General features: G+C 66.4%; 58 protein-coding genes, 1 tRNA gene and 1 rRNA gene. 42 read left to right on the forward strand and 18 right to left on the reverse strand.

Annotated features, from left to right (window positions below; genetic code table 11):
- Window positions 1–168: 168 nt before the first annotated feature.
- From rrf to recN, 6 genes are all read left to right on the forward strand, one after another.
- Window positions 169–282 (forward strand): 5S ribosomal RNA (gene rrf, locus A5784_RS20550).
- 144 nt (window positions 283–426) lie between these two features.
- Window positions 427–1,233: a tetratricopeptide repeat protein gene (locus A5784_RS20555; protein WP_082944971.1), complete on the forward strand. Its 807-nt coding sequence runs from the start codon at window positions 427–429 to the stop codon at window positions 1,231–1,233.
- 77 nt (window positions 1,234–1,310) lie between these two features.
- Window positions 1,311–1,520, forward strand: coding sequence for a hypothetical protein (locus tag A5784_RS20560; RefSeq protein WP_064946747.1), 210 nt, complete (start codon window positions 1,311–1,313; stop codon window positions 1,518–1,520).
- A 6-nt stretch (window positions 1,521–1,526) separates the two neighbouring features.
- Window positions 1,527–2,336, forward strand: a complete 810-nt coding sequence (locus tag A5784_RS20565) for a TlyA family RNA methyltransferase (protein ID WP_064946796.1) — start codon at window positions 1,527–1,529, stop codon at window positions 2,334–2,336.
- Window positions 2,333–3,256 (forward strand): NAD kinase, encoded by a 924-nt coding sequence (locus A5784_RS20570; protein WP_064946748.1) that lies wholly within the window; start codon window positions 2,333–2,335, stop codon window positions 3,254–3,256. The genes A5784_RS20565 and A5784_RS20570 overlap by 4 nt, the downstream gene beginning before the upstream one ends.
- Window positions 3,257–3,260: 4 nt before the next feature.
- Complete coding sequence (gene recN, locus A5784_RS20575; RefSeq protein ID WP_064946749.1) at window positions 3,261–5,024, forward strand: DNA repair protein RecN; 1,764 nt, start codon at window positions 3,261–3,263, stop codon at window positions 5,022–5,024.
- A 4-nt stretch (window positions 5,025–5,028) separates the two neighbouring features.
- On the opposite strand, the gene A5784_RS20580 is transcribed toward recN, so the two are convergent.
- Both A5784_RS20580 and A5784_RS20585 read right to left on the reverse strand, forming a co-directional pair.
- The gene (locus A5784_RS20580; RefSeq protein WP_064946797.1) at window positions 5,029–5,874 is read right to left on the reverse strand and encodes a pyridoxamine 5'-phosphate oxidase family protein; all 846 of its coding nucleotides are present in this window, start codon (window positions 5,872–5,874) and stop codon (window positions 5,029–5,031) included.
- Window positions 5,875–5,929: 55 nt separating this feature from the next.
- Window positions 5,930–6,391: a VOC family protein gene (locus A5784_RS20585; RefSeq protein ID WP_064946750.1), complete on the reverse strand. Its 462-nt coding sequence runs from the start codon at window positions 6,389–6,391 to the stop codon at window positions 5,930–5,932.
- A gap of 145 nt (window positions 6,392–6,536) precedes the next feature.
- Here A5784_RS20585 and A5784_RS20590 point away from each other — a divergent pair, with 145 nt between their 5' ends.
- The 6 genes from A5784_RS20590 to xerD all read left to right on the forward strand — a co-directional run bounded on the left by A5784_RS20590 (window position 6,537) and on the right by xerD (window position 12,845).
- Entirely contained in the window at window positions 6,537–7,055 is a 519-nt protein-coding gene (locus tag A5784_RS20590) for a CGNR zinc finger domain-containing protein (protein ID WP_064946751.1), read from the forward strand.
- 100 nt (window positions 7,056–7,155) lie between these two features.
- Entirely contained in the window at window positions 7,156–8,340 is a 1,185-nt protein-coding gene (gene steA / locus A5784_RS20595; RefSeq protein WP_064946752.1) for a putative cytokinetic ring protein SteA, read from the forward strand.
- A gap of 14 nt (window positions 8,341–8,354) precedes the next feature.
- Entirely contained in the window at window positions 8,355–9,293 is a 939-nt protein-coding gene (locus tag A5784_RS20600) for a copper transporter (protein ID WP_064946753.1), read from the forward strand.
- Window positions 9,294–9,455: 162 nt separating this feature from the next.
- Entirely contained in the window at window positions 9,456–11,222 is a 1,767-nt protein-coding gene (gene pyrG / locus A5784_RS20605; RefSeq protein ID WP_064946754.1) for a CTP synthase, read from the forward strand.
- Complete coding sequence (locus A5784_RS20610) at window positions 11,215–11,835, forward strand: NUDIX domain-containing protein (protein WP_064946755.1); 621 nt, start codon at window positions 11,215–11,217, stop codon at window positions 11,833–11,835. Before pyrG ends, A5784_RS20610 begins: the two co-directional genes overlap by 8 nt.
- An 83-nt stretch (window positions 11,836–11,918) precedes the next feature.
- Window positions 11,919–12,845: a site-specific tyrosine recombinase XerD gene (xerD, locus tag A5784_RS20615; RefSeq protein WP_064946798.1), complete on the forward strand. Its 927-nt coding sequence runs from the start codon at window positions 11,919–11,921 to the stop codon at window positions 12,843–12,845.
- Here xerD and A5784_RS20620 read toward each other — a convergent pair.
- Genes A5784_RS20620 through A5784_RS20630 form a run of 3 tightly spaced genes read right to left on the reverse strand, consistent with a single transcriptional unit; the run spans window position 12,842 to window position 16,296 of the window.
- A complete protein-coding gene (locus tag A5784_RS20620; protein WP_064946756.1) occupies window positions 12,842–13,573 on the reverse strand; it encodes an O-methyltransferase in 732 nt (243 codons plus the stop codon). The two genes, xerD and A5784_RS20620, sit on opposite strands and share 4 nt — an antisense overlap.
- 44 nt (window positions 13,574–13,617) lie before the next feature.
- Entirely contained in the window at window positions 13,618–14,943 is a 1,326-nt protein-coding gene (locus A5784_RS20625) for an FAD-binding oxidoreductase (protein WP_064946757.1), read from the reverse strand.
- Window positions 14,944–14,976: 33 nt separating this feature from the next.
- The gene (locus tag A5784_RS20630; protein ID WP_064946758.1) at window positions 14,977–16,296 is read right to left on the reverse strand and encodes a cytochrome P450; all 1,320 of its coding nucleotides are present in this window, start codon (window positions 16,294–16,296) and stop codon (window positions 14,977–14,979) included.
- A gap of 137 nt (window positions 16,297–16,433) precedes the next feature.
- Here A5784_RS20630 and A5784_RS38390 point away from each other — a divergent pair, with 137 nt between their 5' ends.
- The 16 genes from A5784_RS38390 to A5784_RS20705 all read left to right on the forward strand — a co-directional run bounded on the left by A5784_RS38390 (window position 16,434) and on the right by A5784_RS20705 (window position 33,935).
- Entirely contained in the window at window positions 16,434–16,925 is a 492-nt protein-coding gene (locus tag A5784_RS38390) for a hypothetical protein (RefSeq protein ID WP_156750682.1), read from the forward strand.
- Between the two features lie 654 nt (window positions 16,926–17,579).
- The gene (locus A5784_RS20635) at window positions 17,580–19,340 is read left to right on the forward strand and encodes a thiamine pyrophosphate-binding protein (protein WP_064946759.1); all 1,761 of its coding nucleotides are present in this window, start codon (window positions 17,580–17,582) and stop codon (window positions 19,338–19,340) included.
- Window positions 19,321–20,043, forward strand: coding sequence for a hypothetical protein (locus tag A5784_RS20640; RefSeq protein WP_064946760.1), 723 nt, complete (start codon window positions 19,321–19,323; stop codon window positions 20,041–20,043). Before A5784_RS20635 ends, A5784_RS20640 begins: the two co-directional genes overlap by 20 nt.
- On the forward strand, window positions 20,043–21,077 hold the full coding sequence (locus A5784_RS20645) for a 3-oxoacyl-ACP synthase III family protein (protein WP_064946761.1): 1,035 nt from the start codon (window positions 20,043–20,045) through the stop codon (window positions 21,075–21,077). The genes A5784_RS20640 and A5784_RS20645 overlap by 1 nt, the downstream gene beginning before the upstream one ends.
- The gene (locus A5784_RS20650; RefSeq protein WP_064946762.1) at window positions 21,074–21,343 is read left to right on the forward strand and encodes a phosphopantetheine-binding protein; all 270 of its coding nucleotides are present in this window, start codon (window positions 21,074–21,076) and stop codon (window positions 21,341–21,343) included. Before A5784_RS20645 ends, A5784_RS20650 begins: the two co-directional genes overlap by 4 nt.
- Window positions 21,340–23,142, forward strand: a complete 1,803-nt coding sequence (locus tag A5784_RS20655) for a fatty acyl-AMP ligase (RefSeq protein ID WP_064946763.1) — start codon at window positions 21,340–21,342, stop codon at window positions 23,140–23,142. The genes A5784_RS20650 and A5784_RS20655 overlap by 4 nt, the downstream gene beginning before the upstream one ends.
- Complete coding sequence (locus A5784_RS20660; RefSeq protein ID WP_064946764.1) at window positions 23,139–24,200, forward strand: pyridoxal phosphate-dependent aminotransferase; 1,062 nt, start codon at window positions 23,139–23,141, stop codon at window positions 24,198–24,200. Before A5784_RS20655 ends, A5784_RS20660 begins: the two co-directional genes overlap by 4 nt.
- 9 nt (window positions 24,201–24,209) lie before the next feature.
- Complete coding sequence (locus A5784_RS20665) at window positions 24,210–25,358, forward strand: flavin-containing monooxygenase (protein WP_064946765.1); 1,149 nt, start codon at window positions 24,210–24,212, stop codon at window positions 25,356–25,358.
- Complete coding sequence (locus tag A5784_RS20670; RefSeq protein ID WP_064946766.1) at window positions 25,355–27,661, forward strand: MMPL family transporter; 2,307 nt, start codon at window positions 25,355–25,357, stop codon at window positions 27,659–27,661. Before A5784_RS20665 ends, A5784_RS20670 begins: the two co-directional genes overlap by 4 nt.
- A 128-nt stretch (window positions 27,662–27,789) precedes the next feature.
- Window positions 27,790–28,659, forward strand: coding sequence for a ParA family protein (locus tag A5784_RS20675; RefSeq protein ID WP_064946767.1), 870 nt, complete (start codon window positions 27,790–27,792; stop codon window positions 28,657–28,659).
- 95 nt (window positions 28,660–28,754) lie between these two features.
- Window positions 28,755–29,519 carry a segregation/condensation protein A gene (locus tag A5784_RS20680; RefSeq protein WP_232006167.1) on the forward strand — a complete coding sequence of 255 codons (765 nt, stop codon included), beginning with the start codon at window positions 28,755–28,757 and terminating at the stop codon, window positions 29,517–29,519.
- A gap of 6 nt (window positions 29,520–29,525) precedes the next feature.
- Window positions 29,526–30,239: an SMC-Scp complex subunit ScpB gene (gene scpB, locus A5784_RS20685; RefSeq protein ID WP_064946769.1), complete on the forward strand. Its 714-nt coding sequence runs from the start codon at window positions 29,526–29,528 to the stop codon at window positions 30,237–30,239.
- Window position 30,240: 1 nt separating this feature from the next.
- Window positions 30,241–30,981 (forward strand): pseudouridine synthase, encoded by a 741-nt coding sequence (locus tag A5784_RS20690; RefSeq protein WP_064946770.1) that lies wholly within the window; start codon window positions 30,241–30,243, stop codon window positions 30,979–30,981.
- Entirely contained in the window at window positions 30,978–31,664 is a 687-nt protein-coding gene (cmk, locus tag A5784_RS20695; protein ID WP_064946771.1) for a (d)CMP kinase, read from the forward strand. The genes A5784_RS20690 and cmk overlap by 4 nt, the downstream gene beginning before the upstream one ends.
- On the forward strand, window positions 31,661–33,079 hold the full coding sequence (gene der / locus A5784_RS20700; RefSeq protein ID WP_064946772.1) for a ribosome biogenesis GTPase Der: 1,419 nt from the start codon (window positions 31,661–31,663) through the stop codon (window positions 33,077–33,079). Before cmk ends, der begins: the two co-directional genes overlap by 4 nt.
- A gap of 88 nt (window positions 33,080–33,167) precedes the next feature.
- A complete protein-coding gene (locus A5784_RS20705; RefSeq protein WP_502687529.1) occupies window positions 33,168–33,935 on the forward strand; it encodes a sulfite exporter TauE/SafE family protein in 768 nt (255 codons plus the stop codon).
- A 1-nt stretch (window position 33,936) separates the two neighbouring features.
- On the opposite strand, the gene A5784_RS20710 is transcribed toward A5784_RS20705, so the two are convergent.
- Complete coding sequence (locus A5784_RS20710; RefSeq protein ID WP_064946774.1) at window positions 33,937–34,686, reverse strand: FadR/GntR family transcriptional regulator; 750 nt, start codon at window positions 34,684–34,686, stop codon at window positions 33,937–33,939.
- Between the two features lie 100 nt (window positions 34,687–34,786).
- Here A5784_RS20710 and A5784_RS20715 point away from each other — a divergent pair, with 100 nt between their 5' ends.
- From A5784_RS20715 to A5784_RS20730, 4 genes are all read left to right on the forward strand, one after another.
- A complete protein-coding gene (locus A5784_RS20715) occupies window positions 34,787–35,677 on the forward strand; it encodes a carbon-nitrogen hydrolase family protein (RefSeq protein WP_082944972.1) in 891 nt (296 codons plus the stop codon).
- 11 nt (window positions 35,678–35,688) lie between these two features.
- Complete coding sequence (locus A5784_RS20720; protein WP_064946800.1) at window positions 35,689–37,065, forward strand: APC family permease; 1,377 nt, start codon at window positions 35,689–35,691, stop codon at window positions 37,063–37,065.
- A gap of 4 nt (window positions 37,066–37,069) precedes the next feature.
- Window positions 37,070–37,852 (forward strand): nitrilase-related carbon-nitrogen hydrolase, encoded by a 783-nt coding sequence (locus tag A5784_RS20725; protein WP_197514819.1) that lies wholly within the window; start codon window positions 37,070–37,072, stop codon window positions 37,850–37,852.
- A gap of 77 nt (window positions 37,853–37,929) precedes the next feature.
- Window positions 37,930–38,003, forward strand: a tRNA-Pro gene (locus A5784_RS20730).
- Window positions 38,004–38,132: 129 nt separating this feature from the next.
- Here A5784_RS20730 and A5784_RS20735 read toward each other — a convergent pair.
- From A5784_RS20735 to A5784_RS20745, 3 genes are all read right to left on the reverse strand, one after another.
- Window positions 38,133–38,573, reverse strand: a complete 441-nt coding sequence (locus A5784_RS20735) for a hypothetical protein (protein WP_064946776.1) — start codon at window positions 38,571–38,573, stop codon at window positions 38,133–38,135.
- A gap of 213 nt (window positions 38,574–38,786) precedes the next feature.
- Window positions 38,787–40,154: a site-specific integrase gene (locus tag A5784_RS20740; protein WP_064946777.1), complete on the reverse strand. Its 1,368-nt coding sequence runs from the start codon at window positions 40,152–40,154 to the stop codon at window positions 38,787–38,789.
- Window positions 40,151–40,588, reverse strand: coding sequence for a hypothetical protein (locus tag A5784_RS20745; protein WP_082944973.1), 438 nt, complete (start codon window positions 40,586–40,588; stop codon window positions 40,151–40,153). Before A5784_RS20745 ends, A5784_RS20740 begins: the two co-directional genes overlap by 4 nt.
- 97 nt (window positions 40,589–40,685) lie before the next feature.
- Between A5784_RS20745 and A5784_RS20750 the strand changes: the two genes are divergently transcribed.
- The 4 genes from A5784_RS20750 (at window position 40,686) to A5784_RS20765 (ending at window position 44,210) form a co-directional block, all read left to right on the forward strand.
- Complete coding sequence (locus A5784_RS20750) at window positions 40,686–40,943, forward strand: hypothetical protein (protein WP_064946779.1); 258 nt, start codon at window positions 40,686–40,688, stop codon at window positions 40,941–40,943.
- Between the two features lie 104 nt (window positions 40,944–41,047).
- Window positions 41,048–41,323 carry a hypothetical protein gene (locus A5784_RS20755; RefSeq protein WP_156750683.1) on the forward strand — a complete coding sequence of 92 codons (276 nt, stop codon included), beginning with the start codon at window positions 41,048–41,050 and terminating at the stop codon, window positions 41,321–41,323.
- Complete coding sequence (locus A5784_RS20760) at window positions 41,323–42,843, forward strand: terminase large subunit domain-containing protein (RefSeq protein ID WP_064946781.1); 1,521 nt, start codon at window positions 41,323–41,325, stop codon at window positions 42,841–42,843. The genes A5784_RS20755 and A5784_RS20760 overlap by 1 nt, the downstream gene beginning before the upstream one ends.
- 56 nt (window positions 42,844–42,899) lie before the next feature.
- Complete coding sequence (locus A5784_RS20765; RefSeq protein WP_156750684.1) at window positions 42,900–44,210, forward strand: hypothetical protein; 1,311 nt, start codon at window positions 42,900–42,902, stop codon at window positions 44,208–44,210.
- Window positions 44,211–44,307: 97 nt separating this feature from the next.
- Here the strand turns inward: A5784_RS20765 and A5784_RS20770 are convergent, their stop codons facing one another.
- The 3 genes from A5784_RS20770 to A5784_RS39250 form a co-directional block, all read right to left on the reverse strand.
- Window positions 44,308–44,640 (reverse strand): hypothetical protein, encoded by a 333-nt coding sequence (locus tag A5784_RS20770; RefSeq protein WP_156750685.1) that lies wholly within the window; start codon window positions 44,638–44,640, stop codon window positions 44,308–44,310.
- Between the two features lie 414 nt (window positions 44,641–45,054).
- Entirely contained in the window at window positions 45,055–45,276 is a 222-nt protein-coding gene (locus tag A5784_RS20775; RefSeq protein ID WP_064946784.1) for a hypothetical protein, read from the reverse strand.
- Between the two features lie 224 nt (window positions 45,277–45,500).
- Entirely contained in the window at window positions 45,501–46,076 is a 576-nt protein-coding gene (locus A5784_RS39250; RefSeq protein WP_064946785.1) for a tyrosine-type recombinase/integrase, read from the reverse strand.
- 316 nt (window positions 46,077–46,392) lie between these two features.
- Between A5784_RS39250 and A5784_RS38395 the strand changes: the two genes are divergently transcribed.
- Entirely contained in the window at window positions 46,393–47,358 is a 966-nt protein-coding gene (locus tag A5784_RS38395) for a hypothetical protein (protein ID WP_156750686.1), read from the forward strand.
- Between the two features lie 129 nt (window positions 47,359–47,487).
- Here the strand turns inward: A5784_RS38395 and A5784_RS20790 are convergent, their stop codons facing one another.
- The 4 genes from A5784_RS20790 to A5784_RS20805 all read right to left on the reverse strand — a co-directional run bounded on the left by A5784_RS20790 (window position 47,488) and on the right by A5784_RS20805 (window position 50,333).
- Window positions 47,488–48,009, reverse strand: coding sequence for a GNAT family N-acetyltransferase (locus A5784_RS20790; RefSeq protein WP_064946787.1), 522 nt, complete (start codon window positions 48,007–48,009; stop codon window positions 47,488–47,490).
- Between the two features lie 49 nt (window positions 48,010–48,058).
- Window positions 48,059–48,730, reverse strand: coding sequence for a hypothetical protein (locus A5784_RS20795; protein ID WP_064946788.1), 672 nt, complete (start codon window positions 48,728–48,730; stop codon window positions 48,059–48,061).
- 121 nt (window positions 48,731–48,851) lie between these two features.
- Window positions 48,852–49,064 carry a hypothetical protein gene (locus A5784_RS20800; protein WP_064946789.1) on the reverse strand — a complete coding sequence of 71 codons (213 nt, stop codon included), beginning with the start codon at window positions 49,062–49,064 and terminating at the stop codon, window positions 48,852–48,854.
- A 72-nt stretch (window positions 49,065–49,136) separates the two neighbouring features.
- On the reverse strand, window positions 49,137–50,333 hold the full coding sequence (locus tag A5784_RS20805; protein ID WP_064946790.1) for a benzoate/H(+) symporter BenE family transporter: 1,197 nt from the start codon (window positions 50,331–50,333) through the stop codon (window positions 49,137–49,139).
- A gap of 54 nt (window positions 50,334–50,387) precedes the next feature.
- Between A5784_RS20805 and A5784_RS20810 the strand changes: the two genes are divergently transcribed.
- The 4 genes from A5784_RS20810 to A5784_RS39690 all read left to right on the forward strand — a co-directional run bounded on the left by A5784_RS20810 (window position 50,388) and on the right by A5784_RS39690 (window position 51,981).
- Window positions 50,388–50,903, forward strand: a complete 516-nt coding sequence (locus tag A5784_RS20810; protein WP_064946791.1) for a helix-turn-helix domain-containing protein — start codon at window positions 50,388–50,390, stop codon at window positions 50,901–50,903.
- Window positions 50,904–51,006: 103 nt separating this feature from the next.
- On the forward strand, window positions 51,007–51,324 hold the full coding sequence (locus A5784_RS37680; protein WP_082944974.1) for a hypothetical protein: 318 nt from the start codon (window positions 51,007–51,009) through the stop codon (window positions 51,322–51,324).
- A 128-nt stretch (window positions 51,325–51,452) separates the two neighbouring features.
- The gene (locus A5784_RS39685; RefSeq protein WP_082944975.1) at window positions 51,453–51,707 is read left to right on the forward strand and encodes a nitroreductase family protein; all 255 of its coding nucleotides are present in this window, start codon (window positions 51,453–51,455) and stop codon (window positions 51,705–51,707) included.
- The gene (locus tag A5784_RS39690) at window positions 51,691–51,981 is read left to right on the forward strand and encodes a nitroreductase family protein (protein WP_197514820.1); all 291 of its coding nucleotides are present in this window, start codon (window positions 51,691–51,693) and stop codon (window positions 51,979–51,981) included. The genes A5784_RS39685 and A5784_RS39690 overlap by 17 nt, the downstream gene beginning before the upstream one ends.
- Window positions 51,982–52,015: 34 nt before the next feature.
- Here the strand turns inward: A5784_RS39690 and A5784_RS20820 are convergent, their stop codons facing one another.
- A complete protein-coding gene (locus A5784_RS20820) occupies window positions 52,016–52,930 on the reverse strand; it encodes a LysR family transcriptional regulator (RefSeq protein WP_064946792.1) in 915 nt (304 codons plus the stop codon).
- Window positions 52,931–53,002: 72 nt separating this feature from the next.
- On the opposite strand from A5784_RS20820, the gene A5784_RS20825 reads away from it, so the two are divergent.
- Window positions 53,003–54,061: a YeiH family protein gene (locus A5784_RS20825; protein WP_064946793.1), complete on the forward strand. Its 1,059-nt coding sequence runs from the start codon at window positions 53,003–53,005 to the stop codon at window positions 54,059–54,061.
- A gap of 263 nt (window positions 54,062–54,324) precedes the next feature.
- On the opposite strand, the gene A5784_RS20830 is transcribed toward A5784_RS20825, so the two are convergent.
- On the reverse strand, window positions 54,325–54,795 hold a 471-nt coding region (locus A5784_RS20830; protein ID WP_064946794.1), incomplete at its 5' end, for an MspA family porin.

A 54,795-nucleotide genomic window follows, 5' to 3' on the forward strand; every position in this document is an offset into this window, starting at 1 on the left:
CAACAACCCAACAAACACCAACGTGTGTGGGTTTTCAGTAAGACACGCACATCATTCTGACCTCGCAACCACCATCCACACACACCCCCACACTCGTGTGCCGGGAGTGCATTGCACCCCACCACCAAAACACACACAGTTTTACACCCAGAAACGGGTGAATAAAGTTACGGCGGTCCATAGCGGCAGGGAAACGCCCGGTCCCATCCCGAACCCGGAAGCTAAGCCTGCCAGCGCCGATGATACTACCCACACGGGTGGAAAAGTAGGACACCGCCGAACACACATTAAGAATCGCCCCCCACCCCACGGTGGGGGGCGATTCTCATATTCACGTTTATTCAATAATGCATTCCCGAATTCCGCGATTATGTCGGCTTCGCGCCTGCCAGTATCCTTTGCGGGAGGGTAGGCAGAAAGGCACACGTGGTCGGAGACAGACAAGGCGGCGGCGAGCGTCGGCCGCGGCGTGCATCGGGCGGCCAGGGTCAGCGCCGGCAGTCAACTCCGCGCTCGGCCGGTCCCAACCGTGCGCGCGGAGCACAACAGCGCACCGATGACCAACGGGCATCAGACGTCCCGTTACTCGGTTCCGATATCGAGGCCAAGCAATTGGCGCCGGAGGTCCGGCGTGAACTGATCACCCTCGACAAGGCCACCGCGGATTTCGTTGCGCGCCACCTGGTTGCAGCGGGCAATCTCATCGATGAGGATCCTGATGCGGCGTTGGCGCACGCGCGTGCCGCGCGCAACCGGGCCGGGCGTATCGCCGCGGTCCGGGAGGCAGTGGGCATCGCTGCCTATCACGCCGGTGACTGGGCTCAGGCGCTCGCCGAGCTGCGCGCCGCCCGTCGGATGGGCAGCAAGTCGGCGCTGTTGCCGATGATCGCGGACTGCGAACGCGGCGTTGGTCGTCCGGAACGCGCCATCGAGCTGGCCCGTAGTGACGAGGCCGCCGCACTCACCGGCGATGACGCCGACGAATTGCGCATCGTGATCGCCGGAGCCCGGTCCGATCTGGGCCAGTTCGAACAGGCTCTCGCGATTCTCTCGACGCCGCAATTGGATCCGTCGAAAACCGGCCAAACGGCGGCGCGGCTGTTCTACGTCTACGCCGATACGCTGCTGGCGCTCGAGAGGCCGGACGAGGCGCTGCAGTGGTTCATCAATGCGGCTGCGGCCGACGTCGAGGGCGTCACCGACGCCGAGGACCGGGTCACGGAACTCGCCTGACGTGATGACGCTCGCCCGGCACGCGCGGCCGCGGTGGTCGTTGCCGTCCACGTCCATCGACTAGCGTGACAAGCGCTATGACTACCGATCCAGATCAGGTGCGGTCACTGGTGGCCGCGGTGCTCGCTCAGCTGCCGGAGATGAGCGACGCAGACGGCGCCGATGTGGCCATCGAGGAGATCGAGGCGGTGGCGTCCCGGCTGGAAGAAGCCCACGGAGTACTGGTGGCTGCACTCGAGTCGGTCGACAGAGGTGTGGCCGGCGGCAGCGCCGAGCCCGGTAGGTGAGTGGCGGTGGCTCGTCGGGCTCGTGTTGACGCCGAGCTGGTCAGACGCGGGCTGGCCCGGTCACGCCAGCAGGCGGCGGAACTGATCGCGGCAGGCCGGGTTCGTGTCGACGGCATGCCTGCTGCCAAGCCGGCGACAGCCATCACGGTCGACGCCAACATCGTCGTCGCCGAAAGCCAGGAGCGCAGCTGGGTGTCCCGCGGCGCACACAAGCTGATCGGCGCGCTGGACGCGTTCGGGCTGGACGTCTCGGGTCGGCGGTGCCTGGATGCCGGCGCCTCGACGGGAGGATTCACCGAGGTGCTCCTGGACCGGGGAGCGTCCGAGGTGGTCGCGGTGGACGTCGGCTACGGGCAGCTGGCCTGGTCTCTGCGCTCCGATGACCGCGTCCGGGTGATCGAACGCACGAACGTCCGTGAGCTGACGCCTGAGGCCATCGACGGGCAGGTGGATCTCGTCGTCGCCGACTTGTCCTTCATCTCGCTGGCGACTGTCCTGCCCGCGCTCACCGCGTGTGCCCGGCCCAGCGCCGATATCGTTCCCATGGTGAAGCCCCAGTTCGAGGTCGGTAAGGATCGCGTCGGGGCGGGCGGGGTGGTGTCCGACCCGCAATTGCGGGCCGAGGCGGTGTGTACGGTCGCACGCAGGGCCGCGGAACTGCACTGGCATGCTGTCGACGTGACGGCGAGCCCACTTCCCGGACCGTCGGGCAATGTCGAGTACTTTCTGCGGCTGCGCGCCGAAACAGATGAGCCGCTGCAGGGTGAATCGCTGGAACGGGCGGTACACCGGGCGGTCGAGGAGGGCCCGCAATGACCTGCGAGCGCACGATACTGCTGGTGGTACACACCGGACGGGATGAGGCCACCGAGGTCGCCCGCCGGGTCGAAAAGGTGCTGGGCGACAACGGGATCGGCCTGCGCGTGCTGTCGGCTGAAGCCGTCGACCGGGGGCCGCTGCACCTGGCTCCTGACGACATGCGCGCACTCGGCGTCGAGATCGAGGTGGTCGACCCCGACGAACGCGCCGCCGAAGGCTGCGAGTTGGTGCTGGTGCTGGGTGGCGACGGCACCTTCCTGCGGGCCGCCGAGTTGGCGCGCAATGTGGAGATCCCGGTGCTCGGGGTCAACCTCGGGCGGATCGGCTTCCTCGCCGAAGCCGAAGCCGAGCACATCGACCACGTGCTCGACCATGTCGTCAACCGGGCCTACCGAATCGAGAACCGGATGACCCTCGACGTGTCCGTGCGCGTCGGGAACGACATCATCAACCGAGGCTGGGCACTCAATGAGGCGAGCCTCGAGAAGGGGCCCCGGCTCGGCGTACTCGGCGTCGTTCTCGAAGTCGACGGTCGGCCGGTATCGGCGTTCGGTTGTGACGGGGTTCTGGTCTCCACGCCCACCGGGTCCACGGCATACGCGTTCTCTGCGGGCGGTCCGGTGCTGTGGCCGGACCTGGAGGCAATCCTGGTGGTACCCAACAACGCCCACGCATTGTTCGCTCGACCGATGGTCACCAGCCCGGATGCGTCGATCGCCATCGAGATCGAGGCCGGCGGTCACGACGCCCTGGTGTTCTGCGACGGCCGCCGGGAGATGGTGATACCGGCCGGCGGCCGGTTGGAGGTGACCCGATGCGGGACGCCTCTGAAGTGGGTCCGGCTCGACAGCGCACCGTTCACCGACCGGCTCGTGCGCAAATTCCAACTGCCGGTCAGAGGCTGGCGGGGGAAATAGGCACGTGCTAGCTGAGATCCGAATCGAATCGCTCGGCGCGATCAGCGCTGCCACCGCCGAGTTCGACCGTGGACTGACCGTGTTGACCGGTGAGACCGGCACGGGCAAGACCATGGTGGTCACGGGCCTGCATCTGCTCGGCGGTGCTCGCGCCGATGCCACCCGGGTGCGGTCGGGCGCCGACCGAGCCGTCGTCGAAGGGCGTTTCAGCACCACCGAACTGGGCGCCGACGTGGCACTGCGGGTCGACGAGCTGCTGGAATCGTCTGGCGCCGACCGCGACGACGACGGAACGGTGATTGCCGCGCGTTCGGTCAGTCGGGCGGGGCCGTCACGGGCGTATCTCGGTGGCCGCAGCGTGCCGGCGAAGTCGCTGAGCAGTTTCACCGCCGAAGTGCTGACACTGCACGGACAGAACGATCAGTTGCGATTGATGCGTCCGGACGAGCAGCGCGTGGCGTTGGACCGGTATGCCGACGTCGACAAGCTGTTGGCACGGTATCGCCGTATCCGCGAGGAATGGCAGCTTGCCCGTAAGGACCTGGTAGACCGTCGGCAGCGGGCCCGCGAACTCGCCCAGGAGGCGGACCGGCTGAGCTTCGGGATCAACGAAATCGACGCAGTGGCACCGCAGCCCGGTGAGGACGAGGCCATCGTCGCCGACATTCGACGGCTCTCGGAACTCGATGCCCTGCGGGAGGCCGCGCAGACGGCACGGGTGGCGCTGTCCGGTGCGCTCGACGATCCGTCACCGGACGCGGTGTCGGCGACTGACGGTGTGGGACAGGCGAAGTCGGCGCTCGAGTCCACCGATGACGCATCACTGCAAGCGCTGGGCGTGCGGTTGGCCGAAGCGGTCGTGGTGATCAGCGACGTCGCCGCTGAACTCGGTCACTATCTGGACGAATTGCCCAGCGACGCAAGCACATTGGAAACCAAGCTGGCGCGGCAGGCGGAGCTGCGCACATTGACCCGAAAATATGCGGCCGATATCGACGGCGTGCTGGCCTGGGCCCGCGACGCCGCCGACCGACTGGCGCAGTTGGACGTGTCCGAGGAGACGTTGGCCACGTTGGAGCGCCGCGTCGGCGCACTGGAAGGCCAGGTGGTGGCGGCCGCAGGCGAGCTGACCAAAGTCAGGGTCAAGGCCGCCAAGGGGCTGGCCAAGGCGGTTACGGCAGAACTGGCCGGCCTGGCCATGGCCAACGCGATCTTCAGCATCAACGTGACCCCGATGCCCGCGCGGGCTGACGACTCCTCACCGGTGACGCTGCCGGACGGGACCGTCGTGCACGCCGGGCATGACGGGGTCGATGCCGTCGAGTTCGGCTTCACCGCGCACCGAGGCGCCGATGTTCTCCCGTTGACCAAGAGTGCGTCGGGCGGTGAGCTGTCGCGCGTCATGCTCGCCCTCGAGGTGGTGCTGTCGGCATCCGCCGAGGGCACCACGATGGTGTTCGACGAGGTCGACGCCGGTGTGGGCGGGCGCGCGGCAGTGCAGATCGGCCGCCGGTTGGCGCGCCTGGCTCGGACCCATCAGGTCATCGTCGTCACCCACCTCCCACAGGTGGCGGCCTACGCCGACGCCCATCTGCTCGTCGATGCCGGTGACGGGCGGCGCAAGTCCAGTGGCGTGCGGCGTATCGACGACGACGAGCGGGTCGCCGAGCTGGCCAGGATGCTGGCGGGTCTCGGGGAGTCCGACAGCGGCAGGGCCCACGCCAGGGAACTGCTGGAGGCGGCGCAGCAGGAGCGCAGCGCACCGTAACCGCTCAGGTTGGGTTGGCCGGCGAGAGTTCAGCGACGCCCCAACGCAACGGGCTCACATTGCTGAGCTCCACTGCTTCGGTCAGTGTGAAGTCGATCCAGCACTGGGCGCCCGGCGCGGCGGGCCCGTCCCAGACGATCCCGGCGGTTCCGGTCAGCTGCAGAGTGGCGCCCGTGTGCCAGTCCGGTATCAGCAGACCGCAGCGTGGATTGGCGCTGATGTTGCCGAGCGTCATGAACATCGAGTTGCCCCGGTAATCGGGCCAGCGCAATCGCGTCGGCGAAAGTACCTGCAGGAAACCGGGATTGCCGCCGCGGTGGGACGCATCGGTGTTCCCTTCGAGGTCGGCGGACCCGATGAAGAACGTATCGCGTGCGGCGATCGTGGTGCGCTGAGTCGCGGAGAGTTCTGCCGCGCGGCGCAGTTGCGGTACGACGGTCGCCGGCTGCACCGCCTCGACGCGGCGGCGCGTGATGTATTTCGGGCAGTTCGAGTACACCTGCTCGGTACGGATGCGCACCCCACCGTCGATCGGTTCGGCTGTCCCGTTGACGCGCATCCGCCGTCGCGTCTGCGGCTGGACGGCGATCAGGCCCACTGGGCGCGTGCGCTGCAGGGCATCGCGCAGCGGGTCGCCGGCAGCGGGGAGCCCGCCGATGGTGATGGTTCGCGTGTCGTCGGCGCGCACGAAGCCTGGCGGCCCGGCGATCAGGCTGGTCCACATTCGGCCGGCGTCGTCGGCGGCGGCCAGCACGATCTGGGGTTGTTCCACCAGAAATGCGGCCGCGGCAGCAGGAATCTCGTGGCGAACCATCTTGCCGACGCGCTCGGCGATTGCGGTCTGACCCATGCGCTGCTGTACCGCGAGCTCGCCCCGGTGATAGAGACCGGTCACCGTAGCCGACTCAGAAGAAGCCGCAGGTGGGGGCAGAACCGGTAGGCGCGGGGGCGTGCTCTGCGCCGCTGGGTGCGTACACCTCGAGCCGGATGCCGTCGGGGTCGGTGAAGAAGATGGCGCCCGATGCGGTGCCTTCCCCGTGGGCGACGACCCCGTCGTGGGCGAAGTGGACGCCGCGCTCTTTGAGGACCGATTCCACTGCACGCACCGCGTCCAGGCTGTCGACCTCGAACGACAGGTGATGCAGGCCAGGCGTATTCGCCGAGAACGAGCCGTCGCTCTGCTGCCAGAGGGTCAGCCGCAAGACGCCCTCGGAGCCGAGGAACGCGTACCGGCGCTCGCCGTCGGCACTGATGCCGAGCGGTTCGAAGCCCAGAGCCCGTCGATAGAAGTCGACGGACCGCTCGAGGTCGGTGACGTTGAGGCCGACATGGCCGGTGGCGAGGCGGGGGGTGATGGCGGTGGTCATCGCGCTCCTCCAAGAGGTGTAACCGATAAACTGACAAACGAAGGTTAGGCATGATCTCGATCGGGTGTCAACCGGTTAAACTTATTTTAGTGGTTAGCTGGTCGGGGCTCGGTTCGCTGCGGAAGGAGGCGGGTTAGTGTCGGGTATGCGCGATCCGCGCCCTCACCTCGGCGAACCCCTCGCGCTGGACCTGTTGAACACGCGATGGATGTCGAGCGACGGCCCCCAAGATCTGTTGTCCGATCTGGACGGCGTGCGGTGCTGGCTGACGACCAACCACCTCGCCGACCGCTGCCAGGCCGACGAAGACGTTCGCGAGGCCCTCGTGGTCACGCGCGAGGCGATCCTGGCGGTGGTCGAGCGCCGGTCCACAGATGATTTCAATGCCGTGCTCGACCGTGGCCGCATTCGGCGGACGCTTACCGAATCCGGGCCGCAGGAGCTGGCCGACGTGCCGCAGCCGTGGCTCGCGGCTTGGCTGGCTGCCGACAGTCTGTTGAGCCTGCTCGGCGAGGCGCCCGATCGCATCAAGCAGTGTGCGCACCCGCACTGCATCTTGTGGTTCCACGACACCTCGAAGAACGGCGCGCGGCGGTGGCATTCGATGGCGGTGTGCGGTAATCGGGCGAAGGCTGCGCGGCACTACGCCGCGAAGCGCGATTGAGACCGTTTGGCTGTTACGGATGTGACTGAAGGTCACTTCTGAGGCTGGTGTTACGGCGCGCCTCCATGGCTTGCCCGTTGATCCCCGACAGAATCGGCGCATGAAGATGTCAGCGCTGCTTGCCCGCAATGCCAGTTCGCGCCCGGGGATCACGGGAACTGCCCGGGTGGACCGCGACATCGATCGGTTGCTTCGCCGGGTGGGAGCCGGGGACATTGTCGTGCTCGACGTTCAGGATCTCGACCGGATCACCGCAGACGCGCTGGTCGAGGCCAATGTCGCCGGGGTCGTCAACGCATCCCCGTCGATCTCCGGCCGCTATCCCAACCTCGGCCCAGAGGTGCTGGTCGCCAACGGCGTGGTCCTGATCGACGAGGCCGGCCCCGAGGTCTTCAAAAAGATCAAAGACGGCGCGCGGGTGCGGTTGAACAACGGCGGTGTGTACGCCGGCGACCGGCGTCTCGCCCTCGGCACCGAGCGCACCGACCATGAGATCCACGACCTCATGCATGAGGCCAAAAGCGGTCTGGTGGCGCATCTCGAGGCCTTCGCCGGCAACACCATCGAGTTCATCCGCAGCGAGAGCCCTCTGCTCATAGACGGCATTGGCATCCCGGATGTCGACGTCGACCTGCACCGCAGGCACGTGGTGATCGTCGCCGAGGAACCAAACGCTGCCGCGGACCTGAGGGGCCTCAAGCCGTTCATCAAGGAGTACCAGCCGGTTCTCGTCGGTGTCGGGGTCGGCGCCGACGTCCTGCGCAAAGCCGGGTACCGGCCTGCGCTCATCGTCGGCGACCCGGACAAGCTGAGCGTGGAGGTGCTGCGCTGCGGCGCCCAGGTGGTGCTGCCCGCCGACGCCGACGGTCACGCCGCCGGACTGGAGCGCATCCAGGATCTCGGGATCGGCGCGATGACCTTCCCGGCCGCCGGGTCGGCCGCCGACCTCGCGCTACTGCTGTGCGACCACCACGGCGCCTCGCTGATCGTCACCGCCGGTCACGCCGCCAACATCGAGGAGTTCTTCGACCGCTCCCGGCAGGCCAGCAACCCGTCGACCTTCCTCACCCGGCTGAAAGTGGGGGAGAAGCTGGTCGACGCCAAGGCGGTCGCGACGCTCTACCGCAGCCGGGTCTCCGGCGGTGCGATCGCGCTGCTGGTGCTGGCCATGCTGGTGGCCGTCATCGTCGCGCTGTGGGTGTCGCGGGCCGACGCCGCGGTGCTCGACTGGGCGGCCAACTATTGGCACCAGTTCGTCACCTGGGTGCAGGGCCTGGTCAGCTAGTCGACGGTTGAGCTGTGATTTCCCTACGCGCACACGCGATTTCATTGGCGGCGGTGTTTCTCGCGCTGGCCATCGGGGTCGCCCTCGGGTCCGGACTGCTGTCCAATACGGTGCTGTCCGGTCTGCGTGACGACAAACAGCAGCTTGCTCACCAGATCGACTCGCTCACCGAGGACAAGAACGCGCTCAACCAGAAGCTCACCGCCGCAGGCGAATTCGATGCGCAGCTGGCCCCGCGGATGGTGCGCGACGCGCTTAAGGACAAGTCCGTTGTGGTATTCCGCACGCCCGACGCCGCCGACGGCGATGTCGACGCAATCGCGCGCATCATCGGACAGGCCGGCGGTACCGTCAGCGGCGCGGTGTCGATGACCAAAGAGTTCGTCGAGGCCAACTCGGCCGACAAGCTGCTCTCGGTGGTCAACTCGCCCGTGGTGCCCGCGGGCAAGCAGCTCAACACCGTCGCCCTCGACCAGGGCTCGCAGGCCGGCGATCTGCTCGGGATGGCGCTGCTGATCGACAGGAACCCGACGGTGCCTCCGGTCGACGACACTTCACGCAACACCGTGTTGACCGCGCTGCGCGATACCGGGTTCCTGAGCTACAACGGCCACGTCGGCGCCGCCAACACCGCGGTGATCGTGACGGGAGGTCCGCTGGGCGACGACGGCGGCAACCGCGGGACCACGGTCGCGCGGCTGGCCGCCGGGCTGGCCCCGCACGGATCCGGTGTCGTCCTGGTCGGTCGGGACGGGTCGGGCTCGGGCACGGGCCCGGTCGCCGTCGTCCGGTCCGATGCGGGTCTCACCGCCGCCGTCAGCACTGTCGACGACGCCGACACCAGTGCCGGTCAGATCACCACCGTGTTGGCGCTCGGCGAGCTCGCCGCCGGCGGGCGCCCAGGTCAGTACGGCACGGGCCGTGGTGCGGCGTCGGTCACCCTGCCGCAGTAGCGGCCCGTATTCATTTGCTCACGTCCGCGGTGCCCAATTGCTCCTCACGTCCGCGGTGCGTCTGCGACAGCTTGTCCGCGACGGTGTTAAGGTGAGATTCCGTGGGTCGGCAGGCCCCAGGCCAGTTCGGCGATCCCCTGCCCGTCGTCACGGAGGTTGTTTTTGCCCCCCTTACGCAAGCACCCGCAAACCGCCACCAAGCATCTTTTTGTCACCGGTGGTGTGGTGTCATCGCTCGGAAAGGGTCTGACCGCATCCAGCCTGGGTCAGCTGCTGACCGCACGGGGACTGCAGGTGACCATGCAGAAGCTCGACCCGTATCTCAACGTCGACCCGGGCACCATGAACCCGTTCCAGCACGGCGAGGTCTTCGTCACGGAGGACGGCGCCGAAACCGACCTCGACGTCGGCCACTACGAGCGCTTCCTGGACCGCGATCTGTCGGGCTCGGCCAATGTGACCACGGGCCAGGTCTATTCGACGGTCATCGCCAAGGAACGCCGGGGTGAGTACCTCGGTGACACCGTCCAGGTGATCCCGCACATCACCGACGAGATCAAGAACCGCATCCTGGCGATGGCTGAGCCCGACGCCCGGGGGCAGCGGCCCGATGTGGTGATCACCGAGATCGGCGGCACGGTCGGCGACATCGAATCGCAACCGTTCCTGGAGGCGGCCCGGCAGGTCCGTCACGACGTGGGTCGCGACAACGTCTTCTTCCTGCACGTGTCGCTGGTGCCCTACCTCGCGCCGTCCGGTGAACTGAAAACCAAACCCACCCAGCATTCGGTGGCCGCGTTGCGCAGCATCGGTATCACCCCCGACGCGTTGATCCTGCGCTGTGATCGCGACGTGCCCGAACCGCTGAAGAACAAGATCGCGCTGATGTGCGACGTCGACGTCGACGGGGTGATCTCCACGCCCGATGCTCCGTCGATCTACGACATCCCCAAGGTGCTGCACCGCGAGGAACTCGACGCCTATGTGGTGCGCAGGTTGAACCTGCCCTTCCGGGACGTCGACTGGACGGAGTGGGACGATCTGTTGCGTCGCGTCCACGATCCGCAGGAGACCGTGCGGATCGCCTTGGTGGGCAAGTACATCGACCTCTCCGATGCCTACCTGTCGGTAGCCGAGGCGCTGCGCGCAGGCGGCTTCAAACACCGCGCCAAGGTGGAGATGCGGTGGGTGGCCTCCGACGATTGCGAGACGGACACCGGAGCCGCGGCGGCCCTGTCCGATGTGCACGGCGTGCTCATTCCGGGGGGATTCGGCATCCGCGGTATCGAGGGCAAGATCGGCGCCATCAGCTATGCGCGCAAGCGCGGGCTGCCGGTGCTGGGACTGTGTCTCGGGCTGCAGTGCATCGTGATCGAGGCCGCGCGGACCGTCGGCATCACCGGTGCGAACTCTGCCGAGTTCGACCCGGCCACGCCCGACCCGGTGATCTCCACGATGGCCGACCAGCAGGACGCGGTGGCGGGCGAGGCTGATCTCGGTGGCACCATGCGCCTCGGTGCCTACCCGGCGGTTCTGCAGGCGGGTTCAGTGGTCGCACAGGCCTACGGAGCGACCGAGGTGTCCGAGCGGCACCGGCATCGCTACGAGGTCAACAACGCCTACCGGGATCGCATCGCCAAGAGCGGTCTGCGGTTCTCGGGCACTTCGCCCGACGGTCACCTGGTCGAGTTCGTCGAGTACGCGCCCGAGGTCCATCCGTTCCTGGTGGGCACCCAGGCGCACCCGGAGCTCAAGAGCAGGCCCACCCGGCCGCACCCGCTGTTCGCCGCGTTCATCGGGGCGGCGCTGGCCTATAAGGCCGAGGAGCGACTGCCCGGCATGGACCTGCCAGAGTCGTACACCGAGGACACCGAGGGCGCTGACGAGTCGGTGGACAACTCCTTGGAGACATCGGAGATCCGTGGCTGAACACGACTTCGAGACGCTCGCAAGCGAAACCGTTTACGTCGGAAAGATTTTCGCCCTGCGGGCCGATGAGGTCAGCATGCCTGGCGGCGGATCGGCCCGGCGTGAGGTGGTCGAGCACTACGGTGCAGTCGCCGTGGTCGCGCTCGACGACGACGGCAATGTGGTGCTGGTGTACCAGTACCGGCACCCGCTGGGCCGGCGGCTGTGGGAGCTGCCCGCCGGCCTGCTGGATCTCGGTGGGGAACCACCCCAGGTCACCGCGGCCCGCGAGCTCGAAGAGGAAGTCGGCCTGGTCGCCGAGAACTGGCGGGTACTCGTCGACCTGGACTCGACGCCCGGGTTCTCCGACGAAAGCGTGCGAATCTTCCTGGCCACCGGCCTGAGTCACACCGACCGGCCCGAGGCGCACGACGAAGAAGCCGATATGCGCGCGGAACGGGTTCCGTTGGCACAGGCGGTATCCCGGGTGTTCTCCGGTGAGATCGTGAATTCCATTGCGGTGGCCGGGATTCTGGCCGCTCACACGATGGCGGATATGGATTCGTTGCGTACGGTCGATGCACCGTGGACTGACCGGCCGACGGCATTTCGGCGGCGCAAAGGCCTGCAGTGACGCTGTCGTCTCCGCTTCGCCCAAGCGGCTCATCGGCCTCGTCTCCTCTTCGCGCAAGCGGCTCATCGGCCTCACCGACCGTGCTGGAGACCCAGATCCGCAGCTACCTCGACCATTTGACGGTGGAGCGGGGAGTGGCGGCCAATACGCTGAGCTCCTATCGGCGTGACCTGCGGCGGTACGCCGAGCATCTACACCGGTGTGGCATCGAAGACCTGGCCAAGGTGGCCGAGTCCGACGTCAGCGACTTCCTCGTCGCGTTGCGTCGCGGGGACCCGGACGCCGGTCAGGCCGCGCTCTCGGCGGTGTCGGCGGCGCGGGCAGTGGTCGCGGTCCGCGGCCTGCACCGATTCGCCACCGCCGAAGGCCTCACCGAGCTCGATGTGGCCCGGGAGGTTCGGCCGCCCACCCCCAGCCGCCGCCTGCCGAAGAGCTTGACGCTCGACGAGGTGCTCGCGCTGTTGGACGCCGCAGGCGGCGAGAGCGAGGCGGACGGTCCGCTGACGCTGCGCAACCGCGCGCTGCTGGAGTTGCTGTACTCGACCGGGGCCCGCATCTCCGAAGCGGTCGGGCTCGATGTCGACGACATCGACAGCCACAACCGATCGGTGTTGCTGCACGGCAAGGGCGGCAAGCAACGGCTCGTGCCGATCGGCCGCCCGGCGGTCAGCGCCCTCGACGCCTATCTGGTGCGTGGTCGGCCTGATCTGGCACGCCGCGGTCGCGGCACCCCCGCGATCTTTCTCAATGCTCGCGGCGGCCGGCTGTCGCGCCAGAGCGCTTGGCAGGTGTTGCAGGACGCGGCCGAGCGCGCCGGGATCACCTCCGCGGTGTCACCGCACACGCTGCGGCACTCGTTCGCGACGCACCTGCTCGACGGCGGCGCCGACGTGCGCGTCGTACAGGAACTCCTCGGGCACGCTTCGGTGACCACCACGCAGATCTACACCATGGTCACCGTGCACACTCTGCGCGAGGTGTGGGCCGGTGCGCATCCGCGGGCCCGCTAGCCGCGCAGGAGTTCGGACTCCAGCATCAGATCGCGCAGCAGGGTCTGGTACTCGCCGTGGGTCTTGTGCTCGACGGTATTCCACCGCCTGCCTTGTTCGGCGCGCATGTACGCCAGGTAGTCCGGTGCGCCGGGAAGTTTGACGTTGTCGGCGACCACGATCGCGCCGCAGCCTCTGTTGCCCGTCGCTTCCGCGGAGCGCAGCCAACCCCGGTCCAGCACACTGTGCAGGTCGGCCAGATATGCGCTCTTGTCGTGGTCGATGAACATGAAATCGAGTGTGCCCGTGTCGAATCCGTGCTGCGCGAGGGTGTCCAGGGTGGCTCCGCCGTCGCCGATGGTCCCCACCACGCACGTGATGCGGTCGGCCAGTCCGGCGTGAGCCCAGATGCTGCGGGCGATCTCGGCGTTCGCCGCGGCCAGTTCGATCGAGAACACCCGCGCCGCAGGGGCCGCCCGGGCGATCCGCAGGGCGCCGTAGCCGCAGTAGGTGCCCAACTCCAGCGCGAGCCGTGGCTGTGCGCGGGCCACCGCGGCGTCGAGCAGCGCGCCCTTCTCGTCGCCCACGTTGATCAGAAACGATTCCTCGTAGGCGAAGCGGTCGATGGTGGCGATGACGTCGTCGGGATCGCCGCGACGTGCGTTGGCCACGACGTAGCGGGCCGCTGCGGCTTCCCGGCCATCGCCGATCTGGCCGATGGTGAAGATGTTGCGCTGGTGTAATGCCATGCGCCAAAAGGACGTTCGGAGAAACGGAGCGTGGCGCTGCCAGCTCACAACCGCCCCATCCAGCTGTTGAACAGCCCTTCTGGATCGTATTTGGCGCGCAGTATGTCGAGCCGCGCCATGTTCTGATCGGTGGCGAACCGGGCGGGCCGTCTCCCGAGGTTCTCGTCGGCCAAGCCGACTCCGGTGGCCAGGTGCGCCATCGCCGCCATGTTGTCCCGGGGCCAGTCGCGGTAGCGCTCGTCGTCGGCCGGGTCCGGCCACACGGCGTAGAGCGCCATGTTGATCTCGTCCTCCAGTCCGTAGAACAACTCCTCCCGCGCCGGCGAGGGACTCCAGTTGTACATGAGGAAGTGCGACGGTGGTGGCGGCATCGTTTCGATGATTCGGTGAATGCCCGGCAACAGATCCTCAGCCGAGGCCGACGTCCACATATTGTCGGCGACGTAGCGGTGCCCGGTGGGGTAATTGCTCATCACCGCGCCATACCATCCGGTCAAATCGGTTGTGGTGTAGGGGAGCTTGACGATTGCGCGGTCGACGGCCGGGCAGCTGGACAGGATCGACAGGGCGGCTTCCGCCTCGGCTTCGGTGTCGGCGAACGCGGGGGAGGCCACCACGATGGTCGGGGTTTCGAGCCCGAGCGCGGGCAGATTGCGTGACGTGATGATCTGCAGTTCCACCCGGTCGTCGATTTCCGGGCTGACGCGACGCGCCCAGGTGAAGACATCGTCGAGCACTTCGACGGGGTAGATGTACAGACAGCTGCCGCATACCGCCGGACGGGGGTGCAGTTGGAGATGAAAAGCGGTCACCACAGCGAAGAACCCCGGGCCCGAACCGCGTGCGGCCCAGAACAAGTCGGAGTTCTCGTCAGCGTCGCAGTACAGCCGCTGGCCGTCAGCGGTGACGACGTCGATTCCGATGACGCTTTCACATGCCGGCCCGACCACTTTGCTGTTCCAGCCATATCCGCCCTGCAGCAGATACCCGCCGAGGCAGATGCCCTCACAGTGCCCGGCCGGGAAAAACAGGCCGAGCTTGTCGAGTTCGGCCGCCAGCTCGCTGCCGATCTTTCCCGGCCCGACCACGGCCGACATGCGTTCGGCGTCGATCACGCAGTGATCGAGGCGGCTGACGTCGAGCAGCGTGCCACCATCGCGCAGGTGACTGGCGGCCCAGCTGTGTCCGCCCGACACGATGCTGATGGGCCCGGGCGCACCGGTGACCGTCGCCACGACGTCGTCGACATCGTGGGCCTGAACGATCAGCTCGGGGTAGCGGTCGGGGACCAGACCGTTCCAGACGGAGGCACGGCGCGCCTCTTCATAGCCGTCAGCGCCTCGACGGAACTGCCGTGCATCTGTTGACATTTCACCTCCAGAACCGGCGGCGGACGGGTGGACTCAGTAGCGATCGATCACGTCGAGGTCAACCTCGCGTGCCGGGGCCACGGCGATTCCCCGCGCCACGCTGCGTGGCGCGGGACGGGCGCGGTCTCGCGCCGGCATCCGCAGCTCCAATGTCTTCATGATGATCGCAATCGCGATGGAAAGTTCGGAGTTCGCAAATGCTGCACCGATACACCGCCGATAGCCGCCGCCGAACGGCGCGAACTCGAACGGCGAGATGCGCGCGTCGAGGAATCGTTCGGGACGGAACAGCTCGGGATCGGTCCAGATTTCCGGGTTGAAATGTAGTGCATACAAGGCTATTCCGACGACATCGCCGGGAACACAGTCGGTGCCGCTGATAGTCAGGGGACCGGTCAGCCGCCGCAGCACGATCGGCACCGGCGGGTGCATGCGCAAGGCCTCCTTGATGACCGCACCCAGGTAGGGCAACGCGGCCATCTCGGCAGGGGTGTGCGCTTGGGCCACCTCGTCGGCGACCCGCTGCCGCAGCGACTCGTCGCGATAGATGTGGTACAGCGCCCACACCATCGACGTCGCGGTGGTCTCGTGGCCTGCGGCGAGCAGTGTCCTGAGCTGGTCGTGCATGCCCTGGCCCCGGCGCCCGCGACCGCAGTCATCGGTTGCGGACAACAGCACGTCGAGCATGTCGGCGCCGGCGCGGCCGCCGCGGGCCCGACTGTCCATGTCGTCGGAGAGCAGGCGGTCCAAGTCGTCGCGCAGCCTTAGCAAGCGAGCCCACGGGCCGTGGCCGCCGAGTTCTCGGCGCAGAGCGGGCACCAGCATCAGCGGCGCGGTGTTGGCTCGCATCAAAGCGGTGATCGCTTCGGTGTACATGGCACGGCGGTCGGGCTCGGCGACACTGAACACCACCCGGATGGCGATGTGCAGGGTGACGGCGACGGCCAACTGGCGCACGGCGATCGAGTCCCCGGGCCGTACGTTGCGGATCTCCTCGCATGTCGCCGAGGCGATGATGTCGCTGTACTTCTTGACCCGCTCCCCGTGGAACGCAGGCATCAACAGGCTGCGTTCGCGGTGATGCTGCTCACCGGACAGCAGGATCAGCGATCCCGGCCCGACGACCGGCTCGATCGGATTCGGCGTTGGCGCCTCACACTGGGCCGCGGGCATCGTGAGGATGTCGCGTGCGGCATCGGCGGTACCGAAGAACTTCACCTCTCCGAGACCGGGAAAGGTCAGTACGAAGGGGCTGGGACCTGTGGCGTGACGGTGGAAGAACCCGACCGGATCGACCCCGGCAGCGGCCGCGCGGAGCAGACCGGCGGGTGACTTGATCAACTGAGTCTGCATTGCCGCAACCTTCCGGACAGGGTTTGGCAACGATCTGCATGATTGCGAAACCGTCTCATTTGGGTCACACACCGGTGCTCAGTGATCGGCTGCCTGGTGGTACTGGTTCGAGGTAGCCGGAATGGACACAAAATTGCGTGTCGATAACGGAGTTTGCGCGTGCCGACGGTTCCTTCGGCCGAGTTCTCGGTGCCGGGGCGCTGAACCCGAACAACGTCGACCTTGCCAGGTTTTCGCAGGTAGCGGCGGCAGGTGACGGTTCTGGGCAGCGGCCGAACGTCATGCCTGGGCGCGTCCGGCGGGTACGGCCCAGTGTTTTGCGCGCGCGTGTGGGCGCGGCTGTCGTCCGACAGTCCGCCGTGACGATTGAATTCGCGGAATTCGCCGCCGATTTGCCGCATGCAATAGGCAAGAAAATTTGCATTCCGGTTAATTTTATTTGTTTTGCGGGATTTGTCAAAATTAACGTAAGAAATGGTGAATTTGCACGGGGAAGTGCCGGGCCGGATGAATGCATAATTGTTGTCATTATTACCCTCACCTTCCCCTGTCGGATTGCCCGATCGGGCATCTGTGGTGATTTGCGAGATACAGGATGGCACACCTGTGGCACGTCGGGCAATCGTTAAGTCAGCAAATAATAGGAGGACATGCACCCTTGCCCGTTCGGGCGGCCGTTGGGCCTCGGTTCCCTGTCGTAAATAGTTCGCTCGGCGGGCCAAATGTACGCGAACTCTTCCCCTGGATCGGTGGTGGGTACCCGTCGGGCGCCATCCGAAACTGGGTCATCAATTTGAATCTGCACAGAATTCGCTGAAAAAGCCCTGCGCAGATGGTGTGCCATCGTTCAGGGCCTGCGCGCCGTCTCCGGCGTCAGGACTGCCGCATGGGGCTCGTAAGTCCTGAGCGATGCGGTTCGGTGCGGACTGCTGCCTGGTTGCGAGAACCTCCAATGATGCGATGTTTGCATGCGCAAATAGATCCCCGTATTCGGTGCTCAGCGCGGGTTACAGCGCATGTATGAAGTGCCTTCTGTTTAGGCGACTCCCGCCGTGGGAAGTATTGCTACCGATAGGTAAAGAGCCTGCTCGGTAGCGTGGCTCACCGATCTTGAAAGGAAGAGGTTACGACCAGATCTTTGCAGGCGAAACGATCGGAAAGTCGACGCTGTGTTTTCTCTTATCTGTGCATTGATGGCGTTGTATGTTGTTGCTCTCCGCGTCGTCGCGAACGGGGATCGCGACTGTCGCCGTTGTTTCACATCGCTGACCCGAGGGTGAAATATGGCCGTTTCAGCTAGAGGCGTATCTGAACGCCCAACCGTGTACCGCGTCGTCGACCACATCGTCGACTATCTGGCAGCGGGCGGGGTGTCCCATATATTCGGGGTGGACGGCGCCAACATCGAAGACTTGTACGACGCCGCATACTTCCGTGACGGCATCACCGCGGTGCTCGCCAAGCATGAATTCTCCGCGGCGACCATGGCTGACGGATACAGCCGCAGCGGAGCGGGTCTCGGCGTTGTCATGGCCACCTCGGGCGGCGGCTGCCTGAATCTGATCCCCGGGCTCGGCGAATCGCTCGCGAGCCGGGTCCCGGTCCTGGCGCTCGTCGGCCAGGCGCCGACCGCTCTCGACGGCCGCGGCAGCTTCCAGGACACGAGTGGGCGCGCAGGCTCGCTGAACGCCGAGGCGTTGTTCGGCTCGGTATCGGTGAGCTGTGAACGTGTGCTGCGGCCCGCCGACATCGTCACCGCACTACCCCGGGCCGTCGCCGCCGCGCGCACCGGCGGCCCTGCCGTATTGCTTTTGCCCAAAGATATTCAGCAACAACCGCTGGGTTTCAGCGGACCCAAGTCGCACAACGGCCAGGCGCTGGGACAACGGCAGGTGGGGGATCCGCATCCGTTGGTGCGCGCTCTGCGCAAGGCACACGGGCCGATCACGATCATCGCCGGCGAGCAGGTGGCCCGCGACGACGCGCGCGCCGAGCTCGAACAGCTGCGTTCGGTCCTGCGGGCACGTGTGGCCTGCGTTCCCGACGCGAAGGATGTCGCAGGCATTCCCGGTATGGGATCGTCGTCGGCGCTGGGGGTCACCGGGGTTATCGGGCACCCGGGAACGGTCGACGCGGTCGCGCAGAGTGCGGTGTGTCTGTTGGTCGGAACCCGAATGCCGGTGATGGCCCGGACCGGACTGGACGCCGCGCTCGGTGCGACGCGCACGCTGTCGATCGGGTCGGCCCCGCCGTACCTGCCGTGCACCCACGTGCACACCGAAGATCTGCAGGCCTCACTCAACCGGCTCACCCGCGCGCTCACCGGCCACGGCAGGCCGCTCGGCGTCCGAGTGCCGGATATGGTGCCGCACAACGAACTTGCCCCACCGGGGTGTTCCGACGAGGGCGTGCGCTACCGCGACGCGATGCTCGCGCTCGACCAGGCCCTTCCGGACGGGGTGAACATCGTCGTCGACGCAGGCAACACCGGCGCATCCGCGGTGCACTATCTGCCGGTGCGGCGCGGCGGGCGGTTCATCGTCGCGCTGGGCATGGGTGGCATGGGCTACAGCTTCGGCGCGGGAATCGGCATGGCGTTCGCCGATCGCAAGCGAACGGTGATCATCGCAGGCGACGGGTCCTTCTATATGCACGGGATGGAGTTGCACACCGCCATCCAGCACCGTCTGCCGGTGACCGTGGTGCTGTTCAACAACAACGCACATGCCATGTGCGTGACCCGTGAGCAGCTGTACTACGACGACCGCTACAGCTATAACCGGTTTTCACCGAGTCGGCTCGGCGCCGGTCTGGCGACGATGTTCCCGGGCCTGGCCTCCACCGACGTCACCACCATCGCCCGACTGCCCGCCGCGCTCGCCGATGCGTTGGATACCGACGGCCCGTCGGTCGTCAGCATCGAATGCTCTGCGGACGAAATCCCGCCGTTCGCACCATTTCTCACCGCGATCGGTGCTTCCTCAGCCCAGAACAACCAATCGACAGAACAGGAGGGCACGGTCAATGTCCCTGCCAGCGCTTGACGATATCGCCACCCATTCCGGCAGCTCCGAAGCCATTCCCGGGGTCCACCGCATCGAGACTTCGCCGCGGGACAAGGCGACCCCGATCATCCTGGAGATGATGCACTCGGTGTATCCCCACGACCAGGTGTTCGGTGAATACTGCACGGTCAACGACTACGTCGACTGCCCGCCCGACGAGCTGTACGAGTACCTCTCCGACACCCGCTGTCTCGAGGAATGGACGTACAGCTTGCGGGGTTTCGAGGAGATAGACGAGCCCGCGGACGTGAGGAGCAGCAACGGCGGAAGCTTGTGGCTGGCGTGGGACAAACTGGGCTCGGAGACCGAGATCTACACCAGGACGGTGGCCAACCCGGTGGCCCGGACCGTGGATTACCACTGCGCGTGGGATCAGGGCAAGCACCTGTGGATGATCTATCTGATGCGGGTCGTCGACGCGCAACTTGTGCTCAACAAGCCGGGATCGGTTGTGCTGTGGACCAATTGCCATCATCCGTTCTACGACCACAACGCCTATCCGGAGACGGCGCCTGCCGGCCGGCCGGTGTGGGTCGGTGACTTCTGGGACATGTTCGGTGCGGGGCATCTGCTGGAACTGCGGAATCTGAAGGCCATCGCCGAGTACCGGCACCACAACGGGCTGCCGATCACCCCGGATTGGATGCGGGAGTCCAACCGGCACAAGACAAGTGTCGGCTGATGGTGAGGACCACCCGCACCCCGGCCGTCAGCCTGCTCGATGTCGCGACCTACCTACCGGAGAACCGCGTGCCGGCGCAGTGGTATGCCGACCACGCGGAAACCGATACGTTGCGCGACAATCCAATGTTCGCGCCGCCGGAGTACCGCCATCATTCGGCATTCGAGGAATCCAACGTCGACATGATCGAGCGGGCCGTTTCGGCACTGACGGCCAGGCACGGCCGCGGCATGCTCGACGACGTCGACATCCTGCTGACGCATTCGCAGATGCCCGATCTACCGATCGTCGGTGCCGGCGGGGAGACAGCCGCCCGGCTGGGCATCAAGCCCAAGTGGATCCTCGATGTGCACAACGGCGGCTGCGCCGCTTTCGTGTACATGCTGAGCCTCGCGCGTCAGCTGCTGTGGTCCGGAGCGGGCCGTACCGCGTTGATCGCTGCTTCGGTCAACGCCGCAGGCAAGATCTTCGAACAGGATCAGGTCGTCAAGCTCGCACAGGCGTCGGTTCCCGGCGACGGGGCGGCGGTGGGCCTGGTTGCGCTCTCCGATCAGTCACCCGTCCTCGACATCGAATGCCGGTTCTTCGGTGAGAACGCGGTCGACATGACCCTCGACACCGATCCGCCGCGGAAGTGGTGGGAGGCCGGGCCGGGGCAGGGCTACGTCGGGTTCAACGAGGCCAAGATCATGAAGGTGCTCTCGCGCGGCAATCGCCAGGTGCCCCAAGTGGTCAAGGCGGTGTGCGAGCGGATCGGGGTGAAATCCAACGACCTCGACCTGCTGGTCACCAACCAGCCCAATCGGCTGCTGCTGCGCAACTGGGATGAAGCACTTGAACTTCCGCGGGAGCGGCATCGTGACACCTTCGGGCAGTGCGGCAATCTCTTCGCGGTCGGCATACCGGCCAACTTGGAGGCCGCGATCAACGACGGCGAGGTCAAGGACGGCGACGTCGTGATGATGGCGGGCTTCGCCCACGCCGGGGACTTCGCAGGCGCTGCCGCAATTCAATGGGGCGGGAGGCCACAATGACATCCCCTACGGAGCAGGCGCCGAGTCTGACCGCCGTGACCGACGACATCATCGCGATGATCAGGGCCGAGATGCCGACTCTCAAATTGACGGCGGAATCCTCGCTGCTTGACGGCGGATTGGATTCGCTGCGGGTGATGTCGCTGGTCCTGCGGATCGAAAACCGCTGGGAGATCGATCTGGACGCCGACGATGCCGATGAGCTGCTGACCGTCGGAGACCTCGGTCGGCTCGTGCTGCGGCGCATCATGGAGAAGCAGTCATGAAAGGCCCTGATGCCGTAATCCCGAAGCATGACACGCTTCCCGCTGCTCTGGCGGCCGCCGCGCACACCGACCTGAGCCTGTTCTTCGTCAACGCGAAAGAAGAGGACCAGCAGGTGCCCAAGGCGCTGGTCCAGGAGCGGGCCCTGTCGATCGCCGCGGATCTGATGAAACGCGGTGTGCGGAAAGGGGATCGGGTGGCACTTGTGTTGCCGACGTGCCCTGCGTTCGTCGACAGTTTTTTCGGGGTGCTGTGCGCGGGTGGTATTCCCGTGCCGCTGTACCCGCCGGTGCGGTTGGGCAAGATGGACGAATACCACCGCAGGACCGCGGCGATGCTACGGTCGGTCGATGCGACGCTGGTGGTGACCGACGAACGCATCCGCCGGCTTCTCGGTGTCGCAGTGGAGGCCGCAGCGCCTCGGCTGGGCTGCGTTACCGCATCGGATCTGGGGGGTGCTGACGCCGACCAGGTCGATGTGGCGCCCGACGACGTCGCATTGATCCAGTTCTCTTCGGGCACAACGCACGACCCCAAGCCGGTGGCGCTGACACACCGCAACCTGCTGTCCAATCTCGCCTCGATCGACAGCCGGCTCGCGGAGGAGGGGACCGCCACTCCGGTAGGCGTGTCCTGGCTGCCGCTGTACCACGACATGGGTTTGATCGGTAATCTGTTGTCGGTCTTCTACATTGAGGCGCCGCTTGTGCTGCTGCCGCCCGAGTTGTTCGTCACCACACCTGCCGCCTGGCTGCGGGCCATCTCGCGCTATCGGGGCACCTATTCGGCGGCGCCCAATTTCGCGTTCAACCTGTGTGTCAACCGGATCAAGGATGAAGAGCTCGACGGGGTGGACCTGTCGTCGTGGAGTGTGTGTTTCAACGGCGCGGAATCCGTCGTGGCCGCTGTGCAGCGTCGGTTCGCCGAGCGGTTCTCGCGATGGGGTTTCGATCCGCTGGCGTTGACGCCCTGCTATGGGATGGCTGAGGCCTCACTGGCCCTGACGTTCAAGCCGTCCAGGACCCCGTTCAGAACCTTTGGCGTGGAGGCCGACACCTTGGCCTACTCAGGACGCGTCGCGGCGGGACGCAAAGAGCTCGTGAGTGTGGGCCGGCCGCTGGCCGGGGTCGAGATCGAGATCCGTGACGACATGTCGCGAACGATGGACGCCGACAAGGTCGGCAGCATCTTCGTCAAGGGTCCCAGCGTGATGGCGGGGTACTTCGGTAGGCCCGATCTCACCGATCAGGCTTTGCACGAGGGCTGGCTTGACACCGGTGACCTCGGCTTCGTCCATGACGGCGAACTGTTCGTGTGCGGGCGGGCCAAGGACACGGTGATCATCCGAGGCGCCAACCACGCACCGCAGGACTTTGAGGCGGCACTGGACGGGCTGCCTGGGGTGCGTACCGGATGTGCGGTGGCGGTCGGCTATCTTCCGGCCGGCGAGGAGGAGGAAGCGCTGGCCCTGCTGGTCGAAACCACCTCCGAGGCACCGCCCAGCCTGGCGGGCGACGTATCCAAGCGGGTCTGGGAGCGTACCGGCATCCTGGCCAGTCATGTCGAGCTGCTCGCACCGGGAACACTGCCCCGGACGTCGAGCGGGAAGCTGCGCCGGCGGGAATCGGCCAGGCAATGGCAGGCCGGCACCCTCGCGGCGCCCAAGAAGGTGTCCGCCATGCGGTTGGTGTGGTACGCGGCGAAGGGGCAGGTGTCACTTGCCAAGGCCACCTATACCCGGCTGTCCGCCAACAAACGACCGGCTGATCGCGCTGTCGGCGCGGGTGGGAGGGAATCATGACTGTGGTCGCTGAATCACGACCGGTGCCGCGCGTCACCAAGCTTCCGCTGAACGCCGACATCGGCGCCCTGCCGATGGCAGTAGACCCGATGGCGTTGTCGCTCAACGAAAATCCGTACCCCCCGCTGCCGGCGGTGCGGTCCGCGCTGATCGAATCGATCGATGCGGCCAACCGATATCCGGAGTTCCTGCCCGAGCGATTGCGCCACCTCATCGCCGATCACATCGGGATCTCCGACGAGCAGGTCATCCTCGGGCCGGGCGCGACGGGCGTCATGCTGCAGGTGCTGCATGCCATCACCGACCCGGGCAACCGGATCGTCTTCGCGGATCCGACCTTCGAGGGGTATGCGATCATCTCGGCGATGGTCCGGATATCGCCGATCAAGGTGCCGCTCAACAGTTTCGGCCGCCACGATCTGGATGCCATGGCCGATGCGGCGTCGGAGGCCAAGGTGGTGGTGATCTGTCGGCCGCACAATCCCACGGGCACGGTGGAATCCGCGGCCAAACTGGACGCTTTCCTGCAACGCATCCCCAGTGACACCGTCGTGCTGATCGACGAGGCCTACGCGGAATTCGTCGGTCCGGACCACCGCATCGACTCGGTCGATCTGGTGCGCAGGTTCCCGAATGTCGTTGTGATCCGCACCTTCTCCAAGGCGTATGGGCTCGCCGGACTGCGCATCGGGTATGCGTTCGGCTCGCGCGAACTGGCTGCCAAACTGTGGGCGATGCAGCTGCCGTTCGGGATGAGCACCACCAGCCTGGTCGCGGTGGCTGCCTCGTATCGAGCGGAATCGCAACTACGGCAACGGATTCGACTGCTCACCTCGGAACGCCGCAACCTCCAGTCGCGGCTGCGGGGGATGGGTATCGCCAGTACCGAGGCCCATGCCAACTTCATCTACCTCCCCGCGAACGGCGTCCCGTGGCACGACGTGTTCGACGACGCGGGTGTGCGGGTCAAGCATTACCCCGACGGTGGCGTGCGCGTCACCATCGGTGGCAGGTCGTCAACCGGGGCGGTCCTGACCGCGCTGCGGAACAAGCTCTAGGAGGCCACCGTGCGCGAACATCAGGTTGTCGTCATCGGTGCGGGACCCTCGGGTGTCGCCGCGGCTCTGAGCCTGAGCGACAGGGGTTTACGCCCGCTGTTGATCGACCGGGCCGACCATGTCGGGTCGTCCTGGAAGGGCCGGTATGACCGGCTGAAGCTCAACACCGGTCGGCAGACGTCGCATATGCCCAACCGGCCGTTCCCCAAGGGCACCGCGATCTTCCCGACCCGGGACCAGGTTGTCGCGCACCTGGATCATCATGCGCACGAGGACGGCCTCGACCTGATGCTCAGCACCTGTGTGGCCAGGATTGACAGGATCGCGGGTAACTGGGTACTGGCCACCTCGTCGGGGGATATCAGTGCGCCGCAGATCGTCGTGGCCACAGGCTACGAGCACACCCCGAAAATCCCGGAATGGCCCGGCATGAGCACCTACCGAGGCACTGTGCTGCACTCGGCGACCTACCGAAACCCCAAGCCCTACGCCGGGAAACGGGTGCTGGTGGTGGGTGCGGGCTCGTCGGCCATGGAGATCGTGCACGATGTCGCGACCGGGGGAGCGGCGCAGGCCTGGCTGGCCGTGCGCACCGCGCCACACATCTTGTTACGGGCACTGCCCGGCGGATTCCCGTCGGACTACATCGCCAATCCGCTCTACGACGCGCCGCTGTGGTTGGCCGACGCCGTCTCCCGGGTGGCGCTGCGAGTCGACGTCGGCAATCTGTCCGAATACGGTCTGCCGACACCGAGCGAAGGCGTGTTCGCCCGCGGAAAGCGACTCGGCCGGGCGCCGGTGATCGTGGATCGCGAGGTGATCCACGCCATCCGGGCCCGCCGCTTCGAGGTGGTGCCCACCATCGAATCCTTCAGTGGGGATTCGGTTCAGCTGATCGACGGGCAACGTCTGCAACCTGACGTGGTGATCTGTGCGACCGGATACCACCGTGGTCTGGAACCGATCGTCGGCCATCTCGGCGTGTTGGACGACCACGGGCTGCCACGCGCGACCGGGCCGGTGGCTGCCGCACCGGGGTTGCGGTTCGTCGGCTTCCTGTCGCGACCCGGGCTGATCTCGTTCGTCGCCAAGCAGTCCGTTCAGGTCGCCAAGGTCATCGCCGACGAACTTGACCGGGCACCGTCACTCACGCCATGACGCGCGTCACCCGGCTTGCCATGGCCGCGCCCCGGCGAGTCATCGCGGTCGCGCTGCTGGTGATGCTCGGCTGCGCGGTGTTCGGCGTTCCGGTGGCAAAGCACTTGTCCGGCGGGGGATTTCGAGACCCCGGTTCCGAATCATCGTGGGCCTCGGCCGTGTTGGCCGACACGTTCCACCAGCCCGACATGCAGTTCCTGATCACGGTCAGCGACCCAAAAGGAATCGACAGTTCCCGGGCCAGGGCAGTAGGAACCGATATCACCGCGCGGCTCAAGGAATCGCCCTACGTCGCCCATGTGGAATCGCCGTGGAATACCGCGCCGCAGAACGCCGCTCAGTTCACCAGCACTGACGGCAAGACCGCATTGATCGTCGCCGGTCTGAGCGGAGGTGAGACCAACGCGCCGACGTACGCCAAGGAACTGACCGACCAGCTCGCCCACGACCGTGACGGTGTCACGGTGCGGGCGGGGGGCTCGGCGACCGTGTACGCACAGATCAATGAGCAGACCGAGAACGACCTGTCGCTGATGGAGTCCATCGCGATACCCATGAGCTTCCTGGTGCTGGTCTGGGTGTTCGGCGGGCTGGTCGCGGCGGTGCTGCCACTGGCCGTCGGGGCGATGGCGATCTTCGGGGCCATGGCGGTGCTGCGGGCCATCACGTTCGTCACCGACGTGTCGATCTTCGCGCTCAACCTCGCGGTCGCCATGGGTTTGGCGCTGGCCATCGACTACACGCTGCTGCTGTTGAGCCGATACCGCGATGAGTTGGCCGACGGGCATTCCCGCGACGACGCGTTGCTTCGGACCATGTCGACGGCCGGGCACACGGTGATGTTCTCCGCGCTGATCGTCGGCCTGTCGATGCTGCCGATGGCGTTGTTCCCGATGTACTTCCTCAAATCATTCGCCTATGCCGGTGTCGCGGTGGTGGCCTTCGCGGCGTGCGCGGCCCTCGTCGTCACACCCGCGGCCATCGCGCTGCTGGGAGCGCGGCTGGACTCCCTCGACGTCCGCCGGTTGGTGCGGCGGATCCTGCGGCGGCCCGACCCAGTGCGCCTGCCCGTCGAGCAGATGTTCTGGTACCGCAGCACCAAGGCGATCATCCGTCGGGCCGTCCCCGTCGGTCTCGTCGTCACCGCGTTGCTGCTCGCGCTCGGTGCACCGTTCCTCGGAGTGCGGTGGGGTTTCCCCGACGACCGCGTACTACCCACGTCGACCACGGCCCGTCAGGTGGGCGACCAGCTACGGACCGACTTCGCCACCGATTCGGCGAACAACATCAGCGTCGTGGTGCCGCATGTCACCGGTGTCAGCCCCACCGAACTTGGCCGCTATGCCTCCGCGCTGTCCTCCGTCGCCGATGTGTCCTGGGTCTCGTCGCCCGTCGGGATGTTCAAGGGTGGCCATCAGGTGGGTCCCGGCGCCGAGGGCACCACGGCCGACGGGACGGCCTATCTGACCGTGGCCAGCACGGCGCCACTGTTCTCCGACGCCTCCACCACCCAACTCGATCGGCTCCACGCGGTGCCCGGGCCGAGTGGCCGCGGTGCCTTGCTGACCGGCACCACTCAGATCAACCGGGACATCGTCGCTGCGGTCACCTCGGGGCTGCCCAAGGTGCTGGCCCTGATCGCGGTGACGAGCTTCGTGCTGTTGTTCCTGCTGACCGGCAGTGTGGTGCTGCCGCTCAAGACGTTGGTGCTCAACGTGCTGTCCCTGACGGCCGCGTTCGGCGCTCTGGTGTGGATCTTCCAGGACGGCCATCTCGGAGCGCTGGGCACCACGGCCACCGGGACCCTGGCCGCCAACATGCCGGTGCTCCTGTTCTGCATCACCTTCGGGCTGTCCATGGATTACGAGGTGTTTCTCATCTCACGCATTCGCGAGTATTGGCTGGCCTCGGGTCACCCCGACGAGGGGCAAGCTCTGGAATCCGCGCGGATGCGTACCGACGAGGCCGTCGCCAAGGGGCTGGCCCACACGGGTCGCGTGATCACCGCCGCAGCCGTCATCATGTCGATCTCTTTCGCGGCGCTGATGGCCGCGCAGGTGTCGTTCATGCGGATGTTCGGGGTGGGGCTGACCATTGCCGTCCTGATGGATGCGACGCTGGTCCGGTTGATCCTGGTGCCCGCGTTCATGCACGTGATGGGCGGGGTGAACTGGTGGGCGCCGGGCCCGCTGGTCCGGCTGCACAAGCGCATCGGCATCAGCGAGGAGGGCGGCGGGCGCCCGACAACGGGGCGCCACCGGGCCCCGGATTCCGACCGTCCGGCCGAACCGGTGCAGGCTTGATCCGCACGTTGACCGCGGGTCGACCCGGTACAGGCGCGTTGCAACGTTAAACTTGCCCGGATGTTCGCCAAGTGTGGGTTGCCCGGCCTGTGGTGGCCGCGCACACAGCGCTTGCGTGAGGAGCCGAAGTGACAGACGGCGACGGACACGACCCGCTACCTGAGCTGGGCCTGACCGGACGGCCGTCGCGCACCATCCCCGAGCCTCTGCCTCGCACCAGCCATGGTCCGGCCAAGGTCATCGCGATGTGTAACCAGAAGGGCGGGGTCGGCAAGACCACTTCGACCATCAACCTGGGCGCCAGCCTGGCCGAATACGGCCGCCGGGTCCTGTTGGTGGATCTGGACCCGCAGGGAGCGCTGTCGGCGGGCCTGGGTGTGCCGCACTACGAACTCGACAACACCGTGCACAACCTGTTGGTCGAGCCGCGCGTATCGATCGATCAGGTGCTCATCAAGACCCGGGTCAGTGGCCTCGACCTGGTCCCCAGCAATATCGACCTGTCGGCCGCTGAGATCCAGCTGGTCAACGAGGTGGGCCGCGAACAGTCCCTGGCGCGGGCGCTGTATCCGGTGCTCGACCGCTACGACTATGTGCTCATCGACTGCCAGCCGTCGCTGGGTTTGCTCACCGTCAACGGCCTCGCGTGCGCGGACGGTGTGATCATCCCCACCGAATGCGAGTACTTCTCACTGCGTGGGTTGGCATTGCTCACCGACACCGTCGACAAGGTGCACGACCGGCTCAACCCCCGGTTGCGGATCAGCGGCATCGTCGTCACCCGGTATGACCCCCGAACGGTCAACGCCCGCGAGGTCATGGCCCGGGTGGTCGAGCGCTTCGGCGATCTGGTGTTCGACACCGTCATCACCCGCACTGTCCGGTTCCCCGAGACCAGCGTCGCGGGCGAGCCGATCACCACGTGGGCACCGAAGTCCGGCGGCGCGCAGGCGTATCGATCGCTGGCGGCCGAAGTCATTCATCGGTTCGGCGTGTGAAAGATGTCGAGCGCACCGAGGTAACCGATGCCGCCGCGGCCGCGGCATCGGCCGATGCTTCGGGCGAGAGCCAGCCGAGCCGGTTCCAGGTCAGGCTGAACAATTTCGAGGGCCCCTTCGACCTGCTGCTGCAGCTCATCTTCGCCCACCGCCTCGACGTCACCGAGGTGGCGTTGCACCAGGTGACCGACGATTTCATCGCCTACACCAAGCAGATCGGCGCACAGCTGGAGCTCGACGAAACCACCGCGTTCCTGGTGATCGCGGCCACGCTGCTGGACCTCAAGGCAGCCCGCCTGCTGCCCGCCGGTGAGGTGCACGACGAGGAGGATCTGGCCCTGCTCGAGGTGCGGGATCTACTGTTCGCCCGGTTGCTGCAGTACCGGGCGTTCAAACACGTCGCCGAGATGTTCGCCGAACTGGAGGCGGCCGCGCTGCGCAGCTACCCGCGCGCGGTGTCGCTGGAGGACCGGTACTCCGATCTGCTGCCCGAGGTGATGCTCGGGGTGGACGCCGAGAAGTTCGCCACCATCGCCGCGGCCGCGTTCAGCCCACGCCCGGTGCCCACGGTCGGCACCGATCACATTCACGCGCCCAAGGTTTCGGTCCCCGAGCAGGCACACCGACTGCTGAGCCTGCTCGAACAGCGGGGGATCGGCGAATGGGCCACCTTCACCGAGCTGGTGGCGGACTGCTCGGCCGGCATCGAGATCGTCGGGCGGTTCCTGGCACTGCTCGAGCTGTTCCGGGCCAGGGCGGTAGCATTCGAGCAATCAGAACCGCTTGGTGTGCTCCAGGTTTCGTGGACCGGGGATCGACCGACCAGCGAACACCTGGCAACCGCTGACGCGGAAGAATAGAGAACGATGACTGACGAGATTGCCGGCGGCGATCCTGGCGTCGACCTGGGCTTGGACCCGGATGTCGACGTCTCCGCCGTCCCCGAACTCGACGACGGCGAACTGGGCGCGGTGCTGGAGGCGCTGCTGCTGGTCGTCGACACCCCGGTGACCATCGACGCGCTGGCCAGCACCACTGAACAACCGGCCTACCGCATCGCCGCGAAGCTGCGGTTGATGGCCGAGGAGTTGGCCGCCCGGGACAGCGGCATCGACCTGCGCGAGGCAGGTGGCGGCTGGCGGATGTACACCCGTGCCCGCTACGCCCCGTACGTGGAGCGGCTGCTGCTGGACGGAGCGCGCTCCAAACTGACCCGCGCCGCGCTGGAAACCCTCGCGGTCGTGGCTTACCGGCAACCGGTGACGCGGGCCAGGGTGAGCGCGGTGCGCGGCGTCAACGTCGACGCGGTGATGCGGACCCTGCTGGCGCGCGGCCTGATCACCGAGGCCGGTACCGATCCCGACACCGGTGCGACGGCGTTCGCCACCACCGAGCTGTTCCTGGAGCGGCTGGGCCTGAGCTCACTGACCGATCTGCCCGACATCGCGCCGCTGCTGCCTGATGTCGACGTGATCGACGATCTGAGCGAAACACTCGGCGATGAACCGCGATTCGCCAAACTCAACGGCGGCGCGCCCAAGACCGGTCAGCCGCAGACTTTCGACGTGGACAAGGACTGACATGGTTGACGAAGGTGTGCGCCTGCAAAAGGTGTTGTCGCAGGCGGGAATTGCGTCCCGCCGAGTCGCCGAGCGGATGATCACCGACGGCCGGGTCGAGGTCGACGGCCGGGTGGTCACCGAACTGGGCACCCGGGTGGATCCCGCTGTCGCGGAGATCCGGGTGGACGGCTCTCGGATCGTGCTCGACGACACCCTGGTGTATCTGGCGATCAACAAGCCCCGCGGCATGCACTCGACGATGTCCGACGATCGGGGCCGTCCGTGCGTGGGCGATCTGGTGGAGCATCGGGTTCGCGGTAACCAGAAGCTGTTCCACGTGGGCCGTCTGGACGCCGACACCGAAGGCCTGTTGCTGCTGACCAACGACGGAGAGCTGGCCCATCGGCTCATGCACCCGTCCTTCGAAGTGCCCAAGACCTACGTCGCGACCGTGCTCGGCACGGTGCCGCGCGGGCTGGGCAAGAAGCTGCGGGCCGGTGTCGAATTGGAGGACGGTCCGGCCCATGTCGACGATTTCGCGGTGGTCGACACCCTGCCGGGCAAGACCATGGTGAAGGTCGTCCTACACGAGGGCCGCAACCGGATTGTGCGGCGGCTCTTGGCCGCGGTGGATTACCCGGTGCAGGAACTCGTGCGCACCGAGATCGGCACAGTGTCGCTGGGTGATCAGCGTCCCGGCAGTATCCGAGCGCTCAGCCGCAAAGAGGTCGGCGAGCTTTATCAGGCGGTGGGTTTGTGAGCGGGTCATTGGTGGTAACGGTCGACGGTCCGGCCGGAACCGGAAAGTCTTCGGTGTCAAGGGGTTTGGCGCGTGCCCTCGGGGCGCGGTACCTGGACACCGGGGCGATGTACCGGATCGTCACGTTGGCGGTGCTGCGCGCCGGCGTCGACCTCACCGACGTGCCTGCCATCGAGGGCGTGGCTGCTGACACGGAAGTCGGGGTGGGATCGGATCCCGACGAGGACCGGGCTTACCTCGCAGGTGAGGACGTCTCGACCGAGATCCGCGGCGACGAGGTGACGCGTGCCGTGTCGGCGGTGTCGGCCGTGCCGTCGGTGCGGACCCGGCTGGTGGATCTGCAGCGTGCGCTGGCGGCCGGCGGTGGCCGAGTTGTGGTGGAGGGGCGCGACATCGGCACTGTCGTCCTGCCGCATGCCGACGTGAAGATCTTCCTGACGGCCTCGGCCGAGGAGCGGGCGCGGCGACGTAACGCACAGAACATCGCGGGCGGGTTGCCCGACGATTTTCCGACCGTGCTGGCCGATGTGCAGCGGCGGGATCATCTCGATTCGACCCGGGCGGTATCGCCGCTGCGCGCCGCCGACGACGCACTGGTGGTCGACACCAGCGATATGGATGAAAGCCAAGTGGTCACACACCTTTTGGACCTCGTGACCCAGCATGCAGGAGTACGACGATGAGCTCGGACGAGTCCGACGGAACGTGGGCTGACGAAAGCGACTGGGAACTCGGTGCGGCCGAGGTCGCCGAAGCGATCGAGGAAGCCGCGGCACCACCACCCGTGGTTGCCGTGGTGGGCAGGCCGAATGTCGGCAAGTCCACCCTGGTGAACCGGATCCTCGGCCGCCGGGAAGCTGTCGTCCAGGACATCCCCGGCGTGACCCGTGACCGGGTGTCCTATGACGCCAACTGGCTGGGCCGGCGATTCATGGTGCAGGACACCGGAGGATGGGAACCCGACGCCAAAGGGCTGCAACAGCTCGTGGCCGATCAGGCCCAGGTCGCAATGCGCACGGCCGACGCCATCATCCTCGTCGTCGACGCGGTGGTCGGCGCGACCGCGGCCGACGAGGCCGCAGCCAGGCTGCTGCGCAAGTCCGGCAAGCCGGTTTTCTTGGCGGCCAACAAGGTTGACACCGAGCGCGGCGAGGCTGACGCCGCTGCATTGTGGTCGCTGGGCATCGGGGAACCCCACTCGATCAGCGCGATGCACGGGCGCGGGGTCGCCGACCTGCTCGACGAGGTGATGTCGAAGCTGCCCGAGGTGTCGGAACTGTCCGGCGGGGGCGGCGGCCCGCGGCGCGTCGCGCTGGTCGGTAAGCCGAACGTCGGCAAGAGCTCGCTGCTCAACCGACTGGCCGGCGATGAGCGGTCGGTGGTGCACGACGTCGCGGGCACCACGGTCGATCCGGTCGACTCACTGATCGAATTGGGCGGCAGGGTCTGGCGTTTCATCGACACCGCGGGGCTGCGCCGCAAGGTCGGGCAGGCCAGCGGTCACGAATTCTATGCCTCGGTGCGTACGCACGGTGCGATCGACGCCGCCGAAGTGGTCATGGTGCTGATCGACGGATCCCAGCCGCTGACCGAACAGGACCAGCGGGTGCTGTCGATGGTGATCGAAGCGGGCCGGGCGCTGGTGCTGGTGTTCAACAAGTGGGATCTGGTCGACGAGGACCGGCGTTACGAGTTGGACCGCGAGATCGAACGGCAGCTGGCGCAGGTGCAGTGGGCGCCGCGGGTGAACATCTCGGCCAAAACTGGCCGCGCGGTGCAGAAGCTGGTGCCTGCGCTGGAGACGTCGCTGGCGTCCTGGGACATGCGTATCTCGACCGGGCAGCTCAACACGTTCCTCAAGGAAGTGATCGCCGCGACGCCGCCTCCGGTGCGTGGCGGCAAGCAGCCCCGCATCCTGTTCGCCACCCAGGCCGCGACTCGGCCGCCGACGTTCGTGCTGTTCACCTCGGGATTCCTCGAGGCCGGTTACCGCCGGTTCCTGGAGCGCCGGCTGCGGGAGACGTTCGGATTCGAGGGCAGCCCGATCCGGATCAACGTGCGGGTCCGCGAGAAGCGGGGCGCTCCCAAACGTCGCTAGCCGTGATTTGTGGAGTCTTCGCCGCACCGGGTGCGGTTAAGACTCCACAAGCCGGGCCGATAGGGTGGCCCGAGTGTCTGTAACCCACATGATCTTGATTGCCTTGGCGGGAGTCGGGGCGGGCGCGATCAACGCCGTCGTCGGATCGGGCACGCTGATCACCTTTCCCACGCTGGTCACGCTGGGCTTTCCGCCGGTCACGGCGACGATGTCCAACGCGATCGGCCTGGTTGCCGGTGGCGTGTCCGGCACGTGGGGGTATCGCCGCGAACTGCGCGGGCAGTGGAACCGGCTGCGATGGCAGATTCCCGGCTCGCTGATCGGCGCCGGGTTGGGTTCGTGGCTGCTGCTGCACCTGCCGGAGAAGGTGTTCGTCCAGGTGGTGCCGGTGCTGCTGATCCTCGCACTGGTGCTGGTGATGGTCGGCCCGCGGATTCAGGCGTGGGCGCGACGGCGGGCCGAGGAGTCCGGGCAGTCCGCCGATCACGTGAGCCCGCGACGGATGGTCGCGCTGGTTCTGGGGACCTTCGCCGTGGGTATCTATGGCGGATATTTCACTGCGGCACAGGGCATCCTGCTCATCGCTGTGATGGGTGCGCTGCTTCCGGAGTCGATCCAGCGGATGAACGCCGCCAAGAACCTGCTGTCGCTGCTGGTGAACATCGTCGCCGCGGTGGCGTACACGATTGTCGCGTTCGACCGGATCAGCTGGACCGCGGCGGGGCTGATCGCGGTGGGTTCGCTGATCGGTGGATTCCTCGGCGCGCACTACGGGCGGAGGCTGTCGCCCAACGCGCTGCGGGGCGTGATCGTGGTGGTGGGGCTGATCGGGCTCTACCGGCTGGTGACTGTCTGACCTAGGTCGGCTGCCGGAGCCCGACGTACATCGTCTTGTGCAGGGTCAGGACGTGGTTGCGGGCGATCTCGGAGGCCGCCTTGCTGTCGCGGTGGCGTAACGCGTCGACCAGCTGGGCGTGTTCGAGGTTGACCTCGTGCAGATAGCTGATCGGGTACGGAATGAAGTAGCGGTACAGCCCGTGCAGCACATCGCAGTAGGTATGGATCGCCCAGTCGAGATGACTTGCCGCGGCCACTGATTCGTGGAAGCGCTGATCGGCGTTGTGGTAGCTGGTCCAGTCGGTCGTCGCGGCGGCCTCAGCGACGATGGCCGCGAGCGCGTCGATTTCCTCGTCGGACGCGGCATGCGCTGCGGCAGCACTGAGTGCGTCTTCGGCTAAGGCTCGCAAATCGATGAGGCGGTGTACCTCGGCGGCGTCGGCGCGGAAGGTGGCCGATGGGCGGTCGGAGCCCGGGCTCACCCCGGTGCCGCTGCGCGCGACGAAGGTACCGCCCGCCCGGCCGCGCCGGCGGATCACCAGGCCCTCGTCGGCCATCGACTGCAGGGCACGGCGGACCGTGGCGACGCTGACGTCGAGTGCTTCGGCGATGTCGGGTTCAGCGGGCAGCTTTTCGCCGGCGGCCATGAGTTCCAATTCCATGGCCAGTTCGAGCCGGGCCCGGACGGTATCGGCCGCACTCAGGCGCGTGATGCCCGCGACGGCGGGTGCGCTCAACGCCGGGTGTGCATCCCCGGCCTGCAACGTCATGGCTTTGAGAGTACGGGACCTATTGCTTTATTTGTTCATCCTGAACTAATATCTGGTTCAATTCGCTCATCCTGAGCTATTAACTTTCTCGGAGGTCCCGGTGTCCGGATCGATCACAGTCGCTGCGGTTCAGGCGACACCGCTGCCGATGGAGGGCCTGCCGGTGTTCGGCCGGACCGACACCGTCACGGAGTTCGCGGCCGACGTCACGCGCGTCCGCGATGCGGTGGCTGGCCCGGCGTTGATCGTCTATCCCGAGATCCACCTGTTCGGCACCGACGACGCCGACACCCTCGCCAAGGCCGCCGAACCGCTGGACGGCCCGCTGATCGCCGCACTGGGCGAGGTTGCCCGCGCCGCCGACGCGTGGCTCGTGCCCGGCTCGGTGCTTGAGCTCGGAGACGACGGCGAGTTGTTCAACACCGCACCGGTTTTCGCGCCCGACGGGCGCTTGGCCGGGTCCTACCGCAAGATCTTCCCGTGGCGCCCGTACGAGAAGTTCACGCCGGGAGACACGTTCGTCACCGTCGACATCCCCGACGTCGGCCGCCTCGGGTTGTCCATCTGCTACGACGCCTGGTTCCCCGAACTGAGCCGCCACCTGGCCTGGATGGGCGCCGACGTGATCGTCAACGTCGTCAAGACCACCACCCCGGACCGCTTTCAGGAACTGGTGCTGGCCCGGGCGAATTCGATTGTGAACCAGGTATTCACGGTCAGCGTCAACTGTGCGGGCCCCGTCGGGATGGGCCGCAGCATTCTCGTCGACCCGGAAGGCGCTGTGCTGCAAGAAAGTCCGGATGAGACGCCCGCAGTGTTCTACCAGCACATCGACTTCGGTGCCGTCGCCTCGGTACGCGAACGCGGCACCGCCGGAACCAACCGGATGTGGGACCAGTTCGGGCCGTCCGATCGCCCCATACCGCTACCGCTCTACGACGGGCGCATCGATCCGCAGCACTGGTCTCCCTCGAACCACCACGCCGAATGAAAGGCACCGCAATGACCCAAACAGCCGCAGGGCAGCCAACTTTGGTGCGTGCCCTCGGGTTGCGCTCGCTGGTGCTGTTCGGCCTGGCGTACATGACACCGCTGATCGTGCTCGGCATCTTCGGTGTGGTTGCCGCAGCGACGGCAGGCGCGTCGGCGTCGGCGTACCTGATCGCGTTGGTGGCCATGCTGTTCACCGCCTCCAGCTACGGCCGGATGGCGGCCGCCTATCCGGTATCGGGCTCGGCATACACATACGTACGGCGCACCATCGACACCCGCATCGGATTCCTCACCGGCTGGGCGGTATTGCTCGATTACCTGTTCCTGCCCATGGTCATCTGGCTGATCGGGGCGGCGTACCTGGAAGCGCAATTCCCCGCAGTGCCCGGCTGGCTGTGGGTCATCGGGTTCATCTTGATCACCACCGCGCTCAACGTCATCGGCATCAAGGTCGCCGACAAGGCCAACTACCTGCTGATGGCCTTCCAGCTGTTGGTCATCGTACTGTTCGTCGCACTCTCGATCGCCTCGGTGTTCCGCGCCGCCGGTGCCGGTGGTCTGGTGAGCGCGAGCCCGTTCAGCGGGATCGGCGCCAGCATCGGGGGAGTGACCGCCGGTGCGGCCATCGCCGCCTACTGTTTCCTGGGTTTCGACGCGGTCACCACATTCACCGAGGAGGCCGTCGAACCCCGCAAGAACATGCCGCGCGCCATCATGCTCATCGCGCTCATCGGCGGCGCGATCTTCCTGCTCGTCGCGTACACCACCCAATTGGTCCATCCCGGTGGTGAATTCAGCGATTCGTCGTCGGCGGCGCTGGAGATCGCCAAGCAGATCGGCGGCAACCTGTTCGGAGCGGTGTTCCTCGCCGGTCTGGTCCTGGCGCAGTTCGCCTCCGGGATCGCCGCACAAGCCTCGGCCTCGCGGTTGCTGTTCGCGATGGGCCGCGACGGCACCCTGCCGCGCTCGGTGTTCGGCAAGATCAGCGTGAAGTTCCGCACCCCGGCGGTCAACCTGGTGATTGTCGGCGTGGTCGGTCTGCTCGCGGTGTTCCTCGACGTCGCGACCTCGACGTCGTTCATCAACTTCGGTGCGTTCGTCGCGTTCACCCTCGTGAACGTCTCGGTCATCGTCTACTACTTCCGCCAGCGCGCCGCGGGCGTGGCGCACAACCCGCTGCTCTACGTCGTGGCGCCGGCGATCGGTGCGGTCATCACGTCATATCTCTTGATGCAGCTCGACAGCCGGGCGATCGTCCTCGGGCTGAGCTGGCTGGGCATCGGCATCGTGGTGCTGGCCGTGACGAGCCACGGGTTCAAGGAGCTGCCACCGGAGATCGCAGTCGATGAAGCGGAGATCGAGATCGCCGAACCTGCGGCACAGTGAGAGCGTGAAGGTCGCACTGGCGCAGATCGGTTCGGGCACCGACGTCGCCGCCAACCTCGAGCAGATCGCTTCTGCCGCCACCGCGGCTCAGGCCGACGGCGCCGAGGTGGTGCTGTTCCCCGAATACGCGATGTACGAAAAGCCCGTCGTGGACGGCACTTTCGCTTCGGTGGCCGAGCCGCTGGACGGGCCGTTCGGTTCAGCATTGGGGGCGCTGGCTGCCCGGCTCGGCATCGCGATCGTGGCGGGCTTGGTCGAGGCCAATCCGGACGAGCCCGCGCGGCCGTTCAACACGCTGGCCGCCTGGAGTGCGTCCGGGACGTTTCTGGGTCGACATCGCAAGGCGCTGCTCTATGACGTCGGGGTGTTCAGCGAGTCGACGTGCATCAGCCCCGGAAATGTCGCGGACCTGTCGGTCGTGCGCATCGGCTCTGCATTCTTCGGACTCCAGACCTGCTACGAGCTCCGCTTCCCGGAGATCAGCCGGCGCCAGGCGCGGGCAGGTGCGACGGTTCTCGCCGTGCTGTCCTCGTGGGTGCCGGGTCCGGGCAAGGTTGCGCAATGGTCGACGCTCGCCGGTGCCCGCGCGATCGAGAACATCTGTCACGTCGCCGCGGTGACCCAGTCCGCGCCCGTGTCGACCGGGCACAGTCTGGCCGTGGCGCCCGACGGGACTGTGCTGGCCTCTCTCGCCGACGCTCCCGGCCTGGTCACCGTGACGATCGATGAGTCCCTGACCGAACGGCAGCGGCAGGCCGACCCTCGCGCGCTGACCGTCGACGTGTGACGGGTGGGGCGATTACGGAAACAGCGGGCGGCTGCGGTAGGCTTTCGACCGCTGCCGGAGTGATCCGGAAGGCACCACGGGCTGTGGCGCAGCTTGGTAGCGCACTTGACTGGGGGTCAAGTGGTCGCAGGTTCAAATCCTGTCAGCCCGACAGATGGAAACCCGCTCTGACCAGTGTCGGAGCGGGTTTTGTGTTTCCAGGGGCCGAGGCCAATCGGGGACAAGCTTGCCAAGAACTTGCCAGTGAGTCTGTGGGCTTGCCGCCAACGTGCCGAGCGGGTCAGAGCGAAAGTATGCGGTCGATGTCCGGCTCGCCGCGGAGCCAGGGGTATCGAGCAGGCGGATACACGTTGGGTTCGCGCGTGACTCTGGCAAAGCGCGCTTTGAGTGCGGCGAGCAGCGTCGGGCGTACGTCGTCTTCATCGGGGGCCACCGCCAGAGCACAGAGAATGATCTGAACCGCAATTTCTGGGTCGTCCCATCCCCGAACCGCCGAAAACAGTGTGTTGGATTCCCAAATTAGTGGCGGCCATCCGGCGGGGGTGTCGAAGTTCAGCCCCGGTGCGTGCCCGCCGCCGACGCCCGCGGGCGTGATCATCGGACGGGCCTGCGCCACGAGGTTCTCCGGTGAATCGGCATACTGCGGTCGCTGGATCATCTCGACCTCCGCGTCGCCGGACAGCCAATGAAGCTCGTTGCTGTGCAGCAGTACACCGCGCACATCGACCTCGGCGAATACGTCGTTGCTCTGACGAAGGTCCGTCCAGGGGTCACCGTTGCGCCGACCAGCTCGGTGTCTTTGGCGGTCGTGTCGAGGCTGCCGAGCGCTGTCAGCCGGACTATAGAAAACACCGGTGTCTGGTCGATCCTCATGGGCACTCCGTTCGGAGCGATACGGGTATGGCGCGCATGCTATCTGGTCGGGCCGAGCAGTTCAGCCGAACAGAGACGACCCGGCGGCGCGTAGCTCGTCGGCCTTGGCGTCGCTGTAGATCGACAGTGACACCGCCGGGTCGTGGCCATGCCACGCCGCCACGATGTGTACCGGGTGGCCCTGGTCGAGCATGAGGCTCACGCTGGTGTTGCGCAGGCCCTTCAGGTGGATTCGACGCAGCCCGGCGCGCTCGCGCAGGCGGTGGAACTCGTCGGTGTACCACTCGTGCCGCACCGCGGTGCCGTCGGCCTGCGTGGCTACGAACTGGTCATCCGACCACGCAACGCCAAGCGCCAGGGACTCGGCCTTCTGCCGCGTGCGCAGTGTCCGCAGCGCATCAGACAGCTCGGTGGGCATCGGCAGGTCGCGGCGGCTGCGGCGCGACTTCGGCTTGCCCAACTCCGAGTCGGCACCAACGGCAACACGGCCCTGCTGCACGCGCAACGTGTCACCGTCGATGGACGACCACCGCAGGCCCAGCACCTCCGAGCGGCGCAGCCCGTAGCACGACAGCAACCAGCAGGCATACAGCCGCTCATCCATCGCCGTCTCGCGGAACTGCTGTACCTCGGCAACCGTCCACGACTTCGCGGTCTCGTCGTCGGCCGCCTCGTCGCTGTCGCCGGGACGCTCGACCAGGGCAATCACGTTGCGCGGCAGTAGGCCCTGGTCGGTAAACGACTGCGCCACCATCCCGAACGTGGTGAGCGTGGAGCGCACCGTCACCGGCTTGACGCCGCCTCGGTTCTCCTCGGCGGCGGCGGGCTCGGCCAGGACGTAGACGGCCCGGCGCGGCCGGGTGACGCGCCCCGCACGGATCAGACCCGAGAGGCACGTGTGCACATCCTCGCCTGGGAACGCCGCCTTGATCGCCGCGGCGGCGATGCCCTCGGGGTGCACTGCGATCAGCGCAGCCACCCGGCCCGATAGTGACTCTGGCTGGAAGTGTTTGGGGGACTGGCGGCCCGCGGTGAGCATCCATTCGACCAGGCCGTCACCGTCGGCCTTGGTCAGCTGTTGGAGCTTCTTGCCGCCCAGGTGCCGCCGCACCGGCTTGAGGTCGTGGCGGTAGCCCTCGAGGGTGACGCGCCGGATGCCGCGCCGCCCTTCCAGCCATTGGTCGCAAGCCTCATCCACCGTGATGGCCGTTTGCTTGGTGTAGGTGCCCGCTGCCACCTCGCTGGTGATGCGCCGCAGCTCGCGGCGCGCCTCGGCCTTGGTGCGGTAAGTGAACCGGCGGCGGTCACGGCTGCCGTCGGGCTTGGTGCCTACGTCGGCCTGGAACCAGTAGCTCACGGTCCCGTTCTTGGCGATGTGCTGGCTGATCGGCTCGGCCCGCCGGGTGCGCTTGGGCTGGTCGGTGCTCATCGGTCGTTCCCCTGGTCGGTGGTGGTGTCGGTGGTCCAGTCACGGCGCAAGAACCCGCGCTTCTTGGCCTCGGCAATCCAGCGATCGCAGCTGGGTAGCGACGTGCCCAGCTGCTCGGCCACGTACTCGCGCGGCGATTCCCCGGCCTCGCGTGCGGCGGTGAGCAGGTACGCGACCTGACGGTAGTGGGTGTCGTCCAACTTGCGGCGCTTGCCGCCGTTGGCCGGGCGTTCCGGTTGTAGCTCCAGCGTGGGGTCGCGAAGCTCGGCAACGCCGGTGAACGCGCCGTCGTGGCGTGCGATGAACCGGGCGGCGGCCTTGGCCAGGCGGCGCACCGGCACCTGCCGGATGGCAGCGGGGTCGATGTCGGCGGCGGCGTTGGGATCGGTGGGCAGGAGGTGCAGCTCGACCAACCGCGGTGCGCCTGTGCCCATTTCAACGCGCACCTGGTAGCGGTGAGGATGGCCTACCAGGATCGACGGTGACACCGACGGGCTCGGCAATTGCCTTCATGGATGCCGTGACGACGCCATGATCACGGCTGCCGGTGGCCGCCTCATCGTCTCTCCTGAGACGCCGCGGTTGGTCGAGCGGTGCTGGACGAGCGTGCTGGCCTTGGCCGGGCAGTTGTTCAAGAACGGCGAAGCCAGCCACGCCGACGTGCTCGATGCGCTGGGCCTGGCCGGTCTGAGCGAGCAGGCCGCCGCGTTCGGCCTGGCGAACATCCGTAGCGGCAGCGCACCGGGTTCGTTCACCATCGGCGGGACGGTCCCGCTCATGCGCTTCTAGGGCCAGCCGCCGCCACCTGCGAGCCTCGGCGCAGGTTGCGGTGGTGCATCACCAATCCGGTTCGACACCAACCGATCACCAACGACACCGACCGAGGAGACACCATGACCAGCCCTGCACCCGTGCAGACCCCAGACCACGAAATCGACACCGCCATCCTGGCCGCCCTGACCCCGACCGGCACCGAGTTGTTGGCCTGGCGCTCCATCCGCGCAGGGTTGCCGGGGCTGTGGTGGCAGCACACCCGCGCACTGACCCGGCTGTTCGAGTCGCGCGCGGTCTACGTCGTCAAGATCGGCGGCATGAACTACGTCTCGCTGGAGCGCGGGACGAACGCACCTGGCCCCGAACGTCGTCCGCGCGAGCTGCGGGTGCTGTGATGACCGCCGAGCACCTGGTTACCCTGACCGCCGCGGGCGTGCTGGCCGCCCGGCGCGCCCGGCGACGGCCTGCCAGCCCGGCAGAGCTGGCCACAATGCTGGTCCCCGGCTACCACGTGACGCCGACCATCCAACTGATCAGCGACGAGCTCGCGCGGGCGGTGGAGGAGCCCAACGCCCGCGTGGTGCTGACCACCCCACCACGTACGGGCAAGTCGGTGCTGGTCTCCCAAGTGCTGCCGGTGTGGGCGCTGATGCGTAATCCCGACACCGAGGTCATCGTGAAGTCCTACGGCGATGACCTGGCAGAGGAGCATTCCGCGGCTGCGCGCCGCCTGGTGGCCGACAACCCCGATCTGGTGGGCATCGCACTGGCCGCCGACAAGAAGGCGGTCGGCCGGTGGCGCGTCGAGGGCCACCGCGGCGGAATGCTCGCCGGTGGAATCCTGTCCAGCACCACGGGGTTCGGCTCGGACTTGCTGATTGTGGATGACCCGGTGAAGGGTGCCCAGGAGGCTGACTCTGCGGCGTACCGGCGGCGGCTGGTCAACGAGTTCCGCGCCTCGCTGCTCACCCGCCTGATGCCCGGCGGTAGCGCCATCGTGGTGCTGACCCGCTGGCATGAGGACGACACCGCCGGGTCGCTGCTGGCCGAGCCCGGCAGCCGGTGGGTCCACAGCAACATCCCGGCGGTATCGACTGCCGGCGTGCCCGACGCGCTGGAGCGGGAGTACACCGGCACCGCCATGGTGTCGGCAATTGGTCGCACGGCAGAGGACTTCGCCGAAATCCGCCGCGGTGTCGGTGAACGAGTGTGGGCCGCCATGTATCTGGGGGTACCGAGCACACCGGAGGGCGGCCTGATCGAGTCGGCTTGGCTGGACACCTGGCGGCTGCCCGCGGCACCGCTGGCACCGATCAAGACGGTGGTGGGCGTGGACCCCAGCGATTCCGGCAGCGGCGACAGCTGCGGCCTGGTCGCCGCCAGCATCACCACCGAGGGCGTGGTGGCCGTCATCGCGGACAAGTCCGCGCCGATGACCAGTGACCAGTGGGCGCGCGAGGCGGTGCAGCTGGCCGCCGACGTGGGCGCGTCCGAAATCGCCGTCGAAGGCTTCGCCGCGCGCGAGACGTACACCCGTGTGGTCACCGAGGCGTTGAAGCGCGCCCGGCTGAACCACCCGGTGCGCGTTACCTCCTGGCCGCCCAAGGGGCCCGGCCGCGGTGGCGGTGACGCGATGGCCCGCTCGGCGGCGCTGCTGCAGGGCTTGGAGGTGGGCACCACCCGCATCGCCGGGCACCTGCCCGCGCTGGAGCAGGCGGCGGTGTCCTGGCAGGCCGGGCAGCACCAGCCCGACTCGCTGGCCGCTGTCGTGGTCGCACACGACGTGCTCGTGCATGCCGCCGGTGCCCACGTCACCATCGCCACACCGCTGGGTGCGAGCCTGGGCAGCCACACCGGCGGCCAGGTGCATCCGCTCAACCCCTGGGCGCGCCGGGTCACCCGGCGAATGTCTTAACGTACGCGCCGCGGCGGTGAATCGGAGTGTCGTTCCGACGGCCTAGCATGTGATGAGTGACCGAAGGTAACGAACCAGTGACGACGGATACCTCTACGCGCTACAAGGTGCGGCAAGTCTTCGTTCCCGGTGGCCGTCCCACCATCACGTACGTGCCACGCGGTGACCTGCGTTTGGAAACCGAAGTGATCGACTATCTGGAGAGCCGACACAAGATTCTGAGCGTGTCGGGCCCGACGAAGACCGGAAAGACCGTTCTACTGAGAAGCCAAGTAAACGACGACTTCGAGCCGATATGGCTCTCAGGCGGCGCGATCACTACGGTCGAGGACTTCTGGTCAACGATCGCCGACGAGCTCGAGTTGCCCACCGAATTCGGGATGGATGGGGGGCTCAGCCACACACAGTCCGGCAAGATCAGCGGTGAGTTGTCTGGCGGATTCATCAAGGGTGGCGGTGATAAGGGCAGCAGCGTTACCCGAGACCGCAAGATGACGGAGCGCACGACGGTATCGCCCAAAAGGGCGAGTCGAAAGAAGCTGCAAGAGGACCCCAACCGGGTAATCGTGGTCGACGACTTTCATTACGTACCTTCGGACGTACAGGTCGAGATCGTCCGCGGGATGAAGGACTTGGTGTTCGACGGGGTGGGTCTCATCGTGGCGGCTGTACCGCACCGGGCGTACGACGTCGTAAAGGTCGAAAAGGAGATGACCGGCCGGGTCGCCCAGCTGGAAGTTGGCTTCTGGAGTGAGGACGACCTGAAGAAGATTGCCAAAAGAGGGTTCGCCGCGCTGAACCTGGTGGTCAACGATGCGCTCGTCACACGCCTTGTGCACGAAGCGTTTCAGAGTCCGCACCTCATGCAGGAGTTCTGCCGACAGCTCTGCGCCGACAACGCCATCACTGAGACATCCGATGCGCCGGTGGGTATCGGTGAGCCCGACTGGGACGCGTTCTTCAAGCGGCTCGCCCCAGGCGCATCCAAAGCTGCTTTTGACCTCCTCGCGCGTGGGCCCCGTCAGCGGTCCGACCGCAAGGTTCGGCATCTACGCGAAGGGCAGGAGACCGACATCTACGGTGCCGTCCTGCGAGCTATCGCCTACACAGGTCCGCTAACGGAACTCACCTATGAGCAGCTTCGCGCTGCACTTCGTGCGGTTCTAGCCGCGTCCGATGAGCCACCGCAAAAGCACGAGGTCACCCGAGTCTTGGACGAAATGACCCGCATCGCCCGCGAACAGATTGACGGAGAGCCGGTAGTTGACTACGACGGCGAACTTGCCACGCTGTACATCTCCGACCCCTACTTCGCTTACTGGCTTCGATGGGGCACCCGTGTGACTGGTGGTGGCGAGGCGGGCTGATACGCGTCGGTCCGACGCGCAATGCTGACTGACTTACGCGGGCTGTGTGCGCCAAAAGCGAGTGCCCGCCGCACCGACGACGGTTATGTCTGTGTATTCAGTCGCTGTCGCTCAGAGCATCGTGCAAGCCACCTTCCGGCCCTCTCGGTGGAATCGACAGTGCGCGCTGAAAGCCATGTGGCGCATCCGTTGCCGCAGATTGTGGGCGGTCGGCGAGCCAGTCGTTCACCCTGAACACCGCGTCCTCAACCTCTTCGGCCGAAACGGTGATGATGTAGGTCTGTGCTTCGTCTCCGGCAGGATCGACGGCTGGGAGTGTTAACCGTTCGAGTGGCTCGCCAAGCCCATGAATGTCGATATTCGCGAGACCCCACGCAAGCTCGCTGCGCCGCCAGCGCACTGGCCGATCCACCCGATTCATATTCGCCACAACCGACAATTCTGTCAGCCGCTCCTCTCCGTCGAATAGGTGTTCGCCAGCTTGCCTAGAACTTGCCAAGACGCGCACATACGGAGGTGTACTGCGAACGACACAGTTGACGCCGGCAGTGCACCTACCTGCACGTATGTGACGCCGTAGAACTGTTGTTCACACTTGCCGATCTACTGGGGGTCAAGTGGTCGCAGGTTCAAATCCTGTCAGCCCGACCATCAGAAAAACTCGCCGGCGAAGCCGAGCGAGTTTTTTGTGGTCGGCGGACAAGATGCTGGGAGCCGGGGTGCCCACCGCGTCAGCGGTGGTCATGACGGCGGCTCCTGTCAGCCCGACGCAGGTCAGAGCGGTTTCCGAGATACGGAAGCCGCCTTTTTCGCTCCCGTACCCAGACGCTGTACCCACACCGGGTCACGACGGAAGTTTCGCGATGCGGCGAAAATCCGCAATCAGCTTTCGATGCCGCTCATCCAAGCCGTCAGCCGAAAGCACCTCGAGTTCTGTCATCGGATCGACCTGGTCGTGAAGCGATGCGTATTCCCACTCGGCATCGGAGTGGGCTTTCCACATAGCCTTCGCACTCTCGGCGAGTTCATCGTCTAACAGCCGAATCTGCTCGACGATCAACTCCATCTGCCATACGTGCTGCCTCGTTGATCGATCTCGACCTGGCAAGGGCGTTCCGAAATTAGACCCGAACGCCTCATATTCCTTGCCGAGGTCACTCTGTCGGTCCCGGGAGAGCTGGAGAAGATTGCTCACTAGCTTCTGCAACTCTTCGCGTCGCCATTTGGCGGTGTCTCTACGCGTCGTCGCCCACTGGGTATACAAGAAGTTTGCGACAGTCCCGACGACTGCTAACCCCGCGAATACAGTTGCCCACACAAGTGCGGTATGAAGGTCGACTCAAAGCCGAGTGCGGCACCCACACCATCGACGGCAGCACGCGCTGTGTCGTCGGAGGTGTGCCCGTAGAGGTCGCCGGTGATGGCGATCGACGAGTGCCCGAGCAGGTCGGCCGCGGCCTTGATGTGCACGCCGGACTCGAGCCAGGCGACTGCCGCACTGTGGCTCATCGTGTGGGCACGCGAGCAACGTCGCGGACCACGTCGGCGACGATTCAACTGGCCGCCGCCGTATACAAAGGATTCGGCCAGTTCCAGCGGGAATCGTTCTGTCGCGCTTCCGCTGCCGTCCGTCCAGCCACCTTCCATGTAGACGACATCAATTTCGTCAAGTGCTTCAGCTGACAAGGGCCAGTCACCGACTCGGCCGTTCAGTAGATCGGATTCCGGCTTGACGATGGCGCCGTAAACCTCCAATGCGTGTTCTGTGCTGAGGTGCCCGGTAAGCGAGATCTCGCTGATCGAGAGCCGGTGATGGACTAGAACAGCCCGATGCCCGGGTTCCACGCCGTCGTCCGTTTGGTCCACTATCTCGATTGCCGGGTCTTATTCGGCTGCCCCATCGTCGCTACCGCAACTGCCATCGAGTTCGTCGGGGCCAGAACGACATTTAGTGAGATGCTGGATGACAGCCAGTGGCATCCTCGGTGCGAGAATTAGTCACGCATGTCCAGCGCAACTTCTCGCTGACGCCCCAAAAGGGATGAACACCGACCTATTTGCAACTGCAACTTATGTGAGACCCGGAAATTCTGCGAGTTTGGTGTGGAACCAAGCGAGCGTCTGCGGTGTGTTCGGTCGCCCATTACTCTTATTGCACTGTGGACTGACCAAAGGGGGAAACGTGACCTTCGAAGCTACGCCGGGCGGATCATCACGCGGCATATTCAAGACGGTTCAGGTGGATGCTAGAAATGTGGTCATGATACAAAGATTGCACGACGAGGGTTATCAAGACAATTGTGCTTATTACGACCCTTATAGAGGTGAATTTATCATTCAACTTTATAAGATAGATAGTGATGATGGCCAACCTGCGGTAGATATTGACTCGCCGTACGTGCCCGTGGACTTAGTATTCCCACGTTGGGGTCACCGTCATATCGGAGGGATAGATGTAAGGGGAATAGTTGGTCCCGAAATAATACCCACATTGGGTCAAGTCTTTGTCGAGCCTGCTAAGGCGGATCCAAAGTCGGGAAGCGGAACTGATGGTGGCTCCGGTAATAGCCCCCCTCCGCTCAATCCCCCGAGTGCTCCACCATCGCCGCCAAATAATGACCTCGTGATGACCCTGTTGAATGAAGTCGATATGTACAAGCGCTCAGGGATTGCCGAACAGTATCTGAAGGACATGAACCGCCGCGAGAACTGGAAAGTAATGCCAGAAGCCGTGCTTCTCGACGATGCGACAACTGCTGCTATAGAGAGGAGGGACATCATTCTATCCAAACTTGGCCTCCCAGCCGGTGAGCATGAGAAGTTCCTTGCCCAGGTGGTCGAAGCTGCCAAGGAGACAAACAATCAAATCAAGACATGGCGCAAGCTCGCTTGGGGTGCGGTGATCTTGTTGGTGCTTGGGCTCGTTGCGGCTGTGTTCTTCACATATTGGAGCTTTCAACTTGTGGCCGACGGCAAGATAAATGGCTACGAACTAATCGCCATCGTCTTTGTCCTGGCGCTCGTCGCCATATCACCAGCAGTCCTGCTTCTGTTGCAAAGACCGTTGAAAGGCATAGATCAATGGGCGCCCACGCTGTCGAAACCTCACGACGACGGAGGGAAAGACAAAAGCAAGGAGAAGGATTGAACGGGCGAGCGAGAGGCCCAGCTTGAGCCGCGGCACGACATTCTCGTGGGGTGAAGCGCTCCGGTGGCGGGCCGTGCGCCGTCCACCGGCGGGAGACCGACGGCACCATTCAGGGTTTCCTCGCGGCTCCTAGAGCAGCGCGCTCGCAAGAGCCCGTTGATAGCGCACCTCGTCAACTGCGTTGTCGCCGATCGAATCTGTTCGACAGGTGCCGTCCCAATCCCACCCGGCCAGTTCATAGAAGCGGCGCGCGCGGACATTCCCGGAGAGAACCCACAGCGATGCACGGTGATACCCCTGGCGGCTCAGGTGGTCGCAACCCGCGTCGATGAGCAACCGGCCGATCCCGCCACTCCACCTGGGGGGATCAACATAGATCGCCCAGATCTCCCCGCCGCCTTGCAGGTCGTAGTCGCGGCCTGAGCCGGTGGTGACGTGACCGCAAATCGCGTCGCCGTCGACGGCGACCTGGGTGAACGGGCCAGCGGGGTCCATGTGTTGAAAGCCGTAGCGACTGGCCCTGTCTTCGGGGCTGAGCGCATCTAGATAGTCCTGCGGGAGAAGACCTTTGTAGCCCACTTGCCATGACCGCACGTGTGCCTGTGCGACGGCCAACTCGTCACCTGCCACTGCCTGCCTGACGTGAACCATGAGCCGATCGTGACAGTTCGACTGGACGGTCTCAAAGGATTATCGCGATTCAGGAACTCACCCGTGGCCGTCTGCGCCGCAGCAACGCGACGACGAGCGCGGCGATGATGCTCAGGCCGATCAGGCCACCGCCGACAATGATGCCTGCGACTCCGCCGAAAATGCCGCCCGCCCCGGGGTTTTCACCGATGCGGAAACGATCGGACGCTTCGCCGATGCATCGTATGTCGTAGTTGCCGGGCTCTTTGGCGCTGACGGTGAGCACGGCCTGCCACCCGTTGACGATCAAGGTGCCCTGGTACGTGTCGATCGCGGTTCCACCCGTGTCGTCACGGAACTGACAGCGGACCGGATGTGCACCGGACTGCGAGTGTGCGAACACGGTCTGGCTGATCCCAGGCTGAAGCGCGACGGTTGTGGAGCCTCCGCTTTCGAACTCGTTGGCGTTGCCGGGCAGGGCGGCTGCGGTATGTGCGAGTAGCCCAATACCTGTTGCGAGGAGCGCGATCCCGATCAGGGCGAGCGCCGCGGCGGTGGCGTACCAGCGCTTGCTTGGCGGAGGCTTGGGTGGTGCGCTCGGGGGAGTCGGCCACGAATTGCCAGCCGGTGGGATGCCCTGTCCGGGAATGGGTCCTGGGTGGGGCGGCTGGGTCTGCCACGGCTGGGTGAACCCGCCGTTGCCCGGGTCGGCTTGGTAAGGCGACGGGCCACCTGGTGTCATCGTCTGAGCGTAAACGAGACGAATCCGGTGCCCGTGCACCAATTTATCCATCGACCGTGAGCGGACCGGCAAGACCCGCAGGGCGTTTCATGGGGCTGCCACAGCATCCCTGGCGAGAGTCTTACCGCGGCGGCTGCCAGGGCCAGGTGCCTTCCTTGAGACGCCATCTGACGAATGCGATCGTGAACGCCAGCACCGAAAGCCACAGTGCCGTGGTCCATTGCATACCGAACGACATCATGGCGAGAAAGATCACGACTGGTGCGACAACCAGCATGACGAAGCTGGCCACGCGGACGCGTCGTCGGCGAACGGCCTCGAAGTCTTCGGTCATGTCTGGGACCCTACCGAGGCCCAACCTGGCTGCCGTGCACCAATTTTCTTGAGGCCGCGATCTCGGTTACCGTCACGGCGCCGACGGTTCAGGAGCGGGTTCGCGCGCCGGCCTGAGCACCCGGTGTGCGATCACGCCGATCACCAGAGCCCAGAATGCCGCGCCGACGCCGGCCACCGTCGTCCCCGAGGCTGCGACGACCAGCGTCACCGCTGCAGGGACCCGCGCCGAGTCGTCGGCCATGGCCCCCGCGCAGGCTCCGGCGAACGCATTGAGCAGCGCCACGCCGGCGACGGCCTGCACGATGCCGGCGGGGGCGGCGAGCACAGCCGCGGTCAGTCCCGTCGAGACCAGGCCCAGTGCGCAGTAGACCGCGCCAGTGGTGAAGCCCGCGATCCAGCGACGCCGGGGATTTGGGTCGGCGTCCGGTGCGGCTGCCAACGCGGCACTGATCGCGGCCAGGTTGACGGCATGCCCGCCGAACGGGGTCGCCAGCAGGGAAGCGATCCCGGTGACCGCCAGGGCCGGGCGCCAGGGGACGCGGTAACCGAACCCTGCCATGACCGCGACGCCCGGGATGTTCTGCGCCGCCATCGTCACGATGTACAGCGGGAGCGCGATGCCGGTGAGGGCCTGCAGGGTCAGGCTCGGCGCCGTGACCTGTAGGTGCGGGATCCATGCGGTGGCCGCGGGCAGGCTGTGGTCCCGGACCAGCGTCACCGCAATCACCACCAGGGCTGCGCCGAACGCGGCCGGTACTGCCCACCGGGCCCGGAGCACGAGCACGATCAGCCACACCACCAGCACCGGCGCGATCGCCCCCGGATTGTGGGCCAGGGCGGTGACCGGGGCGATGCACAGCGGGAGCAGCACCCCCGCGAGCATCGCCTGTGCGATCGCATTGGGGATGCGGGTCACGAGGCGCGCGAGCGCCGGCCAGAGTCCCGTCGCCAGCAGCAGCACCGCCGTGATCGCGAACGCACCGACCGCGGCGGGCCACCCGCCGGCTACCGCGCCGGTCGTGATCAGCAGTGCCGCGCCGGGCGTCGACCACGCGCTCGTGATCGGCATCCGGAACCGCCACGACAGCACCATCGAGGCCGCGCCCATCGCCAAACTCACCGCAACCAGGCCCGAGGCCGCCTGCATCGGATTGGCGCCGGCTGCTCTCAATCCTCCGAGCACGACCGCGAACGAGGAGGTGAAGCCGACCAGCGCACACACCACGCCGGCGGTGATCGGGACCGCTTTCGAGACGTCCTGTTCCATCGCACCTCCGTTCTGATTACGGAACGTTCTGTAGACGGAACGTAGCATGAGGGAATGTCTGCGGGAGAGGTCGGTCGTCGGCTGCGGGAGCTACGGGTGGAGCGCGGTCTGAGCCTGTCGGAACTGGCCCGTCGCGCCGGGGTCGGTAAGGGATCGTTGTCCGAGATCGAGTCGGGCGGGCGTAATCCGACGGTCGAGACCCTCTACGCCCTGTGTGAACCCCTCGATGTGCCACTGACGGCTCTGGTCGGTGAGTCCCCGGGTGTGCACTCGGCTGCCGACGGCGGGATGCGCACGGTGCTGTTGTCGGTGCGACACCTGCCCCGGGTTACCGTCGAGGTGTTCCGCCTCGAGTTCCCCGTTGGCGCCGAGCACATCTCACCGTCGCACGGGGCGGGCGTGCGCGAACACCTCACGGTGGTTGATGGCAAGGTGCTGGCCGGCCCGGTCGGGGAGGAGACCCTGATCGAGGAGGGGGCGACGGCGAGTTGGCTCAGCGATCGCCGCCATCGGTTCGCTGCGCTCGACGGTGCCGCCGAAGCGGTGGTGGTGATCACCACCCCGCGATGACAGTTGGAGGGCAACAGTTTTCGCGGATCGGCCGACGTCTCGCACCGATGTCGGTGCGTCCACGAGGGCCGACTTGGGTTGCGCGGCTTGGTAATCTGCCAAGGTGGTCAAATCAGTGACAGTTGGTGCGGTGGTTGCCGTGTTGGTGCTTGTGGCCCCGGGCTCGACGAGCGCTGATCCGGCAAACCCCGACCCGTTCAACCCCGCTGATTGCATTGGCAACGCGAATGCAATCTGCAACGTCGGTCCTTATGGGCCGAACAGCTTGACGAATCCGGCCAATCCGATGAGCCCGCTGAATCCGGCCAATCCCGCCAATCCTGCTAGCCCGCTGAATCCGAACAACCCTGCGAACCCGGCTAGCCCGCTGAATCCGAACAATCCGGCCAACCCCATGAACCCGATGAACGGGATGGGGTAAATCTCGGCTCAACAATAGGGGATCTGCCGGGTTGCGGTGCGGTCGCCGCATCGAACTGCGAATGCGGGCCCGACTGCACGGGCCGGTTGGTCGAAACTGGCCCCGCGGATCGTGGCAGCGTGATCGGTATGGATCTCGGCGAATTGGCACGGCTGATGCGCGTGCCGGCGGTGCGCATGTTCGATGGCGACAGGCCGGTGCCCGACGGGGTGGTGAGCGCGATCGTGGACGCCGCTCGGTGGACGGGCTCCGCTCGTAACCGCCAACCATGGCTGATCGTGCGGGTGCGGTCAGGGGCGTTGCTCAGGGACATCTCGGAGCTCGGTGCCTACGCGGGCTTTGTGCGGCGATGCTCCGGTCCTGCTTGTGGTTGCCGCAGCTGACGACGGTTTCTCCGACACCATGTTCGATTGCGGGCGACTGGTGCAGTCGCTGCTGCTGGCCGCGGCGGCGGAGGGCCTGCGTGGCTGTCCGGCCACGGTGTTCCCGGATAGCAACGTCAAACGCGCCGCCGAGCTGCTCGGGCTGGAGGTGGGCTGGCTGCCTCGGCACCTCGTGGCGCTCGGCCACCCCGTGCCGCGACCACCGGCTCGCGGGCGGTCTGCGGTGCCCAGTGGTCGCAAGGAGCTGAGCCAGATCTACCGAGACCAGCAATAGACGAAAACTGAAGGGCCGCAGGGTGTGCGAGCGCTCAACGGTTGCGAGGTCCGGCGGCTCGGCCGCTGGCGATCGCCAACAGGGTCGACATCACCGCACGCGGCGTCGCCGACGCCCGCCACACGGCACGCAGTCGTCGATGTAGGTCGACCCCGGTCACCGGAATCTCCACCAGCCTGCCGTCGCGCAGCTCGGCTGCCACCGCCAGTTCGCTGAGCACCGCGGCGTGCGCGCCGGCGGCCACCATCACCTTGATCGCGGCGTTGCTGCCCAGGCTCACGGCCGCGGCGTGCGCTGCGAGCCCCACCTTCGCCAGCGCGTGCTCGAAGGTGTCGCGGGTACCCGCGCCGGGCTCTCGGATGACCAGCTCCAGTTTCGCCAGTTCGCTGGCCTCGACCGGTTTCCGGCGCCGGGTGAGCGGATGCCCGGGGGCGGTGACCAATGCCAGCCGATCGGAGCGGACCACCCGACTGGTGAGCCCCGCAGGCACGGTCGGGCCCTCGACGAACCCGAGGTCGGCGTCGTGCCCCAACACCGCCGTGATGACCCCGGCCGAATTCGCCACGGTCAGGTGCACCGGTTCGCCGGTGTGCTCGCGGACCCGGGCGAGCCAGGCCGGCATCAGGTATTCGGCGATGGTCTGGCTGCAGGCGACTCGGGCTGTCTGGTCGGCCCGCATCGCCGCGGCACCGGTGAGTAGGTCCTCCATCGCGGCCACCGCGCTGCGCGCCCACTCGGTGACCGCCCGCCCGGCCGGTGTCAGTTCGGCACCGCGGGTGCGGCGATCGAGCAGCTCAAGCCCTAGCCGGCGTTCAAGATTACGCAGCCGCGCGGACGCGCTGGGCTGACTGATCCGCTCGGCGCGGGCGGCGGCCGAGATCGAGCCTGTGTCAGCGACCGTGATGAGCAACCGCAGTGCGTCGATCGATGGCGCCGGTCCCTGATCCATAGAGTAAGCCTATGGGTAGATAGCTGTCCTGTGGGTACCGGTCGGGTTTCGTTGGCGGGATCGTCGACTGACATGAGCACCACCGCCATCGACGCCGCCCCGAGCCGCACGCACCGTCGCATCGCCAAGGCACTGCCCGGCGCGGCACTCGCCCTCGGCGTCGCTGCCGTCGCCACCGTCGTCGGCAAGGCGATCCCCGTCCTCGGCGGACCGGTCGCTGCCGTTGTCATCGGCGTGGCCCTGGCCACCTGGCTGCGCCCCGCCAAGCGGTGGCCGACGGTGCCGCACGGCCTGCGGCTCACCGGCGGCCTCGCGCTACAGACCGCGGTGGTGCTGCTGGGAACCCAGATCTCGCTGCAACAGGCCTGGCAGGTCGGCGGCTCGGCGCTGCCGGTGATGTGCGCGACGCTGGCCGCGGCATTCGTCTGTGCTTGGCTGTTCGGGCGCTGGTTGGGCATCGACAGTGACCTGCGCACCCTGATCGGCGTCGGCACCGCTATCTGCGGCGCCTCCGCGATCGCCGCGGTGACCCCGGTGCTCAAACCCAAGCCGAGCGCCGTGGCGTACGCGCTGAGCACCATCTTCCTGTTCAACATCGCGGCCGTGCTCACGTTCCCGCTGCTGGGGCATCTGCTCGGCCTCGGTCAGCACACCTTCGGGGTGTTCGCCGGGACGGCGGTGAACGACACCTCCTCAGTGGTGGCCGCCGCCGCGGTGTACGGCGACCAGGCGGCACACACCGCCGTGGTGGTGAAGCTGACCCGTTCACTGGCGATCATTCCGGTGGTCATGGCGGTCGGTGCCCTGGTGGCCCGCCGCGACGGTGCCGCCGGCTCCGGTGCGCAGCGACCGAAGGTGTGGAAGCTGGTGCCGTGGTTCCTCATCGGTTTCGTGGCGCTGGCGGCGCTGAACTCGGTGTGGCCGCTGCCGTCGATGATCCGGGTACCGGGGGCGGAACTCGCGGGTCTGTTGATCACCTGGGCGCTCGCGGCCATCGGGCTCTCGACCGATCTGAGCGCACTGCGCCGGACGGGCCTCAAGCCGGTGCTGTTGGGCGGGATGCTGTGGCTGGTGGTCGCAGGTACCAGCCTCGCGGTGCAGTTCCTCACCACCGCAAGCCTGCAAGTGTGATTCGAGCAGCGCTCGCAAACCGCCTGTGCGGGTGAGGACCCCGATCGCTCCCGCGCTGCGGTGGGTCCTCCGGCTCCGGCCCGGCTCGAACGGGCGGCCACCCTCACCGGTCGCGGGTTGGTTGCGCCCTTACCGGGTAGGCGCAACTTGGGCGGAGTCGATCAAAACGTTAGGCACCAAAGTCGGCGACGACAACTGGATTTCGCTTGTCGACGATTGTCAGGTTCCCGAGTTCTCTATAGCGCCTTCGTGATTCGCTCAGGTCAGACGGCTTTGGTGACGCCGTAGTACGCGACCACATCATCGGTGTCGGTGGTGGAGCTGGTCAGGGTGGCATACGAGCGGAGGAAGGATTGTCCGACGCAGCCGTCGACCTTGATGTGGACGTCTTTGAGGGTGACGCGCACCGGGGCGGCTTTGAAGGATTTCTTGTCCACCGAGACGTTGGTGACGGTGCCGGGCTTGGGGTGAATTTCCAGGGTGCCTGACAGGGGCATGCTCACACCGGTCGGGATGATGCCGGCCAGGGTGGATCCGGAGGTGCTCAGACCGATCGACCCGACGAGACGGACCTGGCCCAGTTCGATGCCGCAGCCGATTTGGTAGCCGGTGTCCAGGGTGCCGCCGGTGAGGGTGGTGGAACCACCGCCGGTGACGGTGCCGGTGAAGGTGCCGGCGACCAGGTATTCACGCGAGGACGCGGCGGTGGTCAGCGGGGCGATGGGCAGCTGGCT

Source organism: Mycobacterium sp. 852013-50091_SCH5140682, assembly GCF_001665685.1.
GTDB lineage: Bacteria > Actinomycetota > Actinomycetes > Mycobacteriales > Mycobacteriaceae > Mycobacterium.

Bases quoted from the DNA above. Each gene is read 5' to 3' on its own strand.
- A5784_RS20560 (WP_064946747.1), top strand. From the start codon at position 1,311: ATGACTACCGATCCAGATCAGGTGCGGTCACTGGTGGCCGCGGTGCTC.
- A5784_RS20570 (WP_064946748.1), top strand. From the start codon at position 2,333: ATGACCTGCGAGCGCACGATACTGCTGGTGGTACACACCGGACGGGAT.
- A5784_RS20580 (WP_064946797.1), bottom strand. From the start codon at position 5,874: ATGGGTCAGACCGCAATCGCCGAGCGCGTCGGCAAGATGGTTCGCCAC.
- A5784_RS20585 (WP_064946750.1), bottom strand. From the start codon at position 6,391: ATGACCACCGCCATCACCCCCCGCCTCGCCACCGGCCATGTCGGCCTC.
- A5784_RS20590 (WP_064946751.1), top strand. From the start codon at position 6,537: ATGCGCGATCCGCGCCCTCACCTCGGCGAACCCCTCGCGCTGGACCTG.
- steA (WP_064946752.1), top strand. From the start codon at position 7,156: ATGAAGATGTCAGCGCTGCTTGCCCGCAATGCCAGTTCGCGCCCGGGG.
- A5784_RS20620 (WP_064946756.1), bottom strand. From the start codon at position 13,573: ATGGCATTACACCAGCGCAACATCTTCACCATCGGCCAGATCGGCGAT.
- A5784_RS20625 (WP_064946757.1), bottom strand. From the start codon at position 14,943: ATGTCAACAGATGCACGGCAGTTCCGTCGAGGCGCTGACGGCTATGAA.
- A5784_RS20630 (WP_064946758.1), bottom strand. From the start codon at position 16,296: ATGCAGACTCAGTTGATCAAGTCACCCGCCGGTCTGCTCCGCGCGGCC.
- A5784_RS20635 (WP_064946759.1), top strand. From the start codon at position 17,580: ATGGCCGTTTCAGCTAGAGGCGTATCTGAACGCCCAACCGTGTACCGC.
- A5784_RS20640 (WP_064946760.1), top strand. From the start codon at position 19,321: ATGTCCCTGCCAGCGCTTGACGATATCGCCACCCATTCCGGCAGCTCC.
- A5784_RS20645 (WP_064946761.1), top strand. From the start codon at position 20,043: ATGGTGAGGACCACCCGCACCCCGGCCGTCAGCCTGCTCGATGTCGCG.
- A5784_RS20650 (WP_064946762.1), top strand. From the start codon at position 21,074: ATGACATCCCCTACGGAGCAGGCGCCGAGTCTGACCGCCGTGACCGAC.
- A5784_RS20655 (WP_064946763.1), top strand. From the start codon at position 21,340: ATGAAAGGCCCTGATGCCGTAATCCCGAAGCATGACACGCTTCCCGCT.
- A5784_RS20660 (WP_064946764.1), top strand. From the start codon at position 23,139: ATGACTGTGGTCGCTGAATCACGACCGGTGCCGCGCGTCACCAAGCTT.
- A5784_RS20670 (WP_064946766.1), top strand. From the start codon at position 25,355: ATGACGCGCGTCACCCGGCTTGCCATGGCCGCGCCCCGGCGAGTCATC.
- scpB (WP_064946769.1), top strand. From the start codon at position 29,526: ATGACTGACGAGATTGCCGGCGGCGATCCTGGCGTCGACCTGGGCTTG.
- A5784_RS20690 (WP_064946770.1), top strand. From the start codon at position 30,241: ATGGTTGACGAAGGTGTGCGCCTGCAAAAGGTGTTGTCGCAGGCGGGA.
- der (WP_064946772.1), top strand. From the start codon at position 31,661: ATGAGCTCGGACGAGTCCGACGGAACGTGGGCTGACGAAAGCGACTGG.
- A5784_RS20705 (WP_502687529.1), top strand. From the start codon at position 33,168: ATGATCTTGATTGCCTTGGCGGGAGTCGGGGCGGGCGCGATCAACGCC.
- A5784_RS20710 (WP_064946774.1), bottom strand. From the start codon at position 34,686: ATGACGTTGCAGGCCGGGGATGCACACCCGGCGTTGAGCGCACCCGCC.
- A5784_RS20720 (WP_064946800.1), top strand. From the start codon at position 35,689: ATGACCCAAACAGCCGCAGGGCAGCCAACTTTGGTGCGTGCCCTCGGG.
- A5784_RS20740 (WP_064946777.1), bottom strand. From the start codon at position 40,154: ATGAGCACCGACCAGCCCAAGCGCACCCGGCGGGCCGAGCCGATCAGC.
- A5784_RS20745 (WP_082944973.1), bottom strand. From the start codon at position 40,588: ATGGGCACAGGCGCACCGCGGTTGGTCGAGCTGCACCTCCTGCCCACC.
- A5784_RS20750 (WP_064946779.1), top strand. From the start codon at position 40,686: ATGATCACGGCTGCCGGTGGCCGCCTCATCGTCTCTCCTGAGACGCCG.
- A5784_RS20755 (WP_156750683.1), top strand. From the start codon at position 41,048: ATGACCAGCCCTGCACCCGTGCAGACCCCAGACCACGAAATCGACACC.
- A5784_RS20760 (WP_064946781.1), top strand. From the start codon at position 41,323: ATGACCGCCGAGCACCTGGTTACCCTGACCGCCGCGGGCGTGCTGGCC.
- A5784_RS20775 (WP_064946784.1), bottom strand. From the start codon at position 45,276: ATGGAGTTGATCGTCGAGCAGATTCGGCTGTTAGACGATGAACTCGCC.
- A5784_RS20790 (WP_064946787.1), bottom strand. From the start codon at position 48,009: ATGGTTCACGTCAGGCAGGCAGTGGCAGGTGACGAGTTGGCCGTCGCA.
- A5784_RS20795 (WP_064946788.1), bottom strand. From the start codon at position 48,730: ATGACACCAGGTGGCCCGTCGCCTTACCAAGCCGACCCGGGCAACGGC.
- A5784_RS20800 (WP_064946789.1), bottom strand. From the start codon at position 49,064: ATGACCGAAGACTTCGAGGCCGTTCGCCGACGACGCGTCCGCGTGGCC.
- A5784_RS20805 (WP_064946790.1), bottom strand. From the start codon at position 50,333: ATGGAACAGGACGTCTCGAAAGCGGTCCCGATCACCGCCGGCGTGGTG.
- A5784_RS20810 (WP_064946791.1), top strand. From the start codon at position 50,388: ATGTCTGCGGGAGAGGTCGGTCGTCGGCTGCGGGAGCTACGGGTGGAG.
- A5784_RS39685 (WP_082944975.1), top strand. From the start codon at position 51,453: ATGGATCTCGGCGAATTGGCACGGCTGATGCGCGTGCCGGCGGTGCGC.
- A5784_RS20820 (WP_064946792.1), bottom strand. From the start codon at position 52,930: ATGGATCAGGGACCGGCGCCATCGATCGACGCACTGCGGTTGCTCATC.
- A5784_RS20825 (WP_064946793.1), top strand. From the start codon at position 53,003: ATGAGCACCACCGCCATCGACGCCGCCCCGAGCCGCACGCACCGTCGC.